This is a genomic window from Mesorhizobium sp. B283B1A, assembly GCF_020165735.1.
Classification (GTDB): domain Bacteria; phylum Pseudomonadota; class Alphaproteobacteria; order Rhizobiales; family Rhizobiaceae; genus Mesorhizobium; species Mesorhizobium opportunistum.
In genome coordinates this window covers 1-55,808 of record NZ_JAIUIQ010000040.1, presented here as the reverse complement: position 1 = coordinate 55,808, position 55,808 = coordinate 1, and the positions used below count along the sequence as shown (strand labels likewise).

The 55,808-nt window shown below is 64.5% G+C and carries 54 protein-coding genes and 1 tRNA gene; 24 read left to right on the top strand and 31 right to left on the bottom strand.

Annotated elements, in window-relative coordinates; translation table 11 throughout:
• Window positions 1-296 precede the first annotated feature (296 nt).
• The 6 genes from LB577_RS26700 (at window position 297) to LB577_RS26675 (ending at window position 5,998) form a co-directional block, all read left to right on the top strand.
• A complete protein-coding gene (locus LB577_RS26700) occupies window positions 297-1,394 on the top strand; it encodes a putative zinc-binding metallopeptidase (protein WP_224689597.1) in 1,098 nt (365 codons plus the stop codon).
• A gap of 63 nt (window positions 1,395-1,457) precedes the next feature.
• Entirely contained in the window at window positions 1,458-2,060 is a 603-nt protein-coding gene (locus LB577_RS26695) for a DUF1236 domain-containing protein (RefSeq protein WP_224689596.1), read from the top strand.
• A 470-nt stretch (window positions 2,061-2,530) separates the two neighbouring features.
• Window positions 2,531-4,135 (top strand): signal recognition particle protein, encoded by a 1,605-nt coding sequence (gene ffh / locus LB577_RS26690; protein WP_224689595.1) that lies wholly within the window; start codon window positions 2,531-2,533, stop codon window positions 4,133-4,135.
• Window positions 4,136-4,143: 8 nt separating this feature from the next.
• Window positions 4,144-4,485 carry a chorismate mutase gene (locus LB577_RS26685; RefSeq protein WP_023768383.1) on the top strand — a complete coding sequence of 114 codons (342 nt, stop codon included), beginning with the start codon at window positions 4,144-4,146 and terminating at the stop codon, window positions 4,483-4,485.
• 68 nt (window positions 4,486-4,553) lie between these two features.
• Entirely contained in the window at window positions 4,554-4,955 is a 402-nt protein-coding gene (gene rpsP, locus LB577_RS26680; protein ID WP_010912392.1) for a 30S ribosomal protein S16, read from the top strand.
• A gap of 197 nt (window positions 4,956-5,152) precedes the next feature.
• Window positions 5,153-5,998: an acyl-CoA thioester hydrolase/BAAT C-terminal domain-containing protein gene (locus LB577_RS26675; RefSeq protein ID WP_224689594.1), complete on the top strand. Its 846-nt coding sequence runs from the start codon at window positions 5,153-5,155 to the stop codon at window positions 5,996-5,998.
• Between the two features lie 149 nt (window positions 5,999-6,147).
• Here the strand turns inward: LB577_RS26675 and LB577_RS26670 are convergent, their stop codons facing one another.
• Complete coding sequence (locus tag LB577_RS26670) at window positions 6,148-6,411, bottom strand: YMGG-like glycine zipper-containing protein (RefSeq protein WP_224689593.1); 264 nt, start codon at window positions 6,409-6,411, stop codon at window positions 6,148-6,150.
• Window positions 6,412-6,758: 347 nt separating this feature from the next.
• Here LB577_RS26670 and LB577_RS26665 point away from each other — a divergent pair, with 347 nt between their 5' ends.
• Window positions 6,759-7,166, top strand: a complete 408-nt coding sequence (locus LB577_RS26665) for an ACT domain-containing protein (protein ID WP_224689592.1) — start codon at window positions 6,759-6,761, stop codon at window positions 7,164-7,166.
• A 189-nt stretch (window positions 7,167-7,355) separates the two neighbouring features.
• Here LB577_RS26665 and LB577_RS26660 read toward each other — a convergent pair whose 3' ends face one another.
• Window positions 7,356-8,390: an aspartate-semialdehyde dehydrogenase gene (locus LB577_RS26660; RefSeq protein WP_013892196.1), complete on the bottom strand. Its 1,035-nt coding sequence runs from the start codon at window positions 8,388-8,390 to the stop codon at window positions 7,356-7,358.
• A gap of 437 nt (window positions 8,391-8,827) precedes the next feature.
• Between LB577_RS26660 and LB577_RS26655 the strand changes: the two genes are divergently transcribed.
• Together LB577_RS26655 and LB577_RS26650 are read left to right on the top strand one after the other, a co-directional pair.
• Window positions 8,828-10,690, top strand: a complete 1,863-nt coding sequence (locus tag LB577_RS26655; RefSeq protein ID WP_224689591.1) for a DEAD/DEAH box helicase — start codon at window positions 8,828-8,830, stop codon at window positions 10,688-10,690.
• A gap of 335 nt (window positions 10,691-11,025) precedes the next feature.
• Window positions 11,026-11,910, top strand: coding sequence for a GyrI-like domain-containing protein (locus LB577_RS26650; protein ID WP_224689590.1), 885 nt, complete (start codon window positions 11,026-11,028; stop codon window positions 11,908-11,910).
• A 78-nt stretch (window positions 11,911-11,988) separates the two neighbouring features.
• Here the strand turns inward: LB577_RS26650 and LB577_RS26645 are convergent, their stop codons facing one another.
• Together LB577_RS26645 and LB577_RS26640 are read right to left on the bottom strand one after the other, a co-directional pair.
• Entirely contained in the window at window positions 11,989-12,558 is a 570-nt protein-coding gene (locus LB577_RS26645) for a DUF3291 domain-containing protein (protein ID WP_224689589.1), read from the bottom strand.
• Between the two features lie 82 nt (window positions 12,559-12,640).
• Window positions 12,641-14,059, bottom strand: coding sequence for a glycosyltransferase (locus LB577_RS26640; protein WP_224689588.1), 1,419 nt, complete (start codon window positions 14,057-14,059; stop codon window positions 12,641-12,643).
• Window positions 14,060-14,199: 140 nt separating this feature from the next.
• Between LB577_RS26640 and LB577_RS26635 the strand changes: the two genes are divergently transcribed.
• Complete coding sequence (locus LB577_RS26635) at window positions 14,200-14,904, top strand: DUF805 domain-containing protein (protein WP_224689587.1); 705 nt, start codon at window positions 14,200-14,202, stop codon at window positions 14,902-14,904.
• On the opposite strand, the gene LB577_RS26630 is transcribed toward LB577_RS26635, so the two are convergent.
• The 6 genes from LB577_RS26630 to leuD form a co-directional block, all read right to left on the bottom strand.
• Window positions 14,894-15,376 (bottom strand): GNAT family N-acetyltransferase, encoded by a 483-nt coding sequence (locus LB577_RS26630; protein ID WP_224689586.1) that lies wholly within the window; start codon window positions 15,374-15,376, stop codon window positions 14,894-14,896. The two genes, LB577_RS26635 and LB577_RS26630, sit on opposite strands and share 11 nt — an antisense overlap.
• A 6-nt stretch (window positions 15,377-15,382) precedes the next feature.
• Window positions 15,383-16,486 (bottom strand): 3-isopropylmalate dehydrogenase, encoded by a 1,104-nt coding sequence (gene leuB, locus LB577_RS26625; RefSeq protein WP_224689585.1) that lies wholly within the window; start codon window positions 16,484-16,486, stop codon window positions 15,383-15,385.
• Window positions 16,487-16,693: 207 nt separating this feature from the next.
• Complete coding sequence (locus LB577_RS26620; RefSeq protein ID WP_224689584.1) at window positions 16,694-17,044, bottom strand: VOC family protein; 351 nt, start codon at window positions 17,042-17,044, stop codon at window positions 16,694-16,696.
• 118 nt (window positions 17,045-17,162) lie between these two features.
• Window positions 17,163-17,546, bottom strand: a complete 384-nt coding sequence (locus tag LB577_RS26615) for a RidA family protein (protein ID WP_224689583.1) — start codon at window positions 17,544-17,546, stop codon at window positions 17,163-17,165.
• A 267-nt stretch (window positions 17,547-17,813) separates the two neighbouring features.
• Window positions 17,814-18,701 carry a hypothetical protein gene (locus tag LB577_RS26610; RefSeq protein WP_263496234.1) on the bottom strand — a complete coding sequence of 296 codons (888 nt, stop codon included), beginning with the start codon at window positions 18,699-18,701 and terminating at the stop codon, window positions 17,814-17,816.
• A gap of 197 nt (window positions 18,702-18,898) precedes the next feature.
• Complete coding sequence (leuD, locus tag LB577_RS26605) at window positions 18,899-19,504, bottom strand: 3-isopropylmalate dehydratase small subunit (RefSeq protein WP_023769353.1); 606 nt, start codon at window positions 19,502-19,504, stop codon at window positions 18,899-18,901.
• A 157-nt stretch (window positions 19,505-19,661) separates the two neighbouring features.
• Here leuD and LB577_RS26600 point away from each other — a divergent pair, with 157 nt between their 5' ends.
• Window positions 19,662-20,087, top strand: a complete 426-nt coding sequence (locus LB577_RS26600; RefSeq protein WP_224689582.1) for a GNAT family N-acetyltransferase — start codon at window positions 19,662-19,664, stop codon at window positions 20,085-20,087.
• A 90-nt stretch (window positions 20,088-20,177) separates the two neighbouring features.
• Here LB577_RS26600 and LB577_RS26595 read toward each other — a convergent pair whose 3' ends face one another.
• The 4 genes from LB577_RS26595 to LB577_RS26580 form a co-directional block, all read right to left on the bottom strand.
• On the bottom strand, window positions 20,178-21,344 hold the full coding sequence (locus tag LB577_RS26595; protein WP_224689581.1) for an NAD(P)/FAD-dependent oxidoreductase: 1,167 nt from the start codon (window positions 21,342-21,344) through the stop codon (window positions 20,178-20,180).
• Window positions 21,345-21,415: 71 nt separating this feature from the next.
• Complete coding sequence (locus tag LB577_RS26590; protein ID WP_224689580.1) at window positions 21,416-23,017, bottom strand: sensor histidine kinase; 1,602 nt, start codon at window positions 23,015-23,017, stop codon at window positions 21,416-21,418.
• On the bottom strand, window positions 23,008-23,700 hold the full coding sequence (locus LB577_RS26585) for a response regulator transcription factor (protein WP_140572244.1): 693 nt from the start codon (window positions 23,698-23,700) through the stop codon (window positions 23,008-23,010). The genes LB577_RS26590 and LB577_RS26585 overlap by 10 nt, the downstream gene beginning before the upstream one ends.
• 3 nt (window positions 23,701-23,703) lie before the next feature.
• Entirely contained in the window at window positions 23,704-25,248 is a 1,545-nt protein-coding gene (locus LB577_RS26580; RefSeq protein WP_224689579.1) for a DUF4173 domain-containing protein, read from the bottom strand.
• Window positions 25,249-25,741: 493 nt separating this feature from the next.
• Here LB577_RS26580 and LB577_RS26575 point away from each other — a divergent pair, with 493 nt between their 5' ends.
• Both LB577_RS26575 and LB577_RS26570 read left to right on the top strand, forming a co-directional pair.
• Window positions 25,742-26,617 carry an HpcH/HpaI aldolase/citrate lyase family protein gene (locus tag LB577_RS26575; RefSeq protein WP_224689578.1) on the top strand — a complete coding sequence of 292 codons (876 nt, stop codon included), beginning with the start codon at window positions 25,742-25,744 and terminating at the stop codon, window positions 26,615-26,617.
• A gap of 49 nt (window positions 26,618-26,666) precedes the next feature.
• Window positions 26,667-26,873 carry a DUF1737 domain-containing protein gene (locus LB577_RS26570; protein ID WP_023769479.1) on the top strand — a complete coding sequence of 69 codons (207 nt, stop codon included), beginning with the start codon at window positions 26,667-26,669 and terminating at the stop codon, window positions 26,871-26,873.
• An 18-nt stretch (window positions 26,874-26,891) separates the two neighbouring features.
• Here the strand turns inward: LB577_RS26570 and LB577_RS26565 are convergent, their stop codons facing one another.
• The 3 genes from LB577_RS26565 to LB577_RS26555 all read right to left on the bottom strand — a co-directional run bounded on the left by LB577_RS26565 (window position 26,892) and on the right by LB577_RS26555 (window position 28,146).
• Window positions 26,892-27,173, bottom strand: a complete 282-nt coding sequence (locus LB577_RS26565; RefSeq protein WP_013892172.1) for a helix-turn-helix domain-containing protein — start codon at window positions 27,171-27,173, stop codon at window positions 26,892-26,894.
• 13 nt (window positions 27,174-27,186) lie between these two features.
• Window positions 27,187-27,498 (bottom strand): type II toxin-antitoxin system RelE/ParE family toxin, encoded by a 312-nt coding sequence (locus tag LB577_RS26560; protein WP_224689599.1) that lies wholly within the window; start codon window positions 27,496-27,498, stop codon window positions 27,187-27,189.
• 225 nt (window positions 27,499-27,723) lie between these two features.
• Window positions 27,724-28,146, bottom strand: a complete 423-nt coding sequence (locus LB577_RS26555; protein ID WP_013892171.1) for a metallopeptidase family protein — start codon at window positions 28,144-28,146, stop codon at window positions 27,724-27,726.
• A gap of 182 nt (window positions 28,147-28,328) precedes the next feature.
• Here LB577_RS26555 and LB577_RS26550 point away from each other — a divergent pair, with 182 nt between their 5' ends.
• Genes LB577_RS26550 through LB577_RS26540 form a run of 3 tightly spaced genes read left to right on the top strand, consistent with a single transcriptional unit; the run spans window position 28,329 to window position 34,214 of the window.
• A complete protein-coding gene (locus LB577_RS26550) occupies window positions 28,329-29,441 on the top strand; it encodes an ImuA family protein (protein ID WP_224689577.1) in 1,113 nt (370 codons plus the stop codon).
• On the top strand, window positions 29,383-30,861 hold the full coding sequence (locus tag LB577_RS26545) for a DNA polymerase Y family protein (protein ID WP_249490967.1): 1,479 nt from the start codon (window positions 29,383-29,385) through the stop codon (window positions 30,859-30,861). The genes LB577_RS26550 and LB577_RS26545 overlap by 59 nt, the downstream gene beginning before the upstream one ends.
• A complete protein-coding gene (locus LB577_RS26540; protein WP_224689576.1) occupies window positions 30,858-34,214 on the top strand; it encodes an error-prone DNA polymerase in 3,357 nt (1,118 codons plus the stop codon). Before LB577_RS26545 ends, LB577_RS26540 begins: the two co-directional genes overlap by 4 nt.
• Before the next feature lie 270 nt (window positions 34,215-34,484).
• Here the strand turns inward: LB577_RS26540 and LB577_RS26535 are convergent, their stop codons facing one another.
• From LB577_RS26535 to LB577_RS26515, 5 genes are all read right to left on the bottom strand, one after another.
• Window positions 34,485-34,724, bottom strand: coding sequence for a Trm112 family protein (locus tag LB577_RS26535; RefSeq protein WP_023769037.1), 240 nt, complete (start codon window positions 34,722-34,724; stop codon window positions 34,485-34,487).
• A gap of 85 nt (window positions 34,725-34,809) precedes the next feature.
• A complete protein-coding gene (locus LB577_RS26530) occupies window positions 34,810-35,481 on the bottom strand; it encodes an LON peptidase substrate-binding domain-containing protein (RefSeq protein WP_023769036.1) in 672 nt (223 codons plus the stop codon).
• Window positions 35,482-35,600: 119 nt separating this feature from the next.
• Window positions 35,601-36,626: a thioredoxin gene (gene trxA / locus LB577_RS26525; protein ID WP_224689575.1), complete on the bottom strand. Its 1,026-nt coding sequence runs from the start codon at window positions 36,624-36,626 to the stop codon at window positions 35,601-35,603.
• Between the two features lie 84 nt (window positions 36,627-36,710).
• A complete protein-coding gene (locus LB577_RS26520) occupies window positions 36,711-37,208 on the bottom strand; it encodes a prolyl-tRNA synthetase associated domain-containing protein (protein WP_224689574.1) in 498 nt (165 codons plus the stop codon).
• The gene (locus LB577_RS26515; RefSeq protein WP_224689573.1) at window positions 37,189-37,368 is read right to left on the bottom strand and encodes a hypothetical protein; all 180 of its coding nucleotides are present in this window, start codon (window positions 37,366-37,368) and stop codon (window positions 37,189-37,191) included. The genes LB577_RS26520 and LB577_RS26515 overlap by 20 nt, the downstream gene beginning before the upstream one ends.
• Before the next feature lie 53 nt (window positions 37,369-37,421).
• On the opposite strand from LB577_RS26515, the gene LB577_RS26510 reads away from it, so the two are divergent.
• Window positions 37,422-37,496 (top strand) — tRNA-Gly (locus LB577_RS26510).
• 176 nt (window positions 37,497-37,672) lie between these two features.
• Here LB577_RS26510 and LB577_RS26505 read toward each other — a convergent pair.
• Window positions 37,673-38,575, bottom strand: coding sequence for a DUF1353 domain-containing protein (locus tag LB577_RS26505; RefSeq protein WP_224689572.1), 903 nt, complete (start codon window positions 38,573-38,575; stop codon window positions 37,673-37,675).
• Window positions 38,576-38,592: 17 nt separating this feature from the next.
• Between LB577_RS26505 and LB577_RS26500 the strand changes: the two genes are divergently transcribed.
• Window positions 38,593-39,837: a M24 family metallopeptidase gene (locus LB577_RS26500; protein WP_224689571.1), complete on the top strand. Its 1,245-nt coding sequence runs from the start codon at window positions 38,593-38,595 to the stop codon at window positions 39,835-39,837.
• 205 nt (window positions 39,838-40,042) lie between these two features.
• On the opposite strand, the gene LB577_RS26495 is transcribed toward LB577_RS26500, so the two are convergent.
• The 5 genes from LB577_RS26495 to LB577_RS26475 all read right to left on the bottom strand — a co-directional run bounded on the left by LB577_RS26495 (window position 40,043) and on the right by LB577_RS26475 (window position 45,947).
• Complete coding sequence (locus LB577_RS26495) at window positions 40,043-41,479, bottom strand: amidase (protein ID WP_224689570.1); 1,437 nt, start codon at window positions 41,477-41,479, stop codon at window positions 40,043-40,045.
• Window positions 41,480-41,589: 110 nt separating this feature from the next.
• Window positions 41,590-42,678, bottom strand: coding sequence for a Gfo/Idh/MocA family protein (locus LB577_RS26490; protein ID WP_224689569.1), 1,089 nt, complete (start codon window positions 42,676-42,678; stop codon window positions 41,590-41,592).
• Window positions 42,679-43,034: 356 nt separating this feature from the next.
• Entirely contained in the window at window positions 43,035-44,198 is a 1,164-nt protein-coding gene (locus LB577_RS26485; RefSeq protein ID WP_224689568.1) for an ABC transporter substrate-binding protein, read from the bottom strand.
• A 64-nt stretch (window positions 44,199-44,262) separates the two neighbouring features.
• Entirely contained in the window at window positions 44,263-45,117 is an 855-nt protein-coding gene (locus tag LB577_RS26480; protein WP_224689567.1) for an ABC transporter permease, read from the bottom strand.
• The gene (locus LB577_RS26475; protein ID WP_224689566.1) at window positions 45,114-45,947 is read right to left on the bottom strand and encodes an ABC transporter ATP-binding protein; all 834 of its coding nucleotides are present in this window, start codon (window positions 45,945-45,947) and stop codon (window positions 45,114-45,116) included. The genes LB577_RS26480 and LB577_RS26475 overlap by 4 nt, the downstream gene beginning before the upstream one ends.
• Window positions 45,948-46,261: 314 nt before the next feature.
• Between LB577_RS26475 and LB577_RS26470 the strand changes: the two genes are divergently transcribed.
• The 3 genes from LB577_RS26470 to LB577_RS33330 all read left to right on the top strand — a co-directional run bounded on the left by LB577_RS26470 (window position 46,262) and on the right by LB577_RS33330 (window position 49,977).
• On the top strand, window positions 46,262-47,206 hold the full coding sequence (locus tag LB577_RS26470; protein ID WP_224689565.1) for a MurR/RpiR family transcriptional regulator: 945 nt from the start codon (window positions 46,262-46,264) through the stop codon (window positions 47,204-47,206).
• Between the two features lie 286 nt (window positions 47,207-47,492).
• Complete coding sequence (locus tag LB577_RS26465; RefSeq protein ID WP_224689564.1) at window positions 47,493-49,289, top strand: NAD(P)/FAD-dependent oxidoreductase; 1,797 nt, start codon at window positions 47,493-47,495, stop codon at window positions 49,287-49,289.
• Between the two features lie 136 nt (window positions 49,290-49,425).
• On the top strand, window positions 49,426-49,977 hold the full coding sequence (locus tag LB577_RS33330) for a CatB-related O-acetyltransferase (protein ID WP_283257911.1): 552 nt from the start codon (window positions 49,426-49,428) through the stop codon (window positions 49,975-49,977).
• Window positions 49,978-50,045: 68 nt separating this feature from the next.
• On the opposite strand, the gene LB577_RS26455 is transcribed toward LB577_RS33330, so the two are convergent.
• The gene (locus LB577_RS26455) at window positions 50,046-51,278 is read right to left on the bottom strand and encodes an amidohydrolase/deacetylase family metallohydrolase (protein ID WP_224689563.1); all 1,233 of its coding nucleotides are present in this window, start codon (window positions 51,276-51,278) and stop codon (window positions 50,046-50,048) included.
• A gap of 28 nt (window positions 51,279-51,306) precedes the next feature.
• Window positions 51,307-51,672, bottom strand: a complete 366-nt coding sequence (locus LB577_RS26450) for a RidA family protein (protein WP_031250770.1) — start codon at window positions 51,670-51,672, stop codon at window positions 51,307-51,309.
• Between the two features lie 215 nt (window positions 51,673-51,887).
• Here LB577_RS26450 and LB577_RS26445 point away from each other — a divergent pair, with 215 nt between their 5' ends.
• Window positions 51,888-52,373 (top strand): hypothetical protein, encoded by a 486-nt coding sequence (locus tag LB577_RS26445; RefSeq protein ID WP_224689562.1) that lies wholly within the window; start codon window positions 51,888-51,890, stop codon window positions 52,371-52,373.
• A 19-nt stretch (window positions 52,374-52,392) separates the two neighbouring features.
• Here the strand turns inward: LB577_RS26445 and LB577_RS26440 are convergent, their stop codons facing one another.
• The gene (locus tag LB577_RS26440; RefSeq protein ID WP_224689561.1) at window positions 52,393-53,028 is read right to left on the bottom strand and encodes a methyltransferase family protein; all 636 of its coding nucleotides are present in this window, start codon (window positions 53,026-53,028) and stop codon (window positions 52,393-52,395) included.
• Window positions 53,029-53,438: 410 nt separating this feature from the next.
• Between LB577_RS26440 and LB577_RS26435 the strand changes: the two genes are divergently transcribed.
• On the top strand, window positions 53,439-54,122 hold the full coding sequence (locus LB577_RS26435; RefSeq protein ID WP_224689560.1) for a winged helix-turn-helix domain-containing protein: 684 nt from the start codon (window positions 53,439-53,441) through the stop codon (window positions 54,120-54,122).
• The gene (locus tag LB577_RS26430; protein ID WP_224689559.1) at window positions 54,119-55,489 is read left to right on the top strand and encodes an ATP-binding protein; all 1,371 of its coding nucleotides are present in this window, start codon (window positions 54,119-54,121) and stop codon (window positions 55,487-55,489) included. The genes LB577_RS26435 and LB577_RS26430 overlap by 4 nt, the downstream gene beginning before the upstream one ends.
• Window positions 55,490-55,808 lie beyond the last annotated feature (319 nt).

Here is a 55,808-nt window from a genome sequence, read left to right as displayed (position 1 = left end):
TGTTCTCCTGGTTGCCTGATTCACGTCCCGCGCGAATTTGCCAGCGAAACATGCTCTTGTCACTGTCCCAGACGCGCCCTTTGTCGCTGTCTCGGACGTGCTCTTGTCACTGTCTCTACCGCAATGCTGGCGAATGCCGTGGAATTTGCCTACGATCAAGTGATTATTGTGGCGGGCGCGGCCGAAACCCCGCCGATCCTTCCACCATGTTGCTGAATGGTGTCACGGTCGGGAACGACGCCTGATGATCGGCGTTTGAACGACGTCCTTCCCCTGATCCGACGATTGAGACCGACATGAAACTTTTCGACTGCCCGCATTGCGGCCACCGTCTCTACTTCGAGAACGCCCGGTGCCTGAATTGCGGGAGTCTCGTGCTCTATGATCCCGGCCATGCCCGATTTGCCTTGTCGGGCGCCGACGGCGCCTTCCAGTGCACCAACGCCGACGAGTGCGCCTGCAACTGGATGACCGAACCCGGACAGGCTTTTTGCCGTGCCTGCGTGCTGAACCAGCTGATCCCCGATCTCTCGGTCGACGGCAATCGCCGCCGCTGGATCCGGGTCGAGGCGGCCAAGAAGCGCGCCATCTATTCGCTGCTCGCCTTCGGCCTGCCGGTCGCGCCCAAGCAGGCCCCCACCGACGAGATCGGCCTCGCCTTCGACTTCCTCGCCGATCCGATCGGCGGCGGCCCCGGCGGCGAACGGATCCTTACCGGCCACGACAATGGCCTGATCACGCTCAATGTCGCGGAGGCCGATTCCGCCGAGCGCGAGAAGCGCCGCGTCGAGATGGGTGAGAATTATCGCACGCTGCTCGGCCATTTCCGCCATGAGCTCGGCCATTATTACTGGGACCGACTGATCCGCGACGACCCGCAAAGGCTGGAAGCCTTCCGCGCCTTGTTCGGCGATGAACGCGCCGATTACGAACAGGCGCTGAAGACCTACTATGCCAACGGCGCGCCTCCCGACTGGCAGCAAAACCACATCTCGGCCTATGCCACCTCGCATCCGTGGGAGGACTGGGCCGAAACCTGGGCCCATCATCTGCACATCACGGACACGCTGGAGATGGTCCATGCGCTGAACTTCCCGCTCGGCCGGCTCGAGACAGTGGAAGCCAACGATCTGCCGCGAGGCGACACCGGCGGCGAACTGCAGGCAGCACCTTCGGAACCCGCAAACACGCCCGAGCCCTTCGACAAGATCCTTGCCCGTTGGCTGGTGCTGTCGGAAGCCTCCAACTCGATCAACCGCTGCATGGGCCTGCCCGACCTCTACCCCTTCGTCATTTCGGACGTCACGGCGCGGAAACTCACCTTCGTTCACGACCTTCTGACCGGTTTGCCGAAAGAACCGGGAACAAATCGTGAGTTGATGCAGGCGTTTTAGCCGGAACGCATGCGCCGCTGCGCCGTTTTTACCGCCGAGGGACCATGAAAACGGAGAGAAATCATGAAATCCGTATTGATTCCCGCGGTCGCCGGGATGCTGACCGTGATGTCGGGTTCAGCACTTGCCGATACCGCCGTCTCGGCGGTCACCGATCTCAACGTTCGCGCCGGCCCCGGGCCGCAATATCCGGTCATCGGCGTGCTCGCCGCCGGCCAGTCGGCAACGCTCAATGGCTGCATCGAAAACAGCAAATGGTGCACCATCGCCGAAGCCGGCGGCCAGGGCTGGGTCTATTCCGACTATGTGACGGCCGATTTCGGCGGCAGCCGGGTGGTGCTGACGCAGCGCCCGCACGGCTCCAGCGTCGCCGTCGTCTCGCCGCCGGAAGACATCGGCGACTACTCGACCGACTATACCGGAGCGATCGTCGCCGGCGAGCCGGTCGATGCCATCCCGCGGCCACCGGCCGAAGTCCGCACCTATGTCGATACGCATCGCCTCGACCCCGTCTATCTGGATGGCGAGGTGGTGACCGGGGCAACCTTGCCCGACACCGTCGAACTGCGCGAAATCCCGGACTATAACTACCGCTATGTCTATGTGAACGGTCAGCCGACGCTGGTCGACCCGCAGACGCGGCGCATCATGTACGTGGTGCGTTGATAGAGGCCGGCGGTCGCTGAAGCGGCCGCTGCGACTGCTCCCTTCTCCCCGTCTCTATACGGGGAGAAGGTGCCGGCAGGCGGATGAGGGGCAGCGCGGACCTGACGCAATTGCAGCCCTTGTCTTGACTCTTCGGCCGATTTCCTGTCTACACCCCTCGAATTCCGCGACGAGTATCCCTCCGAGCAAGCCGACCAGGACGCCGAAGCCTCTTTGAGGCCAAGTGCTGTAAATCGATCCTGGAGGCCAACATCCGGCAGCGCTGAGCGCCCCCGGGTGCTTTTTGGTTTTGGGCTTTGCTTTTGCTTGGACAGTTGGCGCGAACGCATTACCTCTCGGATCGAACCGAACCGAGATTGAAGGACGATCGATGTTTGAATCGCTACAGGAGCGCACAAGAGGCGTGGAGGGCCATCGGCCCGACAGGGATAACTATGAATCCAAGGCGCTCTCGCGCGGCGAGTTGACCAATGTTTGAGTCCCTGCAGGAGCGTCTTGGCTCCATCCTGAACGGCCTGACCGGCCGCGGCGCGCTGTCGGAGGCTGATGTCTCGGCAGCACTTCGCGAGGTGCGCCGTGCGCTGCTCGAGGCCGACGTGGCGCTCGAAGTGGTGCGCACCTTCACCGACAAGGTGCGCGAGAAGGCCGTCGGCGCCGCCGTGCTGAAGTCGATCAAGCCCGGCCAGATGGTCGTCAAGATCGTCCATGACGAGCTGGTCGACATGCTGGGCGCCGAAGGCGTCGCCATCGACCTCAATGCGCCGGCGCCCGTCGTCGTCATGATGGTCGGCCTGCAGGGCTCCGGCAAGACGACCACCTCGGCCAAGATCGCCAAGCGCCTGACCGAGCGCCAGAACAAGAAAGTCCTGATGGCCTCGCTCGACACGCGGCGGCCCGCCGCGCAGGAGCAGCTGCGCCAGCTCGGCGAGCAGGTCAAGGTGGCGACGCTGCCGGTCATTGCCGGCCAGAACCCCGTCGACATCGCCAAGCGCGCCGTCCAGGCGGCCAAGCTCGGCGGCCATGACGTCGTCATCCTCGACACTGCCGGCCGCACCCATATCGACGAGCCGTTGATGGTCGAGATGGCCGACATCAAGAAGGTGTCGAGCCCGCACGAGATCCTGCTGGTCGCGGATTCGCTGACCGGCCAGGACGCCGTCAACCTAGCGAAAAGCTTCGACGAACGCGTCGGCATCACCGGCCTTGTGCTGACCCGCATGGACGGCGACGGCCGCGGCGGCGCCGCACTTTCGATGCGCGCCGTCACCGGCAAGCCGATCAAGCTGATTGGTACCGGCGAAAAGATGGACGGGCTGGAGGAATTCCACCCCAAGCGCATCGCCGACCGTATCCTCGGCATGGGCGACATCGTCAGCCTGGTCGAGAAGGCCGCCGAGAACATCGACGCCGAGCAGGCGGCGGCGATGGCCAAGAAGATGCAGTCGGGCAAGTTCGACCTGAACGACCTCGCCCAGCAGCTTCAGCAGATGTCGAAGATGGGTGGCATGGGCGGCATCATGGGCATGATGCCGGGCATGGGCAAGATGAAGGACCAGATGGCCGCCGCCGGCCTCGACGACAAGATGTTCGGCCGCCAGCTCGCCATCATCTCCTCGATGACCAAGGCCGAGCGCGCCAATCCCGACATGCTCAAGCACTCGCGCAAGAAGCGCATCGCCGCCGGCTCCGGCACCGACGCGGCCGAGATCAACAAGCTCCTGAAGATGCATCGCGGCATGGCCGACATGATGAAGGCGATGGGCGGCAAGGGCAAAGGCGGCGGCCTGATGCGCGGCATGATGGGCGGCCTTGCCTCCAAGATGGGCCTTGGCGGCATGATGCCCGGCGGCCCCGGGGGGATGATGGGCGGCATGCCCGACCTTTCCAAGATGGACCCCAAGCAGCTTGAAGCCTTGCAGAAGAAGGCGCAGGCCGCAGGCCTTGGCGGCATGAAGGGCCTTCCTGGCGGTCTTCCTGGCGGTAGTGGCCTGCCCGGCCTGCCCGGCGGCATGAAACTTCCGGGGCTTCCGGGCCTCGGCGGCGGCGGGCTGCCCGGCCTCGGCAAGAAGAAGTGAGGGCCGCTATGAACGAAGAAAAAGACATGGCCGACGCACGCACCATCCTGGCCGGCTACCGCGCCTCGATCGACAACATCGATGCCGCCCTCATCCACATGCTGGCCGAGCGCTTCCGCTGCACCAAAGCGGTCGGCGTGCTGAAGGCCGAGCATGGCTTGCCGCCGGCCGATCCGGCGCGCGAGCAGCAGCAGATCGCCCGTCTTCGCCAGCTGGCGCATGACGCACATCTCGACCCCGATTTCGCGGAGAAATTCCTCAACTTCGTCGTCCGCGAAGTGATCCGACACCACGAACAGATCGCCGCTTCGAGCAGCGGCGGGACAAAAAATCCGCTGCCAACGGCGTGACGAAAACCGGCTGAGAAATCTCAGTTGAAATCCAATCAAACGAAATCAGAGCTTTTAGGAGAAAAGAAATGGCACTGAAGATCAGACTGGCCCGTGCGGGCTCGAAGAAGCGTCCTTACTACCACGTCGTCGTCGCCGACGCCCGTTCGCCACGCGACGGCCGGTTCATCGAGTCGCTCGGCTCGTGGAACCCGCTGCTGCCCAAGGACGGCGAGCGCGTCAAGGTCGACGCCGACCGCGTCAAGCATTGGCTGTCGCATGGCGCCCAGCCGACCGACCGCGTACTCCGCTTCCTCGACGAGGCCGGCCTCGCCAAGCGCGATGCCCGCTCCAACCCGAAGAAGGCCGAGCCGGGCAAGAAGGCGCAGGAGCGCGCCGCCCTGCTGAAGAAGGCGCAGGAAGACGCCGCTGCCGCCGTCGCGGCCGCTGCCGCGGCTCCGGCCGAGGCGGAAGCCGCCACCGCCGAGTAAAATATTGCTTCATCGCATCGACGAAACGGCGGGCCTGTGCCCGCCGTTTTGCTATCATCCGGCAATGCCATGGGGGCATTCAACGCATGTCGCCCAGAAGTGATCTCGGTTTTGGGGGGCGACATGCACAAAACAAAGACCTGAAGCGCGGCGCATGAATCCGTCTCGACGCGACACGCTTTAGGCTGATGGAGCGGATGGGCGAACGGGCAATCACGGAAGACATCCTGTCCGGTGGCGTTGCCGGAAAGCTGTTGCGCTGCACCGGCGCCACGACGGGCGTTGTCGTCTTGAGCGGATCCAGCGGCCGTGTCGACGTCGCTCGCGCCAGGCTGTTCGCCAGGGAGGGCGCGTCGGCGCTCGCGCTTCAGTGGTTTGGCGGCGAAGGCCAGGTTCGCGGCATCTGCGAGGTCCCTCTCGAGACGTTTTTCGCCGCAACAGACCATTTCGCCGGACTGGGATGCCGGCGCATCGTCTATGTCGGCACGTCCAAGGGTGCCGAAGCATCCCTGCTCGCGGCGGCCCATGACCCGCGCATCGATGCCGTGGTGGCGATCAGCCCGACATCGGTGGTCTGGGGAAACATCGGGCCGGGCCGCGATGGCATCGCCTGGCCTGAACGATCGTCGTGGACCCTGGAGGGGCTTCCATTGCCGTTCGTTCCAACCGACCCGAATTGGAACGCAAGCCATGTCGACGGCCTGGTGTCCTACCGAGGCCTCTTCGAGCACTGCCTGACAAATTTCTGGGAGGAAGCGGCCAGGGCCGCCATTCCGGTCGAGGCAATCCCGGCCGAGATCGTGCTGGTCGCCGGCGGCGACGATGCGCTTTGGCCATCTCTGGATTTCGCCGAAGCGATCGTTCAGCGCCGAAAGGATGCCGGAAAGGCCACACGCCTGGTTTCAGCGCCCGACGCTGGCCACCGCATCCTCTTGCCGGGGGAAACCACCTCAAGGTCGATATCGCACGCGCATGGCGGCAACGATCGCGCCGATGCGGATCTCGGCCGGGAAGCCTGGGATTACATCCGACAACTGCTCTGACTCTTTGTTCTGACGCAATTCCCAAGGGAAAGCGCTATGCGCTTTTCCCGGCCAAACCGTTTCACACTTGTCCTGGAATTGCTCTGATTATCCAATCACATGAAAACGGCGGGCCCGTGCCCGCCGTTTTGATCTCAGCCCTGAGGCGATCAATAGCCGCTCGGGCAGCGGTCGACATAGACCCGACCATAGCGGTCACGGTATCGGCACTGGCCGCTTTCGCTGGCATGGCCGATCAGTGCGCCGGCCACGGCACCGACCGCGCCCCCGACAACCGCGCCCTGCACCGGATCGCCCGCAACCGCGGCACCGACCGCGGCACCGCCAAGGCCACCCACGGCAGCGCCTTTTTCCGTCTGCGAACATGCGCCGAGCGCCGTCGCCAACACCAGAATGGTCAAGATTTTTCTCATCTTTCGTTCCTCTCACACGCGGATCGCCGTCTCGCCGCCTGGTTCTTAACTCTCAGACGGCTAATTTGATCCCGAGGAGAACAAAGATCGCGACGCCGCCTGCTCGAACAAGCGGTAGCGTGCCGCGCCGGTCATGCCTCGGTTTCGCGCTCCAGATGGCGAGGCCGACCTCGAAAATCCCAGCCAATCAGTGAATTTGGCTATTGGCGAAAGCGGAAGCGACGTCCGATCTCCCCTCGCTTGCGGGGGAAATGCCCAGGCAAAGGGGGGTGCTGTCCCTCCAGCCTCACATCGCGACTATCGGCATTCAACGCTCGCGGCTATGGATGCATCCAGGTGAGGAACAAATGACCGGCGAAACCGATCTAAAGACTTTGCTGGCATCGATGACGCCGGAATTGCTGGATGGCATTTATGTCTTCGCCACGCTGGCGCCTGGAATTCCCCGGCCGGAAGGCCTCGAACCGCTCATGATATTCCGCGAGCGCGAGGGCACGACGCTGATCGTGCCCGAGGCGGCGGCCCACGCCGCCGGGCTGGCCGCCTCGTTCCGCTGCCGGATGATCACGCTGAACATCCATTCGTCACTGGAAGCAGTCGGCTTCCTCGCCGCCATCACCACGCGGCTGGCAACTGCCGGCATGGGCGTCAATCCGGTCTCGGCTTTCTACCACGATCACCTGTTCGTGCCGGCGGAGCGGGCCGAGGAGGCAATGGAGTTGTTGCGGAAACTGGCCAAGGAGAACAGAGTTTAGCGCGGCGGCCAAAGCTGCCGATCTCCCCCCTCGTGGGGGGAGATCGGCCTTCATCAATGCCTTCGCAAATCTAACACCAATCGGCCGAGGGCCGAGCCCGCGACTGCGGGCCGCCGGTCGTCCGGCGCGCCCGCGCAGGGCCAGCCGCGCAAGCGGCGGTGCGGCCCGTGAGCGATAACCAAAGAGCCGTCAGGCCGCCTTCTTCTTCGGCTGGATCAGGCCGCGCTCGACCAGCAGCTCGGCGATCTGCACCGCGTTGAGCGCCGCGCCCTTGCGCAGATTGTCGGAGACGATCCACATCGACAGGCCGTTGTCGACGGTCGAATCCTCGCGGATGCGCGAGATGAAGGTGGCGTCTTCGCCGGCCGATTCCAGCGGCGTGATGTAGCCGCCGTCCTCGCGCTTGTCCAAGACCTGGCAGCCGGGAGCATCGCGCAGGATATCGCGCGCCTCGTCGGCGGTGATCGGCTTCTCGAACTCGATGTTGACCGCTTCCGAATGGCCGATGAATACCGGCACGCGCACGCAGGTCGCCGTCAGCTTGATCTTGGGGTCGAGCATCTTCTTGGTCTCGGCCACCATCTTCCACTCTTCCTTGGTGAAGCCGTCGTCGAGGAAGACGTCGATATGCGGGATGACGTTGAAGGCGATGCGCTTGGTGAACTTCTTGACGTCGACCTGGTCGGCGACGAACACCGCGCGTGTCTGCGTGAACAGCTCATCCATGCCTTCCTTGCCGGCGCCGGATACTGATTGATAAGTGGCGACGACGACACGCTTGATGGTGGCGGCATCGTGCAGTGGCTTCAGCGCCACGACCAGCTGCGCCGTCGAGCAGTTCGGGTTGGCGATGATGTTCTTGCGCGTGAACAGCGAGATCGCGTCCGGGTTCACTTCCGGCACGATCAGCGGCACGTCCTGGTCGTAGCGGAAGGCCGACGAATTATCGATGACCACGCAGCCCTGCTTGCCGATCTTCGGCGACCATTCCTTGGAGACGTTGCCGCCGGCCGACATGATGCAGATGTCGGTGTCGGAAAAATCATACTGGTCGAGCGTCCTGACCTTCAGCGTGCGGTCGCCGAACGACACTTCCGTGCCCTGGCTGCGCCGCGAGGCGAGCGCCACGACTTCGCTTACCGGAAAGCCGCGCTCTTCCAGTATGTTGAGCATTTCCCGACCCACATTGCCCGTGGCGCCGACGACTGCAACCTTGAAACTCATCGAAATCTCCTGTCCCTCTCCGCTTGGTTTTTGGAGAAAACCCGCCGGCCAATGCGGGTTCCGTCCCCCGGGCCGAACCCGGGAGAGGGTGGTTAGGCCAAGGGAATCACACCGTTTTGGTGGTGGTTTTGGCCATGGTTTTGCTGGAACGGACGGATGCGTCTGAGCGCCCAGCCCAATGCCTTACATTGTGGCTGGGGGCGTCGAATGCAAGAAGAGCCGTCAGAAGGCCGCGCATCGAAAACAATCCTGTTCGAAGCCGGCTTTTACGCGGTTTGTATCAGGAGTCAATCGGGCGAGGGGGAACGCCGGTGCCGCTTGCCCTGTACAAGAGCGGCGGCAGGAAGTACGAACGGCCAAGATTGTTTGGCTGGCGATGCCGGCCCCGGCTCGTGCTCCCATGATGAGCGCAGAACCTCGAATTCCGAAAGAGTAAGATGTCCAACTTCGAAGCACTTGTTCCCGCGCTGGCAAAGGCGCTGGAAAAACGCGGTTATTCCGACCTGACCCCGGTGCAGAAGGCGGTTCTGGAGCTCGGCCAGGCCGACGCGCTGGTGTCGGCGCAGACCGGATCCGGCAAGACCGTCGCCTTCGGCCTTGCCATGGCGCCGACGCTGCTCGACGGTGCGGAACGCTTTGCCCCAGCCACAGCGCCATTGGCGCTGGCGGTGGCGCCAACGCGCGAACTGGCGCTGCAGGTGACGCGCGAACTCGAATGGCTTTACGAGCTGACCGGCGCCACGGTGGCGTCCTGCGTCGGCGGCATGGACATGCGCACCGAGCGGCGCGCGCTGGAGCGCGGCGCCCACATCGTCGTCGGCACGCCCGGCCGGCTGCGCGACCACATAACCCGAAACTCGCTCGACATGTCGGCGCTGAAAGCCGTCGTGCTCGACGAGGCCGACGAGATGCTCGATCTCGGTTTTCGCGAGGATCTCGAATTCATCCTCGACGCAGCACCCGCCGAGCGCCGCACGCTGATGTTCTCGGCCACCGTGCCGCGCTCGATCGCCACGCTCGCCCAGGGCTATCAGCGCGATGCCGTGCGCATCTCGGCCGCCGGCGAGGAAAAACAGCATCTCGACATCGAATACCGGGCGCTCAGCGTCGCCCCGGCTGACCGCGAGAACGCCATCATCAACGTGCTGCGTTTTTATGAGGCGAAGAACGCGCTGGTGTTCTGCAACACGCGTGCCGCCGTCAATCATCTCACCGCCCGCTTCAACAACCGCAACTTTTCGGTCGTGGCGCTGTCCGGCGAGCTCAGCCAGAACGAGCGCAGCCATGCGCTGCAGGCGATGCGCGACGGCCGTGCCAAGGTGTGCATCGCCACCGACGTCGCGGCGCGCGGCATCGACCTGCCCAATCTCGAACTGGTCATCCACGCCGATCTGCCGACCAACCCTGAAACGCTGCTGCACCGCAGCGGCCGCACCGGCCGCGCCGGGCGCAAGGGCGTCAGCGCGCTGATCGTGCCCAACAGCGCCCGCCGGCGTACCGAACGCCTGCTGCAGAGCGCCAAGCTGACCGCGACATGGGCAAGCCCGCCATCGGCCGACGACGTGATCCGGCGCGACGACGAGCGCATCCTTGCCGATCCGGCCTTTCACGAGCCGGTCAAGGACGACGAGCGCGCCTTCATCGAGGCGCTTCTCAGCCAGCATGGCGCCGAGCGGGTGGCCGCCGCCTTCGTGCGCCAGTGCCGCGCCAGCCGCTCCGCGCCCGAGGATCTCATGGATGTCGCGCCGTTCACGCCCTCGCGTGAAAGACCGGCGGGCGAAGGTTTCGCGCGCCGCGACGAGGCGCCCAGCCGGCGCGACGATTTCGGCGCCAGCGTCTGGTTTTCGCTGTCGATCGGACGCCGGCAGAATGCCGAGCCGCGCTGGCTGATCCCGATGCTGTGCCGCACCGGCAACATCTCGAAGCGTGAGATCGGCGCCATCAAGATGCAGCCGGAAGAAACCTTCGTGCAGATCGCCGCCGACTGGGCCGATCGTTTCCTGACGGCGATCGGTCCCGACCGCAAACTCCAGGGCAACATCGTGGTCAAGCGGCTGGACGGCACGCCGGACCTGTCGCGGGCCGGCTACCAGCCGCCAAGCCCCGACAAGAAACCGCATCGCGGCAAGGCGCCGTTCGACCCCAACGCACCGAAGCACAAGTTCGAGAAACGTGCCCCGGCAGCCGAACGCCCCGCCGCCGCGCATGAGGCAAAGCCGTGGGCGAAGAAGCCGGGCAAGCCGAAATTCGACAATGCCGGCCCGCCGAAGCACAAGAAGGCGAAGAAGCGGCCAGTTTGAGCATGATGGCGAAAAGTGTGAAACGGGTTCCCGTCCGCAATCGCATCAAAGCCAAGAGATAGAGTGGGTTGCCGTTTCCGTGAAACGGTGAACTGCACTCGCGCTGTCGATCATTTGGATGTCGCCGCCTTGTGCTGCCGCGATGGCATCCATCATGCGGCCTCCGCCTTTCAGCAGCGCACAAAGCGATTGTGGCTGATCGTGCCCGGGCCGTCGCGCGCTGGCAGATCGCGCCATGGTGTCCAGGCCCCTGTTGATCCATGCCAAAATCGCAAGATCGGTCGAGCGCGACATATCCGGAAAGGCCTAGTTGGTGTCGCCACGGAGGAAGAGCGTTGAAGGCAGCACTTGAAAACTACCAAGCCCGAATGCAGCGGGTGCTGGACCACATCGACCAGCATCTGGATGACGATCTGGGCCTGGAGGCGTTGAGCGGTGTCGCGGCGTTCTCGAAATACCATTTCCATCGGCAGTTCACGTCCACCTTCGGATTGTCCGTGCATCGCTATGTCCAGCTCGCCCGCATGAAGCGTGCTTCGTACAGGCTTGCCGAAAGTGACACCCAAAGCGTCACCGATATCGCGGTGGATGCCGGTTATGACGCGCCGGATGCCTTCGCCCGCGCCTTTCGGCAACGGTTCGGACAATCGCCTTCGTCGTTCCGGAAATCTCCCGACTGGGGTTCGTGGCTTATGGCCTTCGGGCCTCTCGAAAAAGCAAGGAACACACTCATGCAGATAATTTTTGATCACGGCGACGTGACGATCCGCGATGTGCCCCCGACGCCGGTGGCGATCATGGAGCATCGCGGAGATCGGGCGACGCTCCAGGACACCATCCAGCGGTTCATCGCCTGGCGTAAGGCCGCGGGCTTGTCGCCCGAGACAAGCCCGACCTTCAACGTCTTCCGTTCCGAAAGAGAGCCTGCGGTCCCGGCTGACTACAGCATGGACATTTGTGCCGGGACCGACCAACCGATCGAGGCGAATGACGCACAGATGAAGGCTGGCGTGATCCCGGGCGGACGCTGTGCGGTGCTGCGTTACCCAGGCAATACCAACAATCTCGAACCCGCAGCACTTTACCTTTATCGTGAATGGCTTCCGGCGAGCGGCGAAGAAGCACGCGACTTTCCGATCTATTGCCAACGACACCTGTCCCACTTCCCGGAGGGGCCGCTACGCGAAGTGGTCGTTGAACTCTTTCTGCCTCTGAAATAGCTCGGCAGGGCAGCGGCCTGTCCCTTCCGACGGCAAGAAACGGACAGGCCGCTGTCACTCCATCTCGGCCATTCCGCATTATGAGTTCACGGTCTGGATCATTTGCTGCTGGCGTTCTTCATTCAAGCGCATGTTTTGCTTGACCACCTGGCTGTCGACTGTCGTCGAGCAGCCGTCTTCATCGAAACATGTCTTGAAATCGAAGGCAAAAGCGCTGGCCTTGTGGTCGTGGAGAAATTCGTGTCGGACCACGGCTTCCGTCCAGGTGGGCGTATAATCCCGCTCGACCCACCACAGCACATAGGGCGGGCAGGCGGGTTTGAGAAACCATTCTCGTCCGTGCCTCATCGCCTCCCTATGAATTCCGGCATAGGAGAATGCCATCGGCGATGCCAGGTCTTTCCACAGCGACAACGTCGATGGCGACCAACCGTCTCCACGTTCACTATAGAAGCGCGGAAAAACTTGCGTGCCCCAGCTTTCCGGACCAGGTTCCTCCTCATAGCCCGACCTTGCGATGAATCCCTCGCTCGTTTCGGCAATCAGAAAATTGCGATCGTTGCGGTCATGAAAACTCTGGTTCACGGGATCACTGGCTGGAGCACGGAATATGCCGAAAGTGTACAGGGCAAGTCTTTTGCTCTTCATTTTACCTCCGCCAAACAGCCCTGTTGCACTCGTTTTTCTCCATTGTTCCAGGCCAGTAACGGATCGAAACCGGCCGGTTTGGTCAGGCGTTCGAAGCCCGGGAGACCGACGCATGCAGACCGGCCTTGATGGCCGCCCAGCTTGCCGATGCGGGCGTCGGGCGGTGCTGCTTGGCGATGCGCTCGGCCAGCGACGAGCTCCAGGCGTGGTCCTCCGTCATCCTGCGGATGGCCGCATACCAGCCGGCTTGGTCATTGGAATCGATCGCCGGCATCAGCCCGCCGGTCGCTTCGATCAGCGACGGCGCCGTCGACACGATGACCGGGACGCCGAAATCGAGACATTCCGAAGCGCCGTAGCCCCAGCCTTCGATATGCGAGGGAAAAACGCCAAAGGTGGCGCTGCGATAATATTGGATTAGCTGCTCGTCGCTGACCAGCCCGGTGAAGGTGATCGACTGGAGCAGTTCGGGATGCGCCTTGAGAAAGGCGCGCAGCGGCTCGATCATCCAGCCCCAGCGCCCAGCGCAGACAAGCCTCGGCAGCTTGACGCCTTCTTCCAGCGCCTGCTGCCAGATCCGCGCCAGGAGGATGTGGTTCTTGCGCACCTCGATGGTCGAGCAATAGATCACGAACGGCTCGGCAGCCGCGATGCGGGAGGTAGCGCCCATGCGCGATGCCGTCTCGTGCAGGATCGAGGGCATCGGGAACCGGTACACGACCGGCGCGGCGATGCCGGCCTTGCGCATGTGATCGGTCAGCGTGACGCCGACTTCGTCGGAGGCACAGAATGCCGGGGCGCCCAAGCGCACGAGGTGTTCGATATAGGACCCGAAGCGGCGTTCACCAGTGCCCGCTCCAAGCAAATCGGGACGCAACGCCGGGATGATATCGTGGCAGAGGAAGGCAAGCTTGCCGGCGTCGCCGGAGACGGCGGACCGGTCTTCCTGGGTCAGGATATGATGGCTGATCAGCACGAGGCCGCGTTCAACCTCGACCGGCAGGGGTGGAGTCAGCTGGCTTAGGCGGACCCTGGTCCGCCGGTAGAGACGATAGGCGCGGATAAGCAGCCGGGTCGCCTGGTAGACGATCCCCTTACGACCATTGGTCACCGCCTTGGCCAGATGGCGATCCGTCTCGCGCCTCCCCGATGGATATTGCCTCACGGCCTCGAAGGCCTGCGACAGCGCAGCGCGCCTTCCTGGCCACCGTGTGACATGATGCGGTGAAATCTCGCCTGCCGCGACATGGTCCTGTTCATAGGGTGCGAGTGGTCCGAACCGGCCGTCCCCAGACCTGAACGCGACCACCTCCACGCAAGGGTCGGGATCGGCCAGCGCCGCGTTGACGAGAAAGCTTTCCACCCGCGGGATGCCGGCCAGCCCCTTGCCGGGTGGCCAGAGCATCAGGCCGGTGGCGTCGATCGCCAATACAGAGGGGGCAGGCCTCTCGGCCTCGCCGGCTTGCGTCGCGACACTGGCATCAGGGCACTCGGCTGTCATTGTCTGCTTTGGGCGAGGATGGCTGCTTCTGACGCCTTATGCTTCATTTGCCGCTGATATGGTAGCCATGGCGCATGGCTTGCCCATGGGCGCGGCCCCATGCGACACCTTGGCAGGGACATTGGCGACAGGGGTGGCGCATGCGCGGCGAAGTTCTTCACTATGACGAGGACCAGGGCTTCGGCTTCATCACCGGAGCCGACGGTAACCGCTACACCTTCACCCGCGAGAACCTGCGCCGGCAAACCGCAATGACCATGGGGACGGCGGTCGAGTTCCAACCGGGCGGCGGCCAGGCGCGCGATGTTTTTTCGATCGCCGCTGCGAGCCCGGTTGCCGACGCCGCTTTGAGCGCCGCACCGGCTCAAGCTGCCGCAGCACCCGCAGCCGCGCCATCGCAGGCACGGCATTTCGGCCGTTCCTCCGAGCCAGCCGAACCCAGCGACCTCTGGGGTTATTTCTGGCGGGGCCTGACCCAGAACTACTTCAATTTCGCCGGCCGCGCCCGCCGCAAGGAATATTGGGGCTATTGCCTGTTCTGGACGATCGCGTTGCTGATGGTCATCGGCATTGGCGTTTTCGCCGATGCGCAGATGGGCAATTTCGGCAGCATCGAGGTGCCGGCAGTGACGATCGGGCTTTTGGGAATGTTCCTGCTGGCCACCTTCCTGCCCAGCCTCGGCATGATCGTGCGCCGCCTGCACGACCTCGGCCTGACCGGATGGCTCTGCCTGCTGATCCTGATCCCGACCTTCGGCAGCCTGATCATCCTGATCTTCGCCCTGATCCCGACGCAGGGGCGCGAAAACCAGTGGGGACCGGTGCCGGCGGGCGTCAGGGTTTGATCTTCTTCAAGGCGGCGCCAGACAATCTGAGGAAGATCTTCTGGCCGTGGCGCTCGGCGCCAAGCCGGTCGTAGAAACGCAGCGCGCCCTCATTCCAGTCCTCGGTGGTCAGGTCGACGCGGCCGATGCCTTCGCGCATGCAATGGCCGGTGAGAAAGCCGATCAGCGCCCGGCCGACACCGCCGCCCCGGGTTCCGTCCAGCACGAACAGATCCTTGAGGAACAGAAGCCGCTCGAGATCGATGCCGGGATGCGCGATCGCCACCGACGCCAGCCCGCCGACCTCTCCGTCGACGAAGGCAAGCGCGAAGTGCGGATAGGCCGGGCTTTCCTCGCCAAGCCATTTGCGCGCCGCCGACAGGGCCCGGTCCGGGTCGAGCGGCGATTGCTTGTAGTGCACCGCCATCGCACACAGCATGGTGGCAAGTGCGCTGGCGTCGCCAGTCGTCGCCCAACGGACGGCGACCGCCATGGTGGATCAGCCCAGGAATTTGGCGATGATCGCGTCGCCCATCTCGACCGTGCCGACCTCGGTCATGCCGGGCGAGAAGATGTCCTTTGTGCGCAGGCCCTGGTCGAGCACGGCGGCGATCGCGCCTTCCAGCCGGTCGGCTTCATCGACCATGCCGAAGGAATAGCGCAGGCACATGGCGAAGGAAGCGATCATGGCGATCGGATTGGCGATGCCCTTGCCGGCAATGTCCGGCGCCGAGCCATGCACCGGCTCGTAGAGCGCCTTGCGCTTCTTGGTCTTGGCGTCGGGCGCACCGAGTGAGGCCGACGGCAGCATGCCGATCGAGCCGGTCAGCATGGCGGCGATGTCGGACAGCATGTCACCGAACAGATTGTCGGTGACGATGACGTCGAACTGCTTGGGCCAGCGCACCAGCTGCATACCGCCGGCATCGGCCAGCATGTGGTCGAGCTTGACCTCGGAATATCTAGCCTTGTGGGTCTGGGTGACAACCTCGTTCCACAGCACGCCCGACTTCATGACGTTGCGCTTTTCCATCGAGGTGACGTGGTTCTTGCGCGTGCGCGCCAGCTCGAAGGCGACGCCCGAAATGCGTTCGATCTCGAACGTGTCGTAGACCTGCGTGTCGATGCCGCGCTTCTGGCCGTTGCCGAGGTCGATGATCTGCTTGGGCTCGCCGAAATAGACGCCGCCGGTCAATTCGCGCACGATCAGGATGTCGAGGCCTTCGACCACCTCCTGCTTCAGCGAGGAGGAAGCGGCCAGCGCCGGATAGCAGATGGCCGGGCGCAGGTTGGCGAACAGCTCCATGTCCTTGCGCAGCCGCAGCAGGCCGGCTTCGGGGCGCGCCTCGTAGGGCACGGCATCCCATTTCGGCCCGCCGACGGCGCCGAACAGCACCGCATCCGCCGCCATAGCCTTTGCCATGTCGGCATCCGAAATCGCGGCACCATGCGCATCGTAGGCGCAGCCGCCGACCAGGCCTTCGTCGGTGGCGAAGTCGCTGCCGAGCTTTTCATTCATGGCCGCGATCAGTTTCTTGACCTCGGCCATGGCCTCGGGGCCGATGCCGTCACCGGGGAGCAGGAAAAGATGCTTCGTTGCCATGAAAATCGTCCCAGAAAGATTTGAACCGGCGCTTTGCTAAACGCCAAGCGCTTGCGACGCAAGGGGACGAGCGCTGAGATCCTTCACGCCCCCTCTGCCTTGGCGGAACGGTGAGACCGCTAATCTCCCGCCTTGAGGGGGAGATGTCCGGCAGGACAGAGGGGGGCGCTGTCCCGCCAGCGTCTCGCAATTCCCAGCGCCTGAGCTTCATCGATGCGAGAGAATATTCACCAGCCGGCCGAAGGGATCACGCACATAGAAACGGCGCACGCCCCAGGGCTCGTCGGCCGGCCCGTATTCGATGGCAAAGCCTGCCGTCTTCATGCCTTCGAGCGCCGCCTCGACATCGTCGACCTCGATCGAGAGATCCGGCACCGGCGTGCCGGAGCCGCCTTGGGCCATGAAGGAGACCTGCACCTGCATCTCCGCCTCGGAACCGTAGGTGGCGATCCAGCCAAGGTCCATCAGGACGTCGAGGCCGAGCACGTCCTGATAGAAGCGCTTCGCCGCCGCGATGTCTTGCGTGGCGATATTGGCGACGATGCGCCGGACCTTCATGGCCTTGGCCTCAACTACCTGGAGCAATTCCAGGAAAAGTGTGAACGGTTTTCCGTCCGGAATTGCGTCAAAACAAAGAGATAGAGCGGTTCGCCGTTTCGTGAAACGGTGAACTGCTCTAGACCGAGCGCCGCAGCGCCGTCACCTCGATCTCGATCTTCATCTCCGGCTTGTTCAGCTGGCAGACGATCATCGTCGCCGCCGGCCGGATGTCGCCGAACGTCTCGCCCAGGATCGGGAACACCACGTCCACGAAGGCCTGGTCGGTGATGTAGTAATGCGCCCGCACCACATCGGCCATTTCAAAACCGCCGTCCTCCAGCGCCTTGCCGATCGTCGCCAGGCAATTGCGCGTCTGCGCCTCGACACTGTCCGGCATCGTCATGGTGGCGTAGTGGTAGCCGGTCGTGCCGGACACGAAGCACCAGTCGCCCTGCACCACCGCGCGCGAATAGCCGGCGGTCTTTTCGAACGGCGAACCGGTGGAGATGAGTTTGCGCATGGGAGGCCTCGCGGATGGTGTGGCATTTTGCAGGGAAAGGGCTGGGCTGACCATGGGCCAAGCGGTTGATGTTGGCGGGACAGCGCCCCCCTCTGCCTTGCCAGGCATCTCCCCCTCAAGGGGGGAGATTGCAGTCGTCCCGGCTTTCGCCAATTATTGCAGGAATGAGCGGAGCGCCGAAACAGCCAATCTCCCCCCTTGAGGGGGAGATGTCCGGCAGGACAGAGGGGGGCGCGAAGGATCGCGGCCTCACAGCAGGAGCCCGTTCTAATTCGCCTCGCCCAGCGCCTTGTCCAACGCCGCCTTCACATCGGCCGGCCAGGTCTTCACGTCAGGCCAGGCGTCCGGCTGGCCATTGTCGCCGCGGCGGGCGAAGTAGAGCTTGTGCTGGGCCGGGTCGACGGCCATGAAGCCGTCATTGCCGCCGCAATCATGCGGCACGCAGCCGCTGGCGTAGAAGGCGCCGGACGCGGTCTTTTCCGTGCCGCCGCCGACCAGCAGGCTGGTCGCCATGTCGGGCATGTCCTTGCCGAGCAGCGTCTCGGCTTGCTTGTAGACGGCCTCGTTGTGGAAGGCGTCGATGATGTTCTGGTACTTTTCCGGATCAATGTCTTTCCAGTCCGTGCCGGGCTCAGGCATGTAGGTCAGATTGCCCGAAATCGTCAGCCCGTCCGTCGGCGACCATTGCAAAGCCGGCTTCTGATCGCCCGGCAACAGATAGGGCACGAAATAGATGGCGTTGTCCGACACCGCCGAGGGCGGCGCGCCGCACTCGTCCTGTTCGACTGTCGTGCTCTGGATGGTATCGCCTTCCGGCTTCCAGACGATCACCGTCGCCGGCCCGCACTGATTGCCGCCATCGCCGACATCGAACAGTGCCACCTTGACGCCGCCGACCTCGACTATTCTGTCGAAGAAGACGTCGTAGTTGCTGGCCAGCTGCTTGCCGTCATAGGCGAGCACCTTCTCGCCATACTGTTCCTTCTGGGTGATGGTCAGCTGGCCGCCTTCGAACGGTATTGGTGCCTGGCTGTCGTCGTCGGCAGCATCGGCGGTGCCCGTTCCCGTCCCCTGCTCGGTGGCCGGCTTTTCGGCCGACGGCACCGGTTGCGCGGCCGATGTCTCAGTCTGGGCAAACGCGCTCGCGGCGGGCATCAGCAACAAGGCCAACCCGCAAACGCCGGCGAGAGCAATTCCCCTGGGAATTGCGTCGAAACAAGGAGGTAGAGCGGTTCGGCGTTTCCGGGAAACGGTGAACCGCTCAAGAAGCGAACGCGCCATGACTGTTCCTCCCCTTCAGTCGCCGCAAACCCGGCCTGAGCGGCCGGGTTATATCTCCAGCAGAGTACCGCTCAGGCCCAGGGACGCTGTTCGGCGTTCTTCTTCTCGAACGAGGCGATGGCGCCGGCCTTCTCCATGGTCAGGCCGATATCGTCGAGCCCGTTGAGCAGGCAGTGCCGCTTGAAATCGTCGAGGTCGAAGGTGACGACGCCGCCATCCGGGCCACGGATTTCCTTGGCTTCGAGATCGACCGACAGCGTGGCGTTGGAGCCGCGCGAGGCATCGTCCATCAGCTTCTCGAGATCCTCGGGGCTGACGGTGATCGGCAGCACGCCGTTCTTGAAGCAGTTGTTGTAGAAGATGTCGGCGAACGAGGTCGAGATGACGCAACGGATGCCGAAATCGAGCAGCGCCCACGGGGCGTGCTCGCGCGACGAGCCGCAGCCGAAATTGTCGCCGGCGACCAGGATCTGCGCCTTGCGGTAGGCCGGCTTGTTGAGCACGAAATCCGGGTTTTCCGAGCCGTCGTCCTTGTAGCGCATTTCGGCGAACAGGCCGGTGCCAAGCCCGGTGCGCTTGATCGTCTTGAGATAATCCTTCGGGATGATCATGTCGGTGTCGACATTGACGATCGGCATCGGCGCGGCGACGCCGGTGAGCTTGGTGAATTTTTCCATGGCTTTGGCCCGTTTTTTCGTTGCGGGGGGAATTTGCTGAGGCACGGTTTACACAAAGCCGCGGGCAAATAAAAGGCAATCGTTTATATGGGGAAGCCCACGCCGGCCGCGCAAAAACGGCTTCGAATTCGCCGGCCGATGATGCAGTCTGGCGGTCATGGCTCAAAACCCCCTCGTCCTTTACGCGCGCGAAGCAGCGCTCGGCATCGCCGAATTCCGCCGTGTGCTGGTGGAATCCGGCCTCGGCGAGACGCGGCCCGTCGATGACGACGCGCGCCTGCAGGCGATGCTTTCAGGCGCCAACCTGGTGCTGACCGCCCGTTTCGACGTGCAGGGCAAGCCGCTGATCGGCGTTGTCAGGGCCGTCACCGATTTCTCCTGGGTCTGTTACATCTCGGAGCTCGCCGTCTCCCGATCGGCACAGGGGCTCGGCATCGGCAAGGGCCTGATGGACGAGGCACGACGGCAGCTCGGCCCCTCCATCGCCATCAGCCTGATCTCGATGCCCGACGCCGTCGGCTTCTATGAGCGGATCGGCATGAAGCGAATGCCCGACGCCTTCTGGTTCGGCCGGAAGGGCTGATATTCTTTCTCCAGTGAATACCGGCTGGCAGGGCAACAGAATTAAAACGCTGCGCAGCGATCCTTCGCGCGCCCCTCTGGTCTGCCGGCGTCAAATCACGTTCAATTCCCGGAACGCCCTTCCTTCCGCAACCCGGCCATACCCGAACGCCGCGCAATCCACCGTCCGGTAATCGCCATGCACGATCAGCTCCGCCAGCGCCTTGCCGACCGCCGGCGCCTGCTGCAGCCCATGACCCGAAAACCCATTGGCGAAGATGAAATTCCCGACCTCGGGATGCGGGCCGATCACCGCGTTCTGGTCGAGCGTGTTGTAGTCGTAGTGGCCGGCCCAGGCGCGCGTCGACTTGATCGCCTCGAAGGCCGGAATGCGGGTCGCCAGCACCGGCCAGATCACCTCTTCGAACAGCGGCCAGTCGACCTCGAAATCGCCGGGCGCGGCCGGGCCGTCGCCCTCTTCGGGTTCGGCGCCGCCGGTGAGGTAGACCGAGCCTTCCGGCCTGACATAGATGCCGGAGGGATCGACCAGCAGCGGCATGTCGGCATATTTCTCGCGCGCCTCGAAGACGAAGACGTTGCGCTTGCGCGGCTCGACCGGCAGTGCCAACCCGGCCATCGCAGCGACCTTGCCGGCATTCGGCCCGGCGGCGTTGACGACGATGCCGGCTTCCAGCGTCTGGCCATTGCCGAGGCTGACGCCGGTGACGCGGTTGCCGTCGCGCGCGATGCCGGTGACACCGGCGGTGATGAAATCGATCTTCTTGTCGCGCAGCGCCTTGCGAAACAGCGTCAGCATCGCATGCGCGTCGAACCAGCCTTCGCCGGTGCGGCCATAGGCGCCGGCGGAAATGCCTTCGGTCGACAGCCAGGCGAAGCGCCGCGTCAGCTGCTCGGCGTTCTCGAACACGATGTCGGCGCCCTCGGCGATCTGCGCCTCGTGATTGGCCTTCAGGATCGGCAGCCCGGCTTCTCCGGCGAGGATGAGATAACCGCCTTCGCGGAAACCGATATCGGCATCGGTGCCGAACTCCTCCTTCAGCCGCCGGAACAGTTTCAGCGTGAACTGCGACAGCCGGATGTTTTCCGGAATGGAGAATTGCTGGCGGATCGAGGCCATGGACAGCGTCGTTGCCGCCTGCGCGAATTGCGGATCGCGCTCGATCAGCGCGATCGAGCCGGAAAATCCTTCCTCGCGCAGGTAATAGGCGATGGAGGACCCGACGATGGCCCCGCCGATGATGACGATGTCGTAGCGCACGCTTTATGCCTCTCCAAGCCTAGAGCATGATCCCGAAAAGTGGCCGCCGGTTTTCGGAACCATGCTCACTCTCATACTACCGGCAGAATGATCTCGAAGCGCGTGCCGCGCTCGCTGTCAACCAGCCGGATCATGCCATCATGCGCTTTCAGGAGGGCCAGCACGATGCCGAGGCCCATGCCGGTGCCGCCAGTAGAGCGCCGCGTGGTGAAGAACGGTTCGAAGATGCGTGCCCGGTTGCTCGGCGAAATGCCGGCGCCATCATCGCCGACCAGCACCGTCGCCTTGCCGCCGGCGCTTGCAGCGATGATCGAAACCTGTGTCGCGCCGTGCCGGGCCGAATTGTCGATGAGATTGCCCAGCACAATCGCCGCGTTCTCCGCCGATATGCGCAAGGCCAGGTCGCCGCCGGCCTCGACGCGAACCGCCAGCCTGGTGTCGACCGGGAGCAGGGCGAGCGCTGCATCGATCGAGGTGCTTTGGCCGCTGGGCGCGAGGTTTTCCGCCCGTGCCAGGTCGAGCAGCCGCCGCACCAGCAGGTTGAGCCGGCCGGCATCGGTGACGATGTTGTCGGAAAAGCGCCGGCGCTCGGTATCGTCCATCGCCGAGCCGGAATCGCGCAGCAGCTCGGCCGCGCCCTGGATCGCCGTCAGCGGCGATTTGAGCTCGTGCGAGACATGGGTGGCAAAGGTCTGGATCGAGTCGGATCGCGCCTGCAGTTTTTCGGCCATGTCGAGGAAGGCGGCGGAAAGCTCGGCCATCTCGTATGTGCCGTGGTGGTCGAGCGGCCGGATCGCGTCGCGGTCGCCGGCGGCAATGCGCTCGGTGCGGTCGATCAGCGCATAGATCGGCCGGCTGACGGTGCGCAGGAAGACCAGGCCGATGAGCAGCGTGCCGCCGAGGATGGCGATCGCCGCCAAGGTCACCTTGCCGCGCTCGCCATAGAGGTGCTTGACGATGTTGTTGGGCGTCCGCGACACATAGACCACGCCGGCGACCTTGCCGTCGACGGCCACCGGCAAAGCGACGAAGACACGCACCTTGGTGCCGCGACTGACCGAATAGAGCGGCGGCGTCGGCTGGTCGGGAATGCGCAGCCTGAGCGCGCTGGCATAGCGGCCACCAAGCGCGGCGCGCACCTCCTCGACCTCGCCGAGCGACTGCCCGACCTCGCCGCGCCCGGCAATGACGACGCCCCGGGGGTCGAGCAGCCGGAAACCGGCCAGCGTGGTTTTCTGCGTGGCGTCGAGAATGCCGGACAGTCGCGTTCCGATCGCGGCGAAGGCGGGATCGGCGATTGCGGGCGTCGCCGCCGGCCGGGTCGGAAGCACATAATCCGAGGCGAGATCGAGGCGCGGCTCGATCGGCCGGTAGGGGCCGTCGGGATTGGCGCTTCGGCTTGAGATCCCATTTGCCCCAGGTGTCGGCGCGCCAAGCTTTTCCGGCGCGATGCCGGCGTCGCGAACGTCCTGCGCGTAGATGGCGGCGATGGCCGCACCTTGCGCGATCAGTTCCGCCTCGGTCTGGCGGATCAGCTGGTTCTCGTAGAGCCGGAAGAAGAACAGGCCGACCAGCGGCAGCGCCATCACCATGACCAGGATGGCGACGACGACGGTGGCAAGCCGTGGCCGCCATTTGCGGCCGATCCATTTGCGCGAACTGGTCAGCCGCATCGGCCGAGCCGGAAGCCGACGCCATGCACCGTCTCGATGGCGTCAAGGCAACCCGCCGCCGCCAGCTTGGCGCGGATGTTGCGGATATGGCTGTCGACGGTGCGATCGGCGACATGGACCTTGCCGGCATAGGCATTGGCCATCACCGCGTCGCGGTCGAGCACATGCGCCGGCCGCGCCAGAAACCCTTTCAGGATCGAGAATTCTATACCCGTCAGCGACAGCGGCTTGCCATCGAAGGCGGCGCCGTGGCTGGCCGGCACCAGAATGAGCTTGCCATGCGCGAACTGTCTGTCGTCGGCCGGTTCGGGCGCCATCGGCCGGGCGCGCCGCAGGATGACGTTGACGCGGGCGACCAGCTCGCGCGGGGAAAACGGTTTCGTCACATAATCGTCGCCGCCCATTTCGAGCCCAAGGATGCGGTCGATCTCCTCGTCCCGCGCCGACAGGAACAGCACCGGCACATCGGATGTGTGCCTGAGCCGCCGGCAGACCTCCAGCCCGTCCATCTCCGGCATGCCGATGTCGAGCACGACCAGGTCAGGTGTGTGCCGTTCGATCGCTCGCAGAGCGGCCGCGCCGTCGGAAACGGCAGCCGTCTTCATGCCGGCTTTTTCCAACGCAAAGCAGATCACCTCGCGGATATGCGGGTCATCGTCGGCGACGAGGATGTGATGCGGCATGGATCAGCGGTCCGGCGCGGTAGGTTGCGAGGGCTGAGGAAGCACGAGCGACCCCTTGCTGTCGAGATCGCGCAGCAGGCGCCAGTCTCGAAAGCTCCAGGCCCGCCAGTTGTCCTGGACCTTGCGGTACCAGCTTTCGTCGCTGTCGCGCATACGCTCCAGCTCGCGGACAGCGCCGGCGGCAGGCGTCTTGTCCTGGTGATCGAAGAACCGGTCGAGCGCCGGAAACGCGCCCGGGCCGAGCGAGCGCAGATACCAGGCGTCGAGGGGAATGCCCTGGCCGGTCATTTCGAGGGAATGGTCGACATTGTAATTGGCGATCGTTGCCGCGAAGTTGATGAAGCAACAGCCATAAAGCGCCAGGGATAACGTCAGAAGATTGGCGGAGAACAGCCATTCGTTGGATTTTCGCAGGGCGATGCGGGCGATGATCAGCGCAAGGCCCGCCGCCACCAGCCCCATCCAGACGAAAGCCCCGATACGCCAGTAGGTCAGCGCATAGATGCCGACATAGAGATCGAGCCGCAGGATCGACGAGATCACCAGCATGATGTTCTGCGCCACCCAGGCATAGACCAGCCGGCGAACGACCGGATCGGCCGAGGTCGCGCTGCCGGGCCGCAGCGCTGCGAGGACGAAACCGGCGGCGAGCAGTGCGGTGACAACAAGCGGATAGGCGCCGCGATGCGCATAGGCGGCGTAGCTTAAGCCGTCGGGAAGGACGACCCCGCCCCACAGATAGGTGACGTCAAGCCCGGTCTGCAGCGCGAACAGCACGTTGAAGACGATCAGCGCGCGCAGGATGGCCGCCTTGCCGAAAACGATATCCTCGATGACGTGAACTTGCGGATTGGTCGCCGGCTGAGCAGCCGGGACATGGTTTGGCCGGGAAGCGCGCTGACGAAATCGCGGCAGGCGTGGCCGCAAAAAGGCCCAGACGCCGGCGAGCACGAACAGCCAGAAGGCAATGCGCGCCAGCTGGATGAGATCGAGCAGCTTCAGAAGGTCGACCAGCGACAGCCAGTAGCCGATGACCGGATTGGCGGCGCCGAACAGCGCCAGGAAGACGGCGCCCAGCGTCAACGGCATCACCCAGACGGCGATCGCCGCCAGCCGGACGCGGCGCCGGCCGAACCGGCGCGCTGCGCTGCGCCAACGGATGAAATCGCCAACGAGCCGAAACGGCGCCGCGAGCCAAAACAGTGCAATCTGCCGGGCAATGCGGGCAACGCCGTGCCGCAGGCGTCCGCTCAGCGAAAGCGCGAACACGACCAGGGCCGCAAGCGCGATCGAGACGGACAAGGCGCTGGCATTTTCGGCGAGCGGGAGCAGCGCGACCAGCAGCGCGGCGGGCTTCAGCCAGACTCTGCTATCGCTGAAGGCCGCGGGATGCACGGCCACGACCGCGGCGGCGATCAGGATGGCGAACAGCAAAACCGTGATGCCGGCCGGCTGGCCGTAGAACAGGAAATCCGCCAGCACGACCAGCAGCACGGCAATGCCGAAGCGGCTGCAATAGCTTGGTGCCGCTGTGAAGAACGACGTCATGAACCGACCTTCCTGGTAGCATCTGGCCTGGCAGCTTCTGGCCTGATCGCATCCGGCCGCATTGGCGGCGGGCTCTTGCGGACAAAGGGAATGAGCATGGCGGTGGGACCCGCCCGTGGCGGATCGGCCAGCCACCAGCACTCACTGCGCAACCGGTAGGGCAGACGGGGGCTTGCTCGCTTTTGCATGCCGCCCGTCTCGCAGGCCCGCAGGGAAACCGTGCGGCGGATGCAAGGAGGTTTTCCGCAGTCGCGTGCAGTTTTCGTGCAGGGACGAGGAGGGCGACTTCTACCTCCCCCTTGTGGGGAGGTCGGACCGCAGGTCCGGGTGGGGGTCGGTGCCGCGGGGGGGCGGGCGGCCCGCAGGGCGGGGGGGGGGCCGGTGCCGCACCCCCACCCCGCTGCTTCGCAGCGACCCTCCCCACAAGGGGGAGGGTGAAACGCCAGCCCCTGCCCGCTTGCCTCCACCAGCCACACGCGGCATAGATCGGGGCATGACCGAAACCTACCATCCGCGCCGTTCGGTGCTCTACGTCCCGGCCTCCAACGACAAGGCGTTGGCCAAGATCGCGCAGCTTTCGTGCGATGCCGTCATCATCGACCTGGAGGATGCCTCGTCGCCGGCCGACAAGATCGCCGCGCGCGGGAAGTTGGCGAAGATCTTCGCCGATGCCGATCGCCGCTGCGAGATGATCGTCCGCATCAATGCGCTGTCCAGCGAATGGGGCACCGATGACCTGCTGGCCGCCGCAAGCTGCGAACCCGACGGCATCCTGTTGCCCAAGGTCGATACGCCGCGCGACCTGCTCGAGGCCGGCGATATGCTCGACGACAATTTTGCCCCCGATAGCGTAAAATTATGGGCGATGATCGAGACGCCCAAGGCGCTGCTCAACATCGGCGCGATCGCCGAACTTGGCCGCGATCCGGCCTCGCGCCTTGATTGTTTCGTTGCCGGAACGAATGACCTGATCAAGGACACCGGCGTGCTGGCGACACCCGATCGGCGCTACCTCGTGCCCTGGCTGATGCAGATGGTGCTGGCCGCGCGCGCCGGCGGCCTCTGCATGCTGGACGGTGTCGCCAATGATTTTCGCGACCTCGACGCTTTCGCCCGCGAATGCACGGAATCCGCCGCCATGGGGTTCGACGGCAAGACGCTCATCCACCCGGCTCAGATCGAAGCCGCCAACCGCGCCTTCGTGCCAACAGCGCAAGCGGTGGCCGAGGCGCGCGCGGTGAAGGACGCCTTCTCGCTTGCCGAAAATGCCGGCAAGGCCGTGATCGCGCTGAATGGCAGGATGGTCGAGCGGCTGCACCTGACGCAGGCTGAAAAACTGCTGGCGAAGGCCGCCGCCATCGGCGCATGATATCGGCCCTATGCTCGCGGGCTATGAATATTCACGACAGGACTGAAAAATGAAACTCTATCGCTTTCTGACGGCCCCCGACGATGCCAGCTTCTGCCACAAGGTGACGGCGGCGCTGAACAAGGGCTGGCACCTGTTCGGCTCGCCGACCTACGCCTATGACAAGAAGGCCAAGACCATGCGCTGCGGCCAGGCCGTGGTGAAGGACGTCGAGGGCCAGGAATATGGGCCGGATACCAAGCTCAGCGACTGGTAGGCTCGATCAAAGACAGCATCAGGCAGCCTCGGCGATTTCAAGACGCACGGTAAGCCCGGCCAGCGCGGCAAGGTTGATCAAGGTGTCCAGACTGAAATTGGCGATCCTGCCCCGCAGGAGGTCGTTGAGGCGCGGCTGGGTAATCCCGAGCCGGTTGGCCGCTTCGGCCTGGGTAACGTCCCAACTGCGCACCCGCTGTTCAATCGCGATCAGCAAATTGGAACGCATAGTCATGTTGGCGGCCTCGGCTGGAGTATTTTCCAGCGCGTCCCACACGTTCTCGAAACTCTGGCGTTCCATCGTCATACCTCCACTAGATTTGCTTGAACCGCGATACGGCAAGATCCAGATCTCGTTTCGCCGTTTGTTGCGTCTTCTTCTGGAAGGCGTGCAGCACATAGATAGCGTCACCTATGCTCGCGACATAAAGCACCCGGAACGCGCCGGCATCGTCACGGACGCGGATCTCCCGCACGCCGGGGCCTACTGTCGTCATCGGCTTCCAGTCGCTTGGCTCAAACCCGAGCTGAACCTTATGCAACTGGACACCCGTTTCCTTGCGCACCGCTTCTGGAAAATCCCGGAGCTGCGCAAGGGAATCTCCAAGAAACTCTAGTCGCTTCACCGGCATGCGAATCTTATATCAAAACTTGTATAATTTAACAAGGCGATGACGCACGTGATCGGCTCTCGGCCTGCTCCGACGCAGGCTGTGTTGAGATTCAGGTCAGGCCGAGTCGAAAATGGTGGTGCCCGAGAACCGGAGCGGAGCGTACTTTTGGGTACGTGAGCACCGGAAGCGCAGGGGATCACCATTTGCAGGCCGGCCTCACCTGAATATCGGCACAGCCTACTCGGCAGCCTCTTCGATCCGCTCCATATCGTCGTCCGACAGGCCGAAATGGTGGCCGATCTCGTGGATCAGCACGTGGGTGATGATGTCGCCCAGCGTTTCCTCGTTTTCGGCCCAGTAGTCGAGCATGGCGCGGCGATAGAGCGTGATGCGGTTCGGGCCTTCGCCGGTCTGCGGGTTCCAGCGTTCGGCGATGCCGCGTCCCTCGAACAGGCCGAGCAGGTCGAACGGTGTTTCCAGCGACAAATCGTCCATGATCTCGTCGGTCGGGAATTCGGCGATCTGGATGACGATCTCGCCGGTCAGCTTGCGAAACTCCTCCGGCAGATGGGCGTAGGCCTCCAGCGCCAGGAACTCCAACTCCTCCATCGAGGGCGCAAGTTCGCCGTGCCAGGTGCGGGTTTTGTAGATGCGAGCCATGCTTTGTCCTTTGATCCCGGCATATAGGCTTTCGCACCGGAATCGGCAAACGATGCGGCCGGTGCGCCCCGCGCTTGCAGATAGCCAGGAATAAATTCCTTGTGACTCTGCTTGACTCTTCGGACCGCCTCTGGAATCTATTAGAACATAACAGGAACAATTGTGAGTGGAAGCTGACCGTCATGGCGATGACCGCCGTGGCGCGGGAGACTGTTTTTGCCCTGCGCCGCCAGATTGCGAAGATCGAGGGAACGCTGCCCGAGCGCCTGCAGGCGTCGGCCGCCGCGACCCTTGGTGCTGGCGCCAGCCCCGATCCCGTCTCCAACATTGATCTCACCTCCAGCCTTGATCTCACGCCCAATCTTGATCTTACGCCCAGCCTTGATCTCACGATCATCCGCCGCGGCCTTGCCGCGGCGCCGCCGGATGCCTTCCTGCCAATCGGCGTCGACCGCCTCGATGCTGCCCTGAGCGGCGGCCTGCCGAAAGCCGCGCTCAGCGAAATCCATGGCCTGGAAACCCGCGATGCCGGGGCCGTCGCCGGTTTCGCCCTGTCGCTCACCAGCCTGATCCTCAAGCAGGCCCGGGGGCTGCCCATCTTATGGATCGGCACCACGGAAATCTTCCGCGAGGCCGGCTTTCCCTATGCCAGGGGACTGCACGCTTCGTTCGGCATCGAGCCGGAGCAATTGCTGTTTTCCGAGGCGCCCAGGCTTGTCGATGCGCTGTGGGTCGCCGAGGAGGCCGCCCGGATGACGGCGCTCGCTGCTGTCATCCTGGAAATTCGCGGCAACCCGCAGCGGCTGGACCTGACCGCGACGCGCCGGCTGCATGCGCGGGCGATGAGTGCCGGCCGGCCGGTGTTCCTGCTGCGGCAGGCGGCCGGGCCCGAGCCGACGGCGGCGCCCGTCCGCCTCATCGTCGCGTCGGCGCCGGCGGTGTCGCGCACCACGGTCGCCGGGCCGCTCGCCGGTTCGATCGGCCGCCCGGCCTTCACCATCACCATCGGCAAGAGCCGCACGGCCCTGCCTGGACAATTCACACTGGAGTGGAACCCCGATGAACGCGGATTCGATGAAAGAGCGGGCGACGAAAGAAGCGGCGAAAGAGACCGGGCAAAGGATCCTGTCCCTGTGGTTTCCCTATCTGGCGGTGGAAAGGATCCTGCGCCAGCGTCTGGGGCGGTCCTGGCGTTCCCGGCCGCCATCTCACCTGACGCTATCTCACCCGCCGCTGGTGGTCAGCCACCGCCACGGGAACGCACAGCGTATCTCGGCCCTCGACGAGCGGGCTGAGGCGCTGCACCTGAAACGCGACATGGGCGTTGCCGACGCGCGCGCCATGTACCCGTCGATCGACATCGTCGAGGCCGATCCCGAGGCCGACCGGCGCCTGCTCGAAGGCCTTGCCGACTGGTGCGACCGCTACACCCCGCTGGTGGCGATCGACGGCACCGAGGGGCTGTTTCTCGACGTCACCGGTTGCACCCATCTGTTCGGCGGCGAACGCCCCATGCTGGATGACATCCTGTCGCGCTTCCTTCATCAGGGTTTTGCCGTCCGTGCCGGGCTTGCCGCGACACCGGGCGCGGCTTGGGCGGCGGCGCGCTTTTGCGGCGACCGCATCGTCGTGTCAGGCGAGGAGGAGGCCCTGCTCGCACCCTTGCCGCTGGCGGCACTGCGCATAGCGCCGGAAACACGCATCAGCCTGGAAAGTGTCGGCCTGCGTACGGCGGGCGCCGTCATGGCGGCACCCCGCGCGCCGCTTGCCCGCCGCTTCGGCGCTTCCTTGCTGCTGCGCCTCGACCAGGCGCTTGGCCGTCTTGACGAGGCGGTCTCGCCACGCCTTCCCGTGGCGCCGCTTTCGGTCGAGCGCCATCTCGCCGAGCCCGTCACGCTGACCGAGGAGATCGAGCGGCTGGTAGGTATGCTGGCGACGACCTTGAAGGCTGATCTCGAGCGCCGCGGCGAGGGTGCCCGGACGCTGGCACTGCTGCTCTTTCGCGTCGACGGCGCCGTCAGCCGCATTGCGCTCGGCACCTCGCGGCCGATGCGCGATCCCCGGCTGATCCAGAAACTCTTCCATGAAAGGCTGGCCGCGCTCGAGCAGCATATCGATGCCGGCTATGGTTTCGACCTGGTGCGGCTTTCCGTGCTGGCGGCCGCCGCCTTCGACATGCAACAGGCCGATCTGACCGGCGAGGTGAACGACGACGGCGCCGACATCGCGCTGTTCGCCGACCGCATTCGCGCCCGGCTCGGCGAAGGTGCTGTCCTGCAGCCGGTCGCTGTGGAAAGCCATCTGCCGGAACGCGCTGTCGCGACCATCCCCTTCACCGAGGCCCCGCGCCGGACCACGCCGCCAAGGAAGCCGGACCGGTTGCAGGCGCCGATGACCATCTTCCCGCCGGAGCGGCCGATCCGGCTGTTCCGCGCGCCCGAGCCGATCGAGGTGCCGGCCACCGAAATGCCTGAGGGACCGCCGCTGAATTTCCGCTGGCGGCGCGCACTCTACCGGGTCACGCGTGCGGAGGGACCGGAACGCATCGCCGCCGAATGGTGGCGCGAGGCGCCAAGCGACGCCGCGGCATCGACACGCGACTATTTCCGCATCGAGGATGCCGACGGCCGCCGCTACTGGCTCTACCGGCAAGGGCTTTACGGCGGCGCCTCGCAGATCCCGCCGCACTGGTTCATGCACGGGATCTTCGCATGAACGCGCTGACCGTCATCCCCTATGCCGAGTTCGGCATCCAGTCGAATTTCTCCTTCCTGCGCGGCGCTTCCAAGCCGGAAGAGCTGGTCGTCGCGGCCAAGCTGCTGGGCTTCTCCGCGATTGGCCTTGCCGACCGCAACACGGTGGCCGGCGTGGTGCGCGCCTGGCAGCAGGCCAAGGTCGAAAAGCTTTTCTATCATCCCGGCTGCCGGTTGGTCTTCTGCGACGGCACGCCGGACATTCTCGCCTATCCCAGGAACCGCGCGGGCTGGGGGCATCTGTGCCGCATGCTGACACAAGCCAACCTGCGTGACGAAACCGAAAAGGGCGCAACGTTGCTTCAGCGCGGCGACCTGCTCGAATGGGGAGACCTGATGTCGCTGGCGGTGCTGCCTGATCCGGTGGCGGGCGCTGAAAACAGTCTCGCCCTCATCCGCCAGTTCAAGGACCGTTTCGGTAAAGCCCTGCGACTGGGCGTCTCGCCCGATTATGCCGGCAATGACCGTTTCCGCATCGAGCAGGCAGCCGCGCTTGCAGAGAGTGCCGGCATCCCGCTGATGGCGACCAACGACGTTCTCTACCACACCGCCGAGCGGCGGCCGCTTCAGGACGTGCTGACCGCGATCCGCCTCAACACGCCGGTCGCCGAGGTTGGGCTGCAGCTCACCGCCAATGCCGAGCGCCATCTGAAGCCGCCGATGGAGATGGCCCGCCTGTTCCGCCGGCATCCGCAGGCGCTGGCCGAGACCTTGCGGTTCGCGGAAGAGCTGACCTTCTCGCTCAGCGACCTCCAATACAACTACCCCGACGAGCCGACGGAATCGGGTCTCGGCCCACAGGCGGAGCTTGAGAGACTGGCGCGGGAGGGAGCCGCCAGGCGCTACCCGGCCGGAGTGCCTGCCTTCGTGATCAAGCGCATCGGGGAAGAACTCGCTCTCATCGAGCGCCTCAACTACGCCCGCTATTTCCTCACCGTCCACGACATCGTCAAATACGCCCGCAGCCAGGACATACTGTCCCAGGGCCGTGGTTCGGCCGCCAATTCGATCGTCTGCTTCTGCATCGGCATCACCGAAGTCGGGCCGGACAAGATCGATACGCTGTTCGAACGCTTCATTTCCGAGGAGAGGAACGAGCCGCCCGACATCGACGTCGATTTCGAGCATGAAAAGCGCGAGACCGTCATCCAGTACATCTACGAGAAATACAGCTCCAAGCGCACCGCGCTGGCCGCCGCCGTCATCAGCTATCGCGGCCGCTCGGCGCTGCGCGAAGTGTCGAAGGCGATGGGCCTGTCCGAGGATGTCAGGGCGTCTCTGTCCGGCTCGATCTGGGGCTGGTCGACCTCCGAGCTTGGCGAGAAGGAAGCCCGCGCCGGCGGCCTTGACCGGACCGACCCCGTGTCGAGGCACGTGATGGAACGCGCCAACGAGATCATGGGCTTTCCCCGCCACCTCTCCCAGCATGTCGGCGGTTTCGTCATCACCCGGGACCGGCTCGACGAGATCGTGCCGATCGTCAAGACGGCGATGGACGAGCGCAAGATGGTCGAATGGGACAAGGACGATCTCGACGCGGTGAAGATCCTCAAGGTGGACATCCTGGCGCTCGGCATGCTGACCTGCCTGCAACGCGCCTTCACCTTGCTTACGGAGCACTATCCGAAGGCGCGGGATCCGTATGGGCAACCCTATGTGCTGGCCACGCTGCCGCCGGAGGACAAGCAGGTCTACAAAATGATCTGCCGCGCCGACACGATCGGCGTCTTCCAGATCGAATCGCGCGCCCAGATGTCGATGCTGCCCAGGCTCAGGCCACAGAATTTCTACGACCTCGTCATCGAGGTGGCGATCGTGCGGCCCGGCCCGATCCAGGGCGACATGGTCCACCCCTATCTGCGCCGCCGCCAAGGCAAGGAGGAGGCAGAGTATCCCAAGCCGGAGCTGAAAGAGATCCTCGGCAAGACGCTGGGCGTGCCGTTGTTCCAGGAGCAGGCGATGAAGATCGCCATCGTCGCCGGCGGCTTCAGGCCGGGCGAGGCAGACGAATTGCGCCGCGCCATGGCCACCTTCAAACGCACCGGCACAATCGGCAATTACCGCCAGCGCATGATCGACGGCATGATGGGCAAGGGCTACACGAAAGACTTCGCCGAACGCTGCTTCAAGCAGATCGAGGGCTTTGGCGAATACGGCTTTCCGGAAAGCCACGCCGCCTCCTTCGCCTTGCTCGTCTATGCCTCCTGCTGGTTCAAGACCTTCTATCCCGACGTATTCTGCGCCGCGATCCTGAATTCGCAGCCGATGGGCTTCTACCAGCCGGCGCAGCTGGTGCGTGACGCGCGCGACCACGGCGTCGATATCCGCGAGGTCGACGTCAATTTCTCCACCTGGGATTGCACCCTTGAGGAAACGCCTTTCGACCCGGCCCGCATCCTGCCGCGCCATGCCGAAATGCGCGGTGTCATCGAGACGGCCCACGCCGTGCGGCTTGGCTTCCGGCAGATCAAGGGACTGTCCGAGGAACGCATGGAGCAGTTCGTCGCGCGACGCGGCTCCGGCTACTTGTCCGTCCGCGACGTCTGGTTGCGCTCCGGCCTCGATGTTCACGAGATCGAGCGGCTGGCGCAGGCCGATGCCTTCCGCTCACTCGGCCTCGATCGCCGTGAAGCCTTGTGGGCGGTGCGCGCGCTGGACGGCAAGAGTGCCGCCGAGAAGCTGCCGCTGTTCGATCAGCCGGCATTGCGCCTGCGCGAGCTGGAGCCCGAGACCAAGCTGCCGAAAATGCCGCTCGGCGAGCATGTCATCCACGACTACCGCTCGCTCGGCCTGTCGCTCAAGGCGCATCCGGTGGCCTTCCTGCGCGAACGGCTCGACCGCGCCGGCATCACGCCCAATGCCAACCTTTCTTCCGTGCGCGACGGCAGGCGGGTCTCCGTCGCCGGCCTCGTGCTGGTGCGCCAGCGTCCCGGCAAAGGCAACGCGATCTTCCTGACGCTGGAGGACGACAAGGCCGTCGCCAACGTCATCTTCTGGGAGAGAACCTTTACCCGCTTCCGCCCCATCGTCATGGGCGCGCGGTTCGTGAAGGTCAGCGGCAAATTGCAGTCGGAATCCGGTGTCGTCCACATCGTCGCCGAGAATATCGAGGACCTGACACCCTGGCTGACCGTGCTGCTGGAGAAGGTCAGCGAGGCGGGAGGGCCGGACGCTGCTTCTCAGCGGCACGTCTCCAGGCAGGGAACCGATCGCTCCAGCCAACCCGCGATACGCAAAGCACCGGTCGGGCAGGATCTCGCAACGCTATCGGAAGAGGCGGAAAGGGTCATGCCCAAGGGGCGCAATTTTCAGTAGGCCCAGCCTCACCTTCGTTACCCACGGCGGAGCAGGAGTGAGAGGCAACCTTGACGTCGGCGGGACAGCGCCCCCCTCTGTCCTGCCGGACATCTCCCCCACTTGGGGGAGATCGGCAGCTTCGCCAGCCGGCCTGTCTTTCAACGCTGGAGATTGGCGAAAGCGGAGACAGCAGCCAATCTCCCTCCTTGTGGGGGAGATGTCCGGCAGGACAGAGGGGGGCGCTTTCCCGCTAGCCTCTGGCAATCTTCTCGTCGCATATGTTCGAATTTACGATGGCCCACCCAATTTCGGCGGCGACAGCACATCCTCCGCCGAAATCGTCCGCGCCTCGGAAGGCAGCATGATCGGGATGCCGTCGCGCACCGGATAGGCGAGCTTGGCGACCCGCGAGATCAGCTCGCCCCGCTCCGGATCCCAGGCCAGCGGCCCCTTGGTCAGCGGGCAGGCCAGGAGTTCCAGCAGCTTGGGATCGACAGTGGTCTTCCTTCCGTCACGCCCATCCGCCATCGCGCTCTCCTCCAGCTTCACGCCGATGATGTGTTGAGATCCGGGTCAGGCCGCCATTTGCAGGCCGGCCGGATATCGACGCATCTTACTGCAGGCTCGAACCAAAATCCTCGTTCTCGCGCGCCAGCGCCATCTCCGTGATGGCGATCAGCGTTTCGGCGCGCGTCTTCAGGTCCGCCGCTTCGAGCAGCGCCTGCTTTTCGGCCGGCCCGTAGGGCGCCATCATCGACAGCGCGTTGACCAGCATGGCGTTCTCGGCGCGGCTGACGCTTTCCCAGTCCGCCTCCAGGTCGTTGGCCTGGAGATAGGCGCGAAATGCTCTCAAAAGCGCGGGCCGGTCGATCTCGTCCGCCGCCTGGTCCTCATCGAGGTCGGCGAGGAAGGGCGCCGGCTTGGCCTGGCGAAACGGCGTCTTGACCGTCAGTTCGTGAGCGATGCGGAACCGGCACACGCCCTGCAGCGAAATCAGGTAGCGGCCGTCGCCGGTCTCGGAAAAGGCGATGATGCGCCCGGCACAGCCGACATTGCAGAGCTCCGGCTCGCCATCGTCGCGCAGCGCGCCGTCGAGGCGGGGCTGGATAACGCCGATGAGCCGCGAACCGGCAACCGCCTCGTCCACCATCTGCAGGTAGCGCGGCTCGAAGATGTTGAGCGGCATGCGGCCGCCCGGCAGCAGAAGCGCCCCCTCGAGCGGAAAGATCGGGATCGCTGACGGCAAATCCTTGGCGAGCCGGTAATGCGCGTTTCCCGCTTGCACCTCGTTCCTCCGATCGCTTCCACAAGGAAGCGCGTCAACTCTGCCTGGTTCCAGCCTGCTCTATCTGGCGCTTTGGCCTGATCTCGCAAGCCTGTGCGACAAAACAGCCGATAACCGGCTCAGGAAAACAGCAGCGACGACAATTTGCGCCGCGCGGCCAGCGTCGCCTCGTCGGTCATGCCCCAGGCCTCGAAGAACTGCAGCAATTGCGTCTTGGCGCCGTCTTCGTTCCACGCGCGGTCGGCCTTGATGATGGCGAGCAGATTGTCGGCCGCCGCCGTGCGCTCGCCCCTCGCGTTCTGGATCATGGCCAGATCGAAACGCGCCTGATGGTCGTTGGGATTGTCGGCCAGCCGGCGCTCGAACTCGGCCGGATTGCCAAGCGAAGCGGCTTGCGCCGCCAGCGCGATCTTGGCGCGCACGGCGGCAAGCGCCGGCGCATCCTTCTTGGCCTCCGGTGCCGTCGCCAGCAACGCTTCGGCGCCGTCCGTGTCGCCGGCCTCGAACAGCAACTCGCCCAGCCCGGCGATCGCCTCGATCGTATCCGGCGCCTGCGCCAGCACGGCGTCATAGATATCGGCGGCGGTCTGCATGTCGCCGGCGTCGCGCGCCTCGGTCGCCGCCGCCAGCGCCTCGGCCACGGCCGGCGCGCCATTGCCCTTGCCGCCGACCTTGGTGATGAATTCGGCGATCTGGCTCTCGGGGATGGCGCCCATGAAGCCGTCGACCGGCTGGCCATCCTTGAAGGCGATGACCGCGGGAATGGACTGGATGCCGAGCTGGCCGGCGATCGAGGGATGATCGTCGATGTTCATCTTGACCAGCTTGACCTTGCCGCCGGCGGCCCTGACCGCCTTTTCCAGCTGCGGGGTGAGCTGCTTGCAAGGCCCGCACCACGGCGCCCAGAAATCGACCAGCACCGGCTGGCGGCGCGATTCCTGGATGACGTCGGCGGCGAAGGCGGCGGTCGTGGTGTCCTTGATGACATCCCCAGCAGCAGCGGGACCGGCAGCAACGGGGCCGGCGGGCGCATCGCCAAGCGCGACTTTCGCGCGCGCGGGCTCGGTTCCGCCATACTGGACCGAGGTCGAATACTGGCCGCCATTGCTGCCGAATGACCCGCCAAACGGATTGTTGTCGCTCATCTCGTCACCCTTTCGGTTGCGCCGCCGGCCCGCGGGTCGGCGCAAAGTCTTCATTGGAAGTCGGTTTCGCCATCCATGTGGCGATCACGCCGAGACTTTCAAGATAGCAGCATCATGCCCGGTTGCCTCGACGAATCTGATCAGGTCGGCCGCCGCGATCGATGTCGTCGCTTCATTGGTCAGCGGATGCGCGTTGATAACGGCATGCTCCATCAAATCCTTGTCGAGCACCAGCTTGACCCGGTTTTCCCTGTCGTTGATGACGCCAAACACGGTAACCGCGCCCGGCGCGACGCCGAGAAGCTCCATCAGCATCTCCGGTTTGCCGAACGAAACCCGGCCGGCGGCGCCGATCAGCTGGTGGATCTGCTTGAGATCGACGACGGCGTCCTCGCCGACGGTCACCAGGAAGAAATTGTCCTTCTTGTCCTTCAGGAACAGGTTCTTGGTGTGCCCACCGGCGATTTCGCCGCGCAGCGCCTGTGAATCGGCGACCGTGTAGAGCGGCGGATGGCGTATCGTCGAAACAGCGATCCCGAGTTCGGCCAAAAATGCAAAAATTTCAGCTTCGGTTTTCGGCATCGATCTTCTTCTTCGTCCGTTTGCTTGCCTTGCCGTTTACGGCCAATAAGGCGGCAGACACAAGACCATCGCGCAAGGCGACGGTGAAATCCGCCCGGCGCCGGCGGTTTGCCGGCATCACCCCGGAGCTTGTAAAAAGGCTCGCGATTCCCTGTTGCAATCGCCGCGCTCTTCAGCCATATAGGCCCGGCTTGCGGCCAAGACGCCGTGTGAGCGGGTGTAGCTCAGGGGTAGAGCACAACCTTGCCAAGGTTGGGGTCGAGCGTTCGAATCGCTTCACCCGCTCCAATTTCCTTCAGGGAATCAAGCATCTACGAAAAAGGCCGGGCTATTGTCCGGCCTTTTCGTTTTATCCGGGCGGAAACCGGAAAAGCCCGGAAAAGCGAGCCTTTGAGCTGACCAAAGCCAGGGTGACCAGCAGCATCGGCATTTGCCCCGGGGCCCGTCTCAACACGGGGTCCGTCTCAAAATGTCACGCGAGCCACGATCTTCGCCGGCTTTGCCTGGGGAATTGCGGGCGCGATCGTCTCCGGAACCTGGAAAGCCCTCAAATTCCGTGCCTTGCTGGTCGATCCCGGTATGGCTGCCTCCGCGGCTGCGATGTCCTTCGCGCTGACCTGCAGGGACTTGCAAGCGCCTTTCTCATCCCAAAGGTTCCTGGCGATCACGCTTCCGACGGCAGCCGTTATGGCGTTTGGCGCCACGTCGTCGGGGGCAACTTGTCGAGCCTTGATCAGCGCCTTGACCGCTTCGCCGAGAATCGCGGCGGAATCGTCGAATTCTATTCCGCGAACCTGGTCGAACCGGTTCTCGCTGCTGCCGTCCACTATGCAATGGTGAGCGATAAAGACCCAATCATGAATCATATAGGCCGGCGCGTAGCCCCATGGCGACAGCCCCTTGAAGATCTGCGCGATTTTCGGGATCGAACCGCCATCCGTGTACATGAGACCCGGCTGGATCGTGCTGCCCGGAGCAGACGGATCCGATCGATGGAAGATCAATGGATCTCGTGGGTCGGGCACGAACAGGAAGTTTCCGTCGCCCGAACTGTTGCCCGCACCGACCCACATGACGAAAAGGCTTCCCGACAGCTGACCCGTGGTGAGTTTCTGATAGTCGATTGAACCGCACCCCGCCGCCATGGCGACGACCAGTCCCAACAGGCCCATGGCTGTCTTTTTCAGGGCACCGGCTTTGTCGATCCTCATGAAATCTCCCCCCTGCGCAAGTTTTGACATGGAATGCCATTCTTGTCTCGGTCGAGCTTTCCGGGACGCCGCCTTGCGGCTGCTTCGGCCAGGGATGATGAGGTTCGAGCAACCGGCTTGATTGTCCGCACCCGCAATGCTCCGTTGCCGCTTCAAGCATGCGGAGAAAGACTATGACCGGCTTTGTCGACCGCCAGCGCGCCACGCATTTGATGCAACGGGCCGGCATCGCGGCGCTGGTGCTCTCAGCGCCCGAGGCGTTCCATTATGCGACTGGCGCGTGGATCGGCCCGGCGGGCCTGTTCCGGCGTGCCGGCGGCGGCTTCGTCGTCATCCCGGCCCGGCAAGACCTGCCGATCGGCGTCGTGGTCGCCGACTTCAACGCGGCGCAGCTGCGGACCGCCGCGCCCGAGGCGGTGGTGCGCTCGCACCCGATCTGGATCGAATCCGCACCGGTCGAGACAGGATCTCACGGCCTCCCGTTGGCCGCGCGCATCGAGGCCGGCCTCGCCTCGCTCGGCCGCGCGCCCGATTTCTCCCGTCCCGCCACCTTCGATCTCGCCGGTTCGGTCCGTCAGCTGCAGGCGATGCTCGCCGAATTCGGACTGGCGCGCGCGACGCTGGGCGTCGACCTCGACTTTATCCCCGCCGCCGATTTCGCCGCCATCCAGGCGCTGCTGCCGGATTGCCCGATGGTCGACGGCTCGCCGGTGCTGGACAGGCTGCGGGCCATCAAATCGCAGCGCGAGATCGATCTCCTGCAGCAAGGCATTTTTCTCTCGGAAGCCGGGCTGGAGCGGCTGCAGGTGGATGCGATGGGCGGCATGCGCCAGGCCGATCTCGTCGCGCTCTACCGGCAAGGCGTCGCCGACGCGGCGGCCGGGCTGTCCCATGCGGTGGCGACGGCGGAATATGTGACGCTGGGCGCCCGGGCCAAGGGCGCCGACGCCAAGGCCACGGCCGGCGATCCCTTGAAGTGCGACATGGTCTGCACGGTCGGGTTCTATGCCTCGGACATGTCGCGCAATTTCACTTTCGGTCCGCCTTCCGCCGACCAGGCGGAACTGCACGCCATCGCCGAGCGCGCCTTCGAGGACGCGCTGACCGCGCTCGTGCCGGGAAACACGCTCGCCCATGTGCACCGCGTGACCACCGAAAGCCTGGCGCGGCAAGGGCTGCGCTCCTATCGCCGCGGCCATTTCGGTCACAGCGTCGGTCAATCGGTCTTCTCCGAACAATGGCCGTTCATTGCCGCCGACAGCGATGTCGAGATCGAGGCCGGCATGGTGCTGGCCTTCGAAATCCCGCTCTATATAGACGGCCTCGCCAGCTTCAACCTGGAAGACCAGTTCCTGATCACGCCGGATGGGCCGAGGCCGATGAACCGGCTGCCGAGGCGGCTGGAGACGATTGGGTAGGCCGCCACTCTACGACGCCCCCCTCTGCCCTGCCGGGCATCTCCCCCACGAGGGGGGAGATCGGCTGCCGTGACCGCTTTCGCCAATTTTCAACATTGCAAGAAGACGAGCCGGCGCCGAAACGTCCAATCTCCCCCCTTGAGGGGGAGATGTCCGGCAGGACAGAGGGGGGCGCCACGGAACTCGACGTTGATTGCCTAGCCAACTAACTACTCACCGGCGGCCGCCTCTCCCTCCACGGCATCGCCTGCTCCAGCTGCACCGACGCGGCCAGCACCGTCGCCTCGTCGCCATAGCGGCCGACCAGTTGCACGCCGATCGGCACGCCGCCTTTCGACCAGCCGAGCGGCAATGAGATCGCTGGCTGGCCGGAAATGTTGAAGGGGAAGGCAAACACCGCATCCGTCCATTTGGCGTTGTAGCGGTCGATGTCGGTCTCCGACATGTCGTAATAGCCGAACGGCCGCGGCAGCTGCGTCAGCGTCGGCGTGATGAAGAGATCGTAGGCGCTGAGATCGGCGACAATGTCGCGGCCGACCTGCCTGAGCTGCTCGACATCGCTGATGTGCCTGATGCCGCTGGTCGCACGGCCGCGCTCGATGATCGCCCAGGTCACCGGCTCGACGTCATCTGGGGTTACCGGCCGGCCGATCACCGTTTCATGGTAAGCGAAGGTCGCCGCCGTCTGCACGCAGGTCATGTTGGTGTAGGTCGCCCAGACGGCATTGGCGTCGAGCGGTACGTCGTGTTCCTCGACATCGTACCCCAGCCCTTCAAGCGTCGCGACGGTCGCCAGCACCGCCGCCTTCACCTCCGGGTCGATCGCCGTGCCGTTGGGCGGCGACACGGAAAAGCCGATGCGCAGCTTCTTCGGCGCCCGCGCCGACAGGATGAGCCAGGAGCCGTCCGGGACCGGCGGCGTATAGGGGTCGCCCGGCAGCGCGCCGGATACCGCGTCGAGATAGGCTGCGGTGTCGCGCACGCTGCGCGAGCAGCACAGGAAATAGGCGCCGCCATACCAGTAGTCGCCGAACGGCGCGAGGCTGACGCGGCCGCGCGACGGTTTCAAGCCGACGATGCCGCAGCAGGAGGCCGGAATGCGGATCGAACCGGCGCCGTCGCTGGCCTCGGCGATCGGCACCATGCGCGCGGCGATGGCCGCCGCCGCGCCACCGCTCGAGCCGCCGGGCGTGATGCCCTCCTTCCACGGGTTCTTCGTCGTACCGTAGAGTTTCGGCTCCGTGGTGATCGACCAGCCGTTCTCCGGTGCGTTGGACTTGCCGACCAGCACCAGCCCCGCCGCCTTCATGCGGCGCACGACCTCGGTGTCGAAGTCGGCGACGATGTCTTTCAGGTAGAAGCAGGAATTGGTGTTCGGCGCGCCGGTCCAGGACGAGGCGAGTTCCTTGAGCAGGAACGGCACCCCGGCGAAAGGCGCCGATCTGTCGACCGTTTGCGCCTGCGCGCGGGCCATGTCGTAGAGGCGATGGATCACCGCGTTGAGCGCCGGGTTGAGCCGCTCGACCAGCGTGATCGCCGCCTCGACCAGCTCCGCCGGCGAGACCTGGCCGCCGCGCACCAGTCCCGCCAGGTCAAGCGCATCGGACTCGGCATAGGTTTTCAGCAGACTGTCGGTGACCATCTTTCTCTCCCTTGCATGTTCCCGCATCGCCAAGGGCGAGCCCAGCCGTCGCGGTTGGATCATGCTGTGGTGGGGCTGGTTCCTCCTCCAGCGCCAGCAGCCGGATTGCGTCAGGCCAGCTCGACGGTGCGCCCCAGCACGATGCTCTGTTCGGCGGCGAGCACGATGCGCAGGCTGTTGACCGCCGCATCCATCTGCTCGGTCAAATCGAGATCCTCGCGGATGGCGCGCAGGAAGAAGGCTTGCTCGCGATCGCACAGTTCCTGATGGCCGGGCTCGTCCTCCATGCTGACGATCTCGTCCGGTTTGGAGAAATTCTTGTCGCCGTCGACCGAGGCATAGTGGATCTTCAACGCATCGGTCTTGGTGTGGCGGTCGATGTCGGCCGAATTGGAGACCTCGGCGTCCTTGTCATTGCTCGCGGCCTGGCCGGCGACGATCGACACCGCGCCCTTGGGCCCGACCACATCCTTCACGAAATAGGCCGTCTCGCTCATCATCGGCCCCCAGCCGGCCTCGTACCAGCCGACCGAACCGTCATCGAAGGTGACGTGCAGATGGCCGTAATTCTGCTTGTCGGCCTCGGCCCAGAGCTTGGCGCCGATGCCGTGCACGCGCACTGGCTTGGCGCCGGTGAGCTGGCACATGACGTCGACATAGTGCACGCCGCAATCGACGATCGGGATCAGCGAATCGATCAGGTTCTTGTGCCAGTGCCAGGCGGTGCCGCTGCTCTGCTGGTTGAGGTTGAGGCGCATGACCAGCGGCTTGCCCAGCGTCTTGCCGACCTCGATGAACTTGATCCACGAGGGATGGACGCGCAGGATATAGCCGAGCACCAGCTTGCGGTTCTTCGCCCGTGCGGCGGCCACGACCTTTTCGGCGTCCTCGATGTTGGTGGCGAGCGGCTTTTCCATGAACACATGGCAATCGGCCGCGATCGCCTTCAGCGCATATTCGGCGTGCGTGTTTGGCCAGCTGTTGATCGACACGGCGTCCGGCCTGGTTTCCTTCAGCGCCAGATCGAAATCCTCGTAGAGCGGATAGCCGGCTAATTCCGCCGGTATCTTCGTGTTGCTCTTGATCGAGCGGCTCATGATGCCGACGATCTGAAAACCGTCCGAGCGGTGATAGGCGCTGGCGTGCGAGGCGCCCATATTGCCGAGACCCACCACCAGCACTTTTACCTTGTCGGCCATCTCAGCCTCCTTAATTCTTCCTTGAATGTGCGCGGCGATCGGCTGCCGCTCGTATATCTATCCGGGACAATCACCTCAGGTCAGCGCCGCCGCCCTTGGCCCGCCTTGGCTCCTTTCCTCTCCCCCGTCGATCGGGGGAGAGGTGTCGAGCGAAGCTCGACGGAGTGGGGGTCGACCTTCGCGCCCACCTAAGGGTTACTTGCTCGCCAGATCGTGCCTATCTTGCGACGACTGCGCGTTTGGCGAACGCCTTCCCCCACTCCGTCGCCGCTGCGCGGCGCCACCTCTCCCCCCTCCGGAGGGAGAGGAAAGGAGCCAAAGCGGGCCAAGGGCGGCGCTCACCTCGGCGCTGACCCTCACTTCACCGCCGAATCGAACAGATGCGCCTTGATCTTCTCGACATCGAGCGCGGCAAAACCTTCCGACAGCTTGACGCCGTCGGCATCGGCCTTGACCTTGGCCTTGTCGAAGTCGTTGGCCGCGGGAATGAGGTCGTTGGTGCAGACGTCCTCGGCCTTCACCGGATTGGTGATCTGGCCGATCTTGTGGATCTCGTCGAAGAAGCCCTGCCAGCTCGCCATGTCGTGCGAGCCCCAGCCGCCGCGCTTGTCCATGTCGCCACGGAAGACATTGATCTGCTGCAGGATCGAGGTGGTGCCGAGTTCCGGCCCGAGATTCTTGGCCAGTGTCGGGAATTGCTCGAACACCGCTTCGACGGCCGCGCGTGGATTTTGATAGCCAAACTCCAGGCCCATCGCCCAGCCGCGAAGGTATTTCTCCAGGAATGCCTTCTTGTCGGGATCCTCGAGGTCGGCGGCGCGCACCACGAACGTGTTGGCCGGCAGCTTGGAGTTCTTGACGCCGAGCCAGTATTCGAAGTCGAGGCCCTTGGCGATCCATTCGGCGCGCAGCCCCTCCCATGACAGGGCAGCGTCGCCCTGGCCGCCGGCAAGCGCGGTGCCCCAGGTCGGCCAGCCGGCCTCGACATATTTGACCTTCTTGATGTCGACGCCCTGCGCGGCGAGCAGCGGATCGGTGATCGACTGCCAGGCCGCGGAACCGAGCAGGATGGTCTTGCCTTCGAGCTTCTTGAGGTCGTTCGACCCCTCGCCCTTGCGGAAGGCGATGCTGAACGTGTCGCGCGCACCCATGTGGAACACCGACTTCAGCTTCATGCCGTTCTGAATGGCGAAGGAGAACACGCCGGGTGACGGGAAGCCCATGTCGGCCTGGCCGACATCGACGAACTTCACGGTCGCGGTGCCATCCGACGGCCCCGGCTGCATGTCGGTCTCCAGCCCGTCGAAATAGCCGGCCTTCTTCGCCGCCCAGTAGGGGTAGTCGTCGAGCACTTCGAGCGTGCCGCGCGGCGAGATCCAGGTGAATTTTCCATAGGCCTCGGCCCGCGCCTTGAAGCCGGTGGCGCCAAGCGCCGTCGCCGTCACCAGGCCGGCGCCGGTCACCTGCAGGAAAGTGCGGCGGCTCATTCCCGCCTGTTGGACGAAATCGTCTTCGGTCATGGCATTCCCCTTTTTGTTTGACGTCAGTCTGCCGCCCGCCTCCCGGGCGTCTTGCTTTAAACCCTCATGCCTCCCAGCTCGCCCATTTCTTGCCGATCAGGAAGAACAGGACGTAGATCAGGATGCCGAGCGTCGACAGGATCAGCACCACGGCGAAGAACTGCGGCATCTGGATCATCGACGAATAGGTGGTCAGCCGGTTGCCGAGGCCGAAGCCGCCGCCGACCATCTCGGCGCCGACGGCGGTGAGCAGGCCGAAGATGGCGCCGATCATCAGGCCGACCAGGATCATCGGCAGGGCCATCGGCGCGCGGATCTTCCAAAAGATCTGCAAGGTGCTGGCGCCATAGGAACGCGCCAGCGCGATCTTGGCGCTGTCGACGCGGCGAAAGCCGGTGGCGGCATTGATCATCACCATCGGCCCGGCGGCCAGCGCCACCGCGATGATGCGCGGCGTGTAGCCGAAGCCGAAGCGCAGGATGAGCAGCGGCACCAGCGCCAGCATCGGCGTGGTGACCAGCAGCAAAATGTAAGGCGCGACGATTTTTTCCGCGAACGGGAACTGGGTGATGACGGCGGCCAGCACCAGGCCGACGACGGCGCCGATGGCAAAGCCAGACACCAGCTCGACCAGCGTGTAGCCGAGATGCGGCGCGATCAGCGGGAACTCGTCGAACAGCGCATAAGCAATCGAGCTCGGCGGCGGCATGATGTAGAGCGGCACATGGAACAGCCGCAGCGCCAGTTCGATGCCGCCGATGATAATGACCGCGACAGCGAGGATTGCCGCCACTTCCTTGCCCGACTTGATGCCGGGACCGCTGGCGAAGGCCGACAAATTGGTCAGGCTGACATCGTGGCCGTCACCCGACTTGGTGCCCGACTTGGACTTGGAGAATTCCGGGATGGCGTCGCTCACGGCCTGATCCTCACGATCTCGGCGCTGGTGCGCTCCTGTTCCGGCGGCTTCGGCCTGGCGCGCTCGCCGACAATGTCCAGCTTGATCCGGTTGGTGAGGTCGAAGACCTCCTTGGTCGCCATGATTTCCAGTGAGCGTGGCCGTGGGAACGGCACGCGGTATTCCTTGGCGACCCGTCCCGGCCGTGCGCTCAGCACCACCACCCGGTCCGAGAGAAAAATCGCTTCCTCGATGCTGTGGGTGATGAAGACGATGGTGGTCTTGGTGTCGAGCCAGATCTCCTCGACCAGCCGATTCATCTCCTCGCGGGTAAAGCTGTCGAGCGCGCCGAACGGCTCGTCCATCAAAAGCACCGATGGCTTCAGCGCCAGCGCCCGCACGATCGCCGCGCGTTGCTGCATGCCGCCCGAAAGCTCGCGCGGGAACTTGCCGCCGAAGCCGTCGAGCCCGACCCGGTTGAGCAGATGCGCGATCCACGCCCGGTCAGGCTTCTCGCCCTTGATCTCGAAGGGAAAGCGGATGTTGGCGTCGAGATTGCGCCACGGCAGCAGGTTTGCTTCCTGGAAGACGATGCCGATATCGGGATGCGGCCCGGTGATCGCTTTGCCGTCGAGCCGGATCTCGCCGCTGGTCAGGCTGTGCAGGCCCGACATCGACCACAAAAGCGTGGTCTTGCCGCAACCGGACGGGCCGACGATCGAGACGATTTCATTGGCGCGGACATCGAGGCTGCAGCGGTCCAGCGCCAGCAGGTCGCCGGACGCCGTGTGATAGATCTTGGTCGCTGCCTGCACGCCAAGCTTCGGCGTTGTTATCTCGCCCGCGTTCATCCGCCCCTCGGAGACTGCGTGATGATCCCAATGGTCATCGGACTGCCGAAAATCAGTCTGTAACTATCCTACTTTGCTGTCAAGCACCGGCGGCGGTAGCCGTATCATCAAAATTCCACCGAAAGGCTATAGACTTGTTTTTGCAATATTTTCTACGTCTTGAATTCTGTGTTGCTTTCCTACATACTTGTCGAGAGAAGCGCGAACATGCCCCCTGCGGCACGTAACGGTTGCACCGTGGCCGGGCGCATGGAACGACAGCGTGCAAACGTGATAAGAGGTCCGGTCCAAAGGGGCGGAGGAAGACCCACTTCATGACCGAAGCTGCGAGCCACGAAGAACCTGTTCCAGATCACGACCAGGATGGGCGCGAGCCTGTCAGGCGCATTCCCGACATCATCTCGCTGGTCAAGGATTCCTACGGCGAGTTGCGCCGGGCCGAGCGCCGCGTCGCCGATGTCGTGCTCGACGACGTCAAATACGCGGTCGACGCTTCCAACGCCGCCCTTGCCCAGCGCGCCGGGGTCAGCGAACCGACGGTGACGCGGTTTTGCCGCGCCATCGGCTGCGAGGGCGTGCGCGATTTCAAGCTCAAGCTGGCTCAGAGCCTCGTCGTCGGCGCGCTCTATTTGGCCAAGTCGCCGGCGCCGGGCAGCGGCAACGGCATGCCATTCTGGAATGCCGTGTTCGGCGAGGCGCGCCGGGCGCTGCAGGAGGCCGAGCGGCAGCTCGATCCGGTTGAGCTGGAAAAGGCCGCCGAGCTGATCGCCAAGGCGCGCCAGGTCACGGTGTTCGGGCTGGGCGGCAGCTCTTCGGCGCTGGCGCAGGAAACCCAGTACCGGCTGTTTCGCTACGGCATCACGGTCAATGCCCAGTGCGACCCCTATCTGATGCGCATGACCGCCTCGACCTTGAAACCCGGCGACCTGGTGATCGCGATCTCTGCGACCGGGCGCACGCGCGAGGTGATCGAGGCCGTCGAACTCGCCAAGCATTACCGCGCCAACGCCGTCGGCGTGACCGCGCCCGACACGGAGCTCGCGCGCGCCTGCGACGTCAGGCTGACGGTCGCGGTGCCGGAATATCCCGACACGCTGAAGCCGACCGCCTCCCGCTATGCCTTTCTGGCCATGATCGACCTGCTCGCCGTCGCCGCGGCCTACAAGCTCGATGCCTCGGCCCGCGAGACCGTGCGCCGCATCAAGTACAACGCCCAGATCCATCGCACCGGCAAGGAGATGGAGCCGCTGGGAGATTAGGGCACATCTTCCACCTTCTCCCCCTTGTGGGGTGAGCAGCCGGTTCGCGTAAGCGAATTCATCGTGCCGGTGGCACGATGAAAGGCCGGCGAACGCTGGGACGCTGCGAAGCAGCGGGGACCCAGCAGGGTGGATCGGCTACCACGCCCGGCCCTTCGCAGGCTCAGGGCGTTCGAAGCTCGAAAAGCCAAGCAATTGGCTTTTCGTTCGCTGCGCGAACCGCTTCTCACCCCGCAAGGGGAGAAGGAAGGACCGCGCGATACCAAGCTGAGGAAAGAGGCAAGACATGCTCGAAATGGCACCATCGAAACAGGCCGCCGCATGGCTCGAATCCCTGGCACGCGCGCTCGAAGCCGGTGACGTTTCGGCAGCAAGCAACCTGTTCGTCGACGACTGCTACTGGCGCGATCTGCTGACCTTCACCTGGAACGTCACCACCATGGAAGGCCGCGAAGCGATCGCCGACATGCTCGAGGCAACGTTCGCCACGACGAAGCCGACCGCATGGCAGCTCACCGGCGAGGCGACCACCGACGAAGGCACGATCGAGGCGTGGTTCAGCTTCGAAACAGCGGTGGCCTGGGGACAGGGCATCATGCGCCTGCGCGACGGTCGTTGCCGGACCTTGTTCACAGCGATGACCGACCTCAAGGGGTTCGAGGAGCGCAAGGGCGCGAAACGGCCGCTCGGCGTGCGCCACAAGGCCGACCCCGAGCGCGAGACCTGGTCGGAGGCGCGGGCGCGCGAGACGCGCGAGCTCGGCGCATCCGAGCAGCCCTATTGCCTGGTCATCGGCGGCGGCCAGGGCGGCATCATGCTCGGCGCGCGGCTCAGGCAGCTCGGCGTGCCCTCGATCGTCATCGAGAAGAACGCGCGGCCCGGCGATTCCTGGCGCAACCGCTACCGCACGCTCGTGCTGCACGACCCGGTCTGGTACGACCATCTGCCCTATATTCCGTTCCCGGAGAACTGGCCTGTCTTCACGCCCAAGGACAAGATGGGCGACTGGCTGGAAATGTACACGCGCGTCATGGAGCTCAACTACTGGGTCGCCACGAAATGCCTCAGCGCTTCCTATGACGAGGCCAAGAAAGAGTGGACCGTGGTGGTCGACCGCGTCGGCCGGCAGATCACGCTGAAGCCGAAGCACATCGTCTTCGCCACCGGCGCCTATGGCCCGCCCCGGAAGATCGATCTGGCCGGCGCCGACCAGTTCAAGGGCGAATTGCTGCACTCCAGCCAGTATGCCAGCGGCGAGAAATTCCGCGGCAAAAAGGTTGCGGTCATCGGTGCAGCAAGCTCGGGGCATGATGTCTGCGTCGACCTCTGGGAAAGCGGCGCAGACGTCACCATGATCCAGCGCTCGCCGACCACCGTGGTCAAATCGGACACGCTGATGGAGGTCGGCTTCGAGATCTTCTCGGAAACCGCGCTGGCGCGCGGCATCACCACCGAGAAGGCTGACATGATCGTCGCCTCGACCCCGTTCGCACTGGTGCCCAAGGGCCAGCGCGCGCTCTACGAAGTGATCAAGGCGCGCGACGCCACCTTCTACGACCGTCTGCGCGCCGCCGGCTTCGCCCTTGATTTCGGCGACGACGAGACCGGCCTGCTGATGAAGGCCTACCGCACCGGCTCCGGCTATTACATCGATGTCGGCGCCTCGGACCTGATCATCGAAGGCAAGATCGGCATCCGCAGCGGCGTCGCCATCAAGTCGCTGACGCCGAACGGCATTCTGTTCGAGGACGGCAGCGAACTCGAGGCCGACGCCATCGTCGCCTGCACCGGCTACCAGTCGATGAACGAGAATGTCGCGGCACTTGTCTCGCGCGAGGTCGCCGACAAGGTGGGCCCGTGCTGGGGCCTCGGCTCCGGCGTCAAGGGCGATCCCGGCCCCTGGCAAGGCGAGCTGCGCAACATGTGGAGGCCGACGGCACAGGAAGCGCTCTGGTTCCACGGCGGCAATCTGGCGCTGTCGCGCTTCTATTCGAAATACGTGGCGCTGCAGATCAAGGCCCGGATGGAGGGTATCGCAACCCCGGTTTATGGGAAGCCGAGCAATTCTTCGCGTCCGAGCTGAACCGAACCGGCGCCCTGGACCAGCACCCTGGATCGAATCTCTCGCAAAGTCTGAGATGCGAGGAGGATTTCCGCTATAATGGCCGTAACTCGGGGGAGGAACGCGGATGGGGTGGTTAAGAGGGTTACGCATAAGGTTGGGCCTGAAGAAGGATCCGTTGCCACCCCTTCCAGGTGTCGAGATCGGTCGCCACACTTACGGTCTCACGAAAGAATCGTTCTTCGTCCCGCATCGCAACGTGCCGGTGCGGATAGGCTCGTTCTGTTCAGTCGGCCCAGGCGTTCTGTTCATCTGCGCGGCCGGTCACCGCCTCGACACCGCGACCACCTATCCGATCCAGTTTGTGGACGGGAAGATCCACAATGCGCCCGGCACAACCGGCAAGGGGCCAATCACGGTCGGTCACGACGTTTGGATCGGCGCCCGCTGCATTATCCTTGCCGGCGTGACGATCGGCAATGGCGCGGTAATCGGCGCGGGCAGCATCGTCACAAGGGACATTGCGCCCTATGCCATCGCGGTCGGCAATCCGGCTCGCACCATCCGGTACCGATTCGAGCCAGAGGTGATTGACCGCCTGCAGTCACTGAAATGGTGGGACTGGCGAGACGACCTGATCCGCGAACGCGTCGAGCTGTTGACGGCGATGGGTGTCGAGCGTTTCTTGAATGCGCCGGGCATCGCGTAATTACGACCCGGCGTAATGGTATCGGCGGTCAATCAGCCGCTCGACGCAGCGTGGCCTTCGCGGGCGGATCAATCGTGCCGATGCCCGAAATGCCTTGCGGCCACCTCGACATGCGTATGGTGAGCATGCGCGTCGAAACGCTCGGTCTCATCATGGTCGGGCGCCTCGTTCGGCCACCATGTGCCGCCGATGACGATGCCTTCCGACACTAGCCGCTGGTCGGCGACCAGTGAGGCGCCGACCGCGTCGACGAAGGTGAAGCGGCCCGGCCGCTGCCGGAGCACGGCGACGTCGCCGACCGTGCCGACAGCCAGCGTGCCGAGGTCCGGCCGTGCGATCGCCCGCGCCGGCCCTTGCGTCGCCGCGCGCAGGACCTCGACCAGCGGCATGCCGAGCGCCATCAGCTTCGACATGCAGACCAGAATGTCGAAGGCCGGCCCGTCGACGCAGTAGAGATGCACGTCGCTCGAGATCACGTCGGGCGCCAGCCCCTCGGCGAGCATTGCCCGGGCGACGTCGAAATCGAACGAGCCCATGCCGTGGCCGAGATCGAAAATGACGCCGCGCTCGCGCGCCAGCCGCATGTCGGGCCGCACCGCGCCGGAGGCGAAGACCGGCGCGTTGGGAAACGGCCGGAAGCAATGGGTGAGGATGTCGCCCCGGCGCAGGCGCGGCAGCACTTCGGAGCGGCCGGGCGGCGGCTCGTCTATATGCGCCATCAGCGGCAGGCCTGCTTTGTCGGCGGCCTCCAGCGCGAGATCGACCGGGGCGATGCCGCTGGTGCCGCCGGCATGCTTGCCGGAGCGGACTTTGACGCCGACCACGACATCGGCGTGCTCGCGCGCGGCGGCAACCACTTCGCGCGGCTCGCAGAGCCTGAGATCGCCGCATTCGCCGACCGACACCGTCTGCGAGAAGCCGAAAATGCCGGCAAAGGAAATGTTGACATAGGCCAGGATGCGCACCTTCGAACGCTCCATGACGTGACGACGGAAGCCGAGGAAATTGCCGGCGCCGGCACTGCCCGCATCGATGAAGGTGGTGGTCCCGCTCTTGGCCGCCAGCCGGTCGGCATCGACGCCGAGCGAGGTGCCGCCCCAGTAGACGTGGCTGTGCAGGTCGATCAGGCCGGGCGCCACGATGCAGCCCGTCGCATCGACCATCCGTGCGGCCCGATCAGCCGGAATGTCGGCATCGACCGCCGCGACACGGCCATTGGCGATGGCGACGTCGCGCGGTGCGTCGAGGCCAGCCGCCGGATCGATCAGCCGTCCGCCCTTCAGCAGGAGGTCGAATTGCATTGGGGGAACCTCCGCTTCGTTGTCTTTGTCAGACCGGCCGGTAAGCGACGGCCTCGACTTCGATCTTGATGTCGATCATCAGCCGCGACTCGACCGTGGTGCGGGCCGGCGGGTCCTTGGGGAAGTGCCTGCCGTAGACGGCGTTGAAGGCGCCGAAGTCGCGCGCGTCCTCGAGCCAGACCGTGGTCTTCACCACATCGTCCATGGTGCAGCCGGCCAGCGCGAGCGCGGCCTTGACGTTGGCAAGCACCTGCTCGGTCTGTTCCGTTATGCCGCCCTTGACCACGATGCCGTCGCTGCCGACCGGAACCTGGCCCGAGACATAGACGAAGTCGCCGGCCCGCACGGCGGGCGACAGCGGCACATGGGACGTTCCAAAAGTCTGCTTGGGCAAGGGGTGACCTCCTGTGATAACGCGGCAGTGCGCCCTGGCGCGGCCGCCTTGGCCGAGATTTACCCCGATCGGGACGATCCGGATAGAGGCCTTGTTGGAAAGCAACATTCTTCGAAATCCACGTTGCTTTATTACAGAAGCGCCTGCATCGTGCGTGCGCCGGGCGGCTCCCGAAACCGCCAAGGATCCGTGCCTTCCCGACTGGAGAAACCACAATGACCTTCGACAAGAACCCGTTTCCACCAGGCGATGCCGACCGCCACGCGCTGTGGGAGATGCTGGTGCGGCGCGACATCGACGCCTTCATCGGCCAGGACTGGCCGATGGTCGAACATGATTTCGTCGCCGAGAGCTTCTTCGGTATGCACGCGCATTTCCTGTCCAACGCCGACGCCTGGCGACTGCAATTCCCCAGGCTGGAAATCTATCGCGACGAGTGGCTGCGCCAGGCGAGGGAAACGGCGGCGACGGAATTCGCCGAGCCGCTGCGCGAGGCGCTGTTTCGCGTCACCAATTTGCGCGACATCGATGTCGACGGCGACCGCGCCGTGCTGCACAAGAAGTTCGACGGCACCGTCGCCAAGGCGGATGGCAGTGGCGACCGGCTGAAATGGCAGACGCTGTATTTCTGCAGGAAGGTCGACGGCAATTGGAAGATCGCGGGCTTCGTCGGCTACATGCCCTATCCGCTGGGCGCCTGAAGCTGCCGCGTCACCATGATCAGTAGAGCGTGATGAAAGCCGGAAACAGCAGGCCGGTGTGCCTGAAATACTCGATCAGCTCGATGACCGGGAAGATGGCGAGGAAATAGAGCCCGTCGAAGAATGTGCGCTTGAGCGCCCGGGGCGAGAACTGCAGCTGATCGTCGTCACGGTAGAGCAGCGGATTTGGCCAGAACCGGGGAGTAGCCTTGATATAGGCGGCATAGGCTGGGCCGAACTTGCCCAGGAGATATTCGGCCTCCTTGCGCGCCGTGAAACGGAAGATGAGGAAGCTGGCCACGCCAAGCACGCCGGCCGCCACCAGCGAGCCGTAGAGCAATCCGATGCCGATCGCGCCGATCGTCGAGAAGAAATAGAGCGGGTTCTGGCTCATCGAGAACGGTCCGGTCGAAACCAGTTCCTCGTTCTTCTTGCCGCCGACATAGAGGATGCTCCAGAGCCGGCCGGCAACGCAGGCGAGCACCAGGCAGAAGCCGAGGAATTCGAGCGTTTCGTGGCCGTTCGAGCCTTCGCTCAGCGCCGGCTTGGTGAGGAACAGAAGCAGCACCGCGAGCACCGCCGCCGCCCGCACGAAGATCAGCCGCTTGCGCTGGGCGAAGGCCTCCGTGACCGGCTTGAGGGAAGCGTAGCTCATTTGTGTTTTCCTGGGGCGACAGGCCCGGGAGCACTGGGGCACGCCATTGATGGCGGATACAAGGCAGTGGCTTTCTATCAGCGCACTACGCGGCTTTCGTAAAGGCCCTTTGGCTGACCGGCACCCATTCTTACGAAATTGTATGCCGGCGGACAGGCTGGCGCGAACTCGATTGCCTATTGTCGAATGCCGGATCGTTTCCGGCCGGCAATCATCGACCTTGGGATTTCGGCCGTGCTCCGCCCCACCGCACCGAAACACAACAGGGTCTCCGACTTCGTTTTACCCTCTCGCTCGGCACTGCCGCCCGCGGTCTTGCCGCCGAGGCATTCCGAACGCGTGACCATCCTAGGAACGGACCCATGCCGGTGATAGCCTCTCCCCGATATCGGCAATCAACCGGACCAGCCATGCGACTTCTGCTCGTCGAGGACGACCACAGGACGGCCGACTACATCGTCAGGGGGCTGACCGAGGCCGGACATGTCTGCGACCTGCTGCGCAACGGCCACGACGCGCTGTTCGCGGCGACCAGCGGCAACTATGATGTGATCGTTGCCGACCGGATGATCCCCGGCCTCGACGGCCTGTCCCTGGTCAAGGCGATCCGCGCGGCGGGTGTGCGCACGCCGGCGATCTTCCTCACCTCGATCGGCGGCATCGACGACCGCGTCGAAGGGCTGGAAGCCGGCGGCGACGACTATCTGGTCAAGCCCTTCGCCTTTTCCGAGCTGCTTGCCCGCATCAATGCGCTCGGACGCCGTCCGGCGGCGCAGGAGCAGAAGACGGTTCTGCGGGTCGCCGACCTCGAGATGGACCTGATCATGCGGCGCGTCGTCAGGCAGGGCCAGCCGATCGACCTGCAGCCGCGCGAGTTCAGCCTGCTGGAGGTGCTGATGCGCGGCGAGGGCCGCGTCATCACCCGCACCATGCTTCTGGAGCGCGTCTGGGATTTTCATTTCGACCCCAGGACCAGCGTCGTCGAGACCCATATCAGCCGGCTGCGCGCCAAGGTCGACAAGCCGTTCGAGACCCAGCTCATCCACACCGTCCGCAACACCGGCTACAGCCTGCACGCATCGCCTTCGCCATGACCGCGACATGGGTCCGCCTGCTGCGCAGCACGCCGTTCCGGCTCGCGCTGACATTCGCCTTCCTGTTCATGCTGGCCTTCGTGCTGTCGGGCGCCATCGTCTACCAGATGATGAGCGCCGATCTCGCCGAGCAGCTCGACGACACCATCAGGGAGACCTACTCGGTCATCGCCGCGACCTATGCCGACAAGGATCTCAAGGAACTGGTGGAGACCGTCCAAAGCCACTCGGCGCGCAGCCTGAAGAAGGAACAGCTGTTTTCGCTTACCGACGCCGCCGGCGAGCGCCTGGCCGGCAACTTCACCGCGGCGGGACTTCCCGACGGGTTCTCGGCCTTCGACGCCGTATTGCCCGGCGTGCCGCCGGACACCGGATATCGCGCCTTTTCCGGCGCGGTCGGCGGCAACACCCTGACGGTCGCCTTCAGCCTTTCCGAGACGGAGGAGCTGGAGACGATCATGCTGATGAGCTTCGGCTGGGCCACTCTGATCATCACCGGCCTGGCGGTGGCTGGCGGCGCCCTGCTCGCCTCGCGCGTCCAGCGCCGTCTCGATGGCATTGCCGCCACCATGGTCGATGTCTCGCATGGCCGGCTGCACACCCGCATTCCACTGACCGGCAAGGGCGACGACATCGATCTCGTCTCCATCCAGGTCAATGCGGCGCTCGACCGGCTGTCGGGCTTGGTCGAGGGCATGAAGCAGGTCAGCGCCAACATCGCGCACGATTTGAAGACGCCGCTCAACCGGCTGCAGATGATCCTGGAAAGCGCGGCCGACAGAGCCGGGCAGGACCAGGACGTTTCCGGCGATCTGGCGGATGCACGCGCCGAGGGCCATCAGATCAACGAGACTTTCGACGCGCTGTTGCGGATCGCGCAAATCGAGGCTGGCGCGCGCAAGGCGCGCTTCACCGATGTCGATCTCGGCGAGATCCTGGAAACCATCGCGGAGATCTATGCCGACGTCGCCGAGGATGACGGCAAGTTGCTGTCATTGGTGCAGCCGCGGGACGTGGCGGACCGTATCCATGGCGATCGCGAGCTGCTGACGCAGATGTTCGCCAACCTAGTCGAAAACGCGCTGCGCCATTGCCCGCCGGGCACAACGATCAAGCTGTCGGTGGCGCGCGACGGCGACCATGTCCTAGCCGCAGTCGCCGACAATGGACCAGGCGTTCCGGCCGAGGAGCGTGAAAAAGTGTTCCAGCGGCTCTATCGGCTGGACCACAGCCGCTCGACGCCGGGCAGCGGCCTTGGCCTCAGCCTGGTCAGGGCTATCGCCGACCTGCACGGGGCATCGATAGCACTGGAGGATTGTCGGCCTGGGCTGGCGGTGGTGGTGAGCTTTCCCATCGCAATGGATTAGCCGGCGAAGATACAGCCAATCTCCCCCCTTGCGGGGGAGATGCCTGGCAAGGCAGAGGGGGGTGCTGTCCCGCCAACCTGTCGATGTCTGGCGACCAATCGGTAGGCTCACGCCTACAACAAACCGGGCGAGGCCGGCGTTCCGTCACACCCCCCTCTGGCCTGCCGGCCATCTCCCCCGCAAGGGGGTGTTTGGACCGGGGACATCGCGAACAGGTGTGCGAGGACATCGCGAACAGTTTGGCGTGCTTTGCGCCGGGAGGTTCGCGATGCCATTTGGGGACACCAGTGTGATGGATGGGAAGTTGGAGTTTGTGCGT

Bases quoted from the DNA above. Each gene is read 5' to 3' on its own strand.
- leuB (WP_224689585.1), bottom strand. From the start codon at position 16,486: ATGGCAACGAAGCATCTTTTCCTGCTCCCCGGTGACGGCATCGGCCCC.
- LB577_RS26585 (WP_140572244.1), bottom strand. From the start codon at position 23,700: ATGCCGCATCACATCCTCGTCGCCGACGATGACCCGCATATCCGCGAG.
- LB577_RS26640 (WP_224689588.1), bottom strand. From the start codon at position 14,059: ATGACAGCCGAGTGCCCTGATGCCAGTGTCGCGACGCAAGCCGGCGAG.
- ffh (WP_224689595.1), top strand. From the start codon at position 2,531: ATGTTTGAGTCCCTGCAGGAGCGTCTTGGCTCCATCCTGAACGGCCTG.
- LB577_RS26495 (WP_224689570.1), bottom strand. From the start codon at position 41,479: ATGGTCACCGACAGTCTGCTGAAAACCTATGCCGAGTCCGATGCGCTT.
- LB577_RS26655 (WP_224689591.1), top strand. From the start codon at position 8,828: ATGTCCAACTTCGAAGCACTTGTTCCCGCGCTGGCAAAGGCGCTGGAA.
- LB577_RS26500 (WP_224689571.1), top strand. From the start codon at position 38,593: ATGACCGGCTTTGTCGACCGCCAGCGCGCCACGCATTTGATGCAACGG.
- LB577_RS26555 (WP_013892171.1), bottom strand. From the start codon at position 28,146: ATGGCTCGCATCTACAAAACCCGCACCTGGCACGGCGAACTTGCGCCC.
- LB577_RS26435 (WP_224689560.1), top strand. From the start codon at position 53,439: ATGCGACTTCTGCTCGTCGAGGACGACCACAGGACGGCCGACTACATC.
- LB577_RS26635 (WP_224689587.1), top strand. From the start codon at position 14,200: ATGCGCGGCGAAGTTCTTCACTATGACGAGGACCAGGGCTTCGGCTTC.
- LB577_RS26475 (WP_224689566.1), bottom strand. From the start codon at position 45,947: ATGAACGCGGGCGAGATAACAACGCCGAAGCTTGGCGTGCAGGCAGCG.
- LB577_RS26700 (WP_224689597.1), top strand. From the start codon at position 297: ATGAAACTTTTCGACTGCCCGCATTGCGGCCACCGTCTCTACTTCGAG.
- leuD (WP_023769353.1), bottom strand. From the start codon at position 19,504: ATGGAAAAATTCACCAAGCTCACCGGCGTCGCCGCGCCGATGCCGATC.
- rpsP (WP_010912392.1), top strand. From the start codon at position 4,554: ATGGCACTGAAGATCAGACTGGCCCGTGCGGGCTCGAAGAAGCGTCCT.
- LB577_RS26645 (WP_224689589.1), bottom strand. From the start codon at position 12,558: ATGAAGAGCAAAAGACTTGCCCTGTACACTTTCGGCATATTCCGTGCT.
- LB577_RS26575 (WP_224689578.1), top strand. From the start codon at position 25,742: ATGACCGAAACCTACCATCCGCGCCGTTCGGTGCTCTACGTCCCGGCC.
- LB577_RS26490 (WP_224689569.1), bottom strand. From the start codon at position 42,678: ATGGCCGACAAGGTAAAAGTGCTGGTGGTGGGTCTCGGCAATATGGGC.
- LB577_RS26615 (WP_224689583.1), bottom strand. From the start codon at position 17,546: ATGCGCAAACTCATCTCCACCGGTTCGCCGTTCGAAAAGACCGCCGGC.
- LB577_RS26630 (WP_224689586.1), bottom strand. From the start codon at position 15,376: ATGGCGGTCGCCGTCCGTTGGGCGACGACTGGCGACGCCAGCGCACTT.
- LB577_RS26590 (WP_224689580.1), bottom strand. From the start codon at position 23,017: ATGCGGCTGACCAGTTCGCGCAAATGGATCGGCCGCAAATGGCGGCCA.
- LB577_RS26695 (WP_224689596.1), top strand. From the start codon at position 1,458: ATGAAATCCGTATTGATTCCCGCGGTCGCCGGGATGCTGACCGTGATG.
- LB577_RS26620 (WP_224689584.1), bottom strand. From the start codon at position 17,044: ATGAAGGTCCGGCGCATCGTCGCCAATATCGCCACGCAAGACATCGCG.
- LB577_RS26580 (WP_224689579.1), bottom strand. From the start codon at position 25,248: ATGACGTCGTTCTTCACAGCGGCACCAAGCTATTGCAGCCGCTTCGGC.
- LB577_RS26430 (WP_224689559.1), top strand. From the start codon at position 54,119: ATGACCGCGACATGGGTCCGCCTGCTGCGCAGCACGCCGTTCCGGCTC.
- trxA (WP_224689575.1), bottom strand. From the start codon at position 36,626: ATGAGCGACAACAATCCGTTTGGCGGGTCATTCGGCAGCAATGGCGGC.
- LB577_RS26665 (WP_224689592.1), top strand. From the start codon at position 6,759: ATGACCGGCGAAACCGATCTAAAGACTTTGCTGGCATCGATGACGCCG.
- LB577_RS26470 (WP_224689565.1), top strand. From the start codon at position 46,262: ATGACCGAAGCTGCGAGCCACGAAGAACCTGTTCCAGATCACGACCAG.
- LB577_RS26660 (WP_013892196.1), bottom strand. From the start codon at position 8,390: ATGAGTTTCAAGGTTGCAGTCGTCGGCGCCACGGGCAATGTGGGTCGG.
- LB577_RS26455 (WP_224689563.1), bottom strand. From the start codon at position 51,278: ATGCAATTCGACCTCCTGCTGAAGGGCGGACGGCTGATCGATCCGGCG.
- LB577_RS26535 (WP_023769037.1), bottom strand. From the start codon at position 34,724: ATGGCGGATGGGCGTGACGGAAGGAAGACCACTGTCGATCCCAAGCTG.
- LB577_RS26610 (WP_263496234.1), bottom strand. From the start codon at position 18,701: ATGCCCGCCGCGAGCGCGTTTGCCCAGACTGAGACATCGGCCGCGCAA.
- LB577_RS26485 (WP_224689568.1), bottom strand. From the start codon at position 44,198: ATGACCGAAGACGATTTCGTCCAACAGGCGGGAATGAGCCGCCGCACT.
- LB577_RS26570 (WP_023769479.1), top strand. From the start codon at position 26,667: ATGAAACTCTATCGCTTTCTGACGGCCCCCGACGATGCCAGCTTCTGC.
- LB577_RS26670 (WP_224689593.1), bottom strand. From the start codon at position 6,411: ATGAGAAAAATCTTGACCATTCTGGTGTTGGCGACGGCGCTCGGCGCA.
- LB577_RS26685 (WP_023768383.1), top strand. From the start codon at position 4,144: ATGAACGAAGAAAAAGACATGGCCGACGCACGCACCATCCTGGCCGGC.
- LB577_RS26675 (WP_224689594.1), top strand. From the start codon at position 5,153: ATGGGCGAACGGGCAATCACGGAAGACATCCTGTCCGGTGGCGTTGCC.
- LB577_RS26445 (WP_224689562.1), top strand. From the start codon at position 51,888: ATGACCTTCGACAAGAACCCGTTTCCACCAGGCGATGCCGACCGCCAC.
- LB577_RS26600 (WP_224689582.1), top strand. From the start codon at position 19,662: ATGGCTCAAAACCCCCTCGTCCTTTACGCGCGCGAAGCAGCGCTCGGC.
- LB577_RS26465 (WP_224689564.1), top strand. From the start codon at position 47,493: ATGCTCGAAATGGCACCATCGAAACAGGCCGCCGCATGGCTCGAATCC.
- LB577_RS26540 (WP_224689576.1), top strand. From the start codon at position 30,858: ATGAACGCGCTGACCGTCATCCCCTATGCCGAGTTCGGCATCCAGTCG.
- LB577_RS26565 (WP_013892172.1), bottom strand. From the start codon at position 27,173: ATGGAACGCCAGAGTTTCGAGAACGTGTGGGACGCGCTGGAAAATACT.
- LB577_RS26520 (WP_224689574.1), bottom strand. From the start codon at position 37,208: ATGCCGAAAACCGAAGCTGAAATTTTTGCATTTTTGGCCGAACTCGGG.
- LB577_RS26550 (WP_224689577.1), top strand. From the start codon at position 28,329: ATGGCGATGACCGCCGTGGCGCGGGAGACTGTTTTTGCCCTGCGCCGC.
- LB577_RS26440 (WP_224689561.1), bottom strand. From the start codon at position 53,028: ATGAGCTACGCTTCCCTCAAGCCGGTCACGGAGGCCTTCGCCCAGCGC.